Source organism: Salmonella sp. FC25216 (genome assembly GCF_057751355.1).
Genome location: NZ_JBDGON010000008.1, coordinates 170,906 through 227,101, shown reverse-complemented (window position 1 = coordinate 227,101; position 56,196 = coordinate 170,906). Strand labels below are relative to the sequence as shown.

The window sequence follows — 56,196 nt, the reverse complement described above, 5'->3', positions numbered from 1 at the left end:
ACTGTAGTCCGTGGTCTCTTCAACCTGTACGGGGGCTCTGACGACCAGACTTGGCAGCGCCAGTTCGATGTCATTCTCAATTAATTTTTCAATAATACGGATATTTATCTCTTGCTGAATATCCATGTATTTATTGTAATCCGCGGTATTGACGATATGCACCACCTCATAGGTCAGCCGATCCTGATCAAAGGCCAACAAATGGGCGCGGTCGAATTGTGTTTCGCCAACATCGGTAATAATCTTTTTCACCATATCACCGATGAGGCGTAACTTTTCCGGCGGTGTCGCAGTGGCGACGCCAAAAGTAAATACGATACGACGCGTTTGCATCCGTTTATAGTTGTGTATGGTTTGCTGCAACAACTGCGCGTTCGCACAAACGATCTGTTCGCCGCTGAGGCTACGGATGCGAGTGGTTTTCAGACCGATATGTTCAATCGTACCGGCTACATCATTAAAGACGACGAAATCGCCGATTTCGAAGGGTTTGTCGAAACCAATCGACAGCGAAGCGAAGACATCGCTCAGAACCGTCTGCACCGCCAGGGCAATAGCAATACCGCCAACGCCAAGGCTTGCGACCAGCGCGGTAATATCCACGCCGACGTTCGCCAGGATGGAGAGCAGCATCATAGACCAGACGAGCACGCGCAAAATCATACCAAGAATGACCAGCGTCACCGGGTTTTTATTGGAGCCTGGGGCATACAGTAGATGACGCATCCATGACTGTACGCCCTGATCAAGCCAAATCGCCATTTGAATCGCAACCACTAAAAACCAGGCGTGTGAAAGGGTAGAGAATAACCGGTCGGGCAGGGCGACAAAACGCAGGCTAAAGAGAAATGCGGCAAAAAAGATCAGCATTTTACTGGTCTTTTTCAACATCTCGAAAATAATGGAGCGCAGCCGCCCATGAGCATCATCCTTTTTATCCGGGCGTTGTAGCGTTTTATAGACCACATTGAGTAGCCAGTTAATAAGCCAGTATGTGATGAGGGTGACGAAAAAAACGACCGCCAGGTTGATCCAGAATGTCGTCGACATCAGCATCGTAACGATATTTAGTCGTGCCAGATACTCCATTTTACCTCCGATGAAAAGCAGATGAACATTACAGTATAGACGTCACATCACGGAGGCCGATTTCCAGCTTTATTATTGCTGTTTTATTCAGCGATTTTGTTCAAAAAGTATGAAAAAGAGGGTTAGCCGTTTGGCTATCCCTGCGTTTCTGTGCAGACTTATCTACTCCTCTTAATAAAATAAGGAGTGACTTATGCAACAAGAGCATCGTGGGTGTATTGAACAGTGTTATGAATGCGCCGCAGCGTGTGATATCTGCGCTTCTTCTTGTCTGCGTGAAGATAACGTCGAAATGATGAAGCATTGCATTCAGTTAGATATGCAATGTGCGGCCATTTGTCGCCTGGCGGCGCAATTTATGGCGCTGGAAAGCGAGTACTCACAAAAATTATGCCGCCTTTGCGCAGATATCTGCAAAGCCTGCGCCGAAGAGTGTGCAAGGCACGACCACGATCATTGCCAGAACTGTGCGCGGGCGTGCAGCCAGTGCGCAGACGCCTGCCTTAAAATGGCCGCGTAATTTTTCTCCCGCCATTAGCTCAACCGGATAGAGCATAGAGCTTCTACCTCTAAGGTTCGGGGTTCAATTCCTCGATGGCGGACCAGTTGACGTCAAAAAGGCCACCTGCGCGGTGGCCGCTTAGTTTGTGTTGAAATAAAGGTAATGTTATAATATAACAAACATCTTTCTAAGAAAGATGAGGGTAACGTTTTGGTGATTCATTTAAAAAAACTGACAATAGTTCTGGGAATGCTGTTTGTGAATAGTCCTGCCTTCGCGCATGGCCATCATGAGCATGGCGCGCCGATGACGGAGGATGAGCAAAAAGCGGCAGCGGGTGTGTTTGATGACGCTAATGTACGCGATCGCGCACTCACAGACTGGGATGGTATGTGGCAATCCGTCTATCCCTATCTGGTCAGCGGCGAACTGGAGCCTGTATTCAGACAAAAGGCGAAGAAAGACCCGGGAAAAACGTTTGAGGATATTAAAGCATATTATCGCAAAGGATACGCGACGAATGTTGAAACTATCGGCATTGAAAATGGCGTTATAGAATTTCATCGCGACAATAACGTTGCGTCCTGTAAATATGATTATGCTGGCTATAAAATTCTGACTTACGTCTCGGGTAAAAAAGGTGTGCGCTATCTGTTCGAATGTAAAGATGCGAACAGCAAAGCGCCTAAATATGTTCAGTTTAGCGATCATATTATTGCGCCGCGCAAATCTGGTCACTTCCATATCTTTATGGGAAATACTTCACAGCAGGCATTGTTGCAAGAAATGGAAAACTGGCCTACCTATTATCCTTATCAGTTAAAGGCGAATGAGGTCGTTGACGAAATGCTGCATCATTAAGCCTGATTGCAACGTTAAAAGCTCGCCATGAATAGCGAGCTTTTTTTCTGCCGTTATGCCATATTTCTGGCAACCAAAATAAAAAGATATCTGCAATCCGGAGTAACGATGATCCTGTCCATACCGCCCTCTATTCAATGCCAGACGGATGCGGCGTGTCGCCTGATTACTCGTGTAACAGGCGACACGTTGCGTGCTATTCATTTATATGGTTCCGCTGTCGCGGGCGGTCTGAAGCCAAACAGCGATATTGATCTGCTGGTGACAATATGCCAGCCGCTGACGGAGGTCCAACGCGCAACGCTGATGCGTGAATTGCTGGCGCTTTCATCGCCGTCGGGGCTGTCGGCAGAAAAACGCGCTCTGGAGGTCACTGTCGTGCTCTATTCGCAACTGGTTCCCTGGCGTTTTCCACCGTCCCGGGAAATGCAATTTGGCGAATGGCTAAGAGAGGACATTTGTCAGGGGATTTATGAGCCAGCGCAGCAGGACTGGGATATTGTGCTACTGATAACCCAGATTCTGGAAGCCAGTATACCGCTAAAGGGGGAACACGCAGAACGGCTGTTCACGCCGGCTCCCGCGGCGCAGTTGGTGAAGGCCTTGCGTTATCCCCTCGACCTTTGGCAATCTGCGGCAGATGTGCAGGGAGATGAGTACCATATCGTTTTAACCCTGGCGCGCATCTGGTACACCCTTTCTACCGGGAGATTTACCTCTAAGAATGCTGCTGCCGACTGGCTGTTACCTCAGTTGCCAGAAGATTATGCCGCTACGTTGCGTGCGGCGCAGCGTGAATATTTAGGTCTGGAGAAAAAGGACTGGCGTATTTTGCTGCCTGCGGTCGTACGCTTTGTGGATTTTGCGAAAGCGCACATCCCCACGCAGTTCACATAAGATGCCCCAGGACGTCTGCCGGGTTGCGCAAACGGCGTTCCTCAACTACTACTTAATAAGTTATCATCGCTGAATAAAGCAGATGATCTTATGTGAGCCATGGAATGGACATTCCCACATGGCTCTCGTTTTGTTGAGGTGGTTATGACTGGTTCCGCATCATCTGTTTTAAAGACAGATACAAGACTATTGAGCGAAAACCTGTTTCTTAATTATGGTCTGGAATCCATATTTAAGGACGCCGCAATAATAGTTGGCAACGTAAATTATATTATCTTTGATATCGACGATTACTACACCGTACAGCAATATATTACAAGCGCATTTAAAACAGTGCTCATCGGGATTGTTACCCATAATGAATATAACTTTATTGATGAACACCATACTATTTATCGAATAAAAATAGATGCATCAATTTCCGAGTGGCGCGAATTACTGATTCAGGCAAGTTCTGGTCAATTTTTTCCCAGACCAGAGAAAGTCCGATTAACGGCGAATGAAAAAAATGTTCTGGCGATGTTAGTCAAAGGAATGGATATCCGACAAATAAGCCGTGAGCTAAATGTGCATTTAAAAACTATTTACTCAGTACGCTACCATGTTTTAGCTAAATTAGGTTGTAGAACGGTCCTGGACTATCAAATACTATCGGTATCTAAAGCCTTTACGCACTGGATTACAATAAGTAATGTCAGTAATCTAATTTCTCATGTAAATAGTAAGGCTATTGCTTAATAATGATTTGCTTCTGATGACGTTTAGGTTCACTATGCTTTCTTACATCATCATGAGGCCAGACAGACATGGCTACTTTTAGTATTAGCGCAATGGCTGCGCAGTGTGGCGTCACAACAGCGAATATCAGATCCTGGGAACGCTATGGTCTGCTTGAGCCCGTCAAGGATGAAGCTGGCAATCGTTTTTATTGCATAGAAGATGTTATCAGAATACAGCATATTATCGACGCATTAAGCAAAGGTTTCTCATTAAAAGAGATCAAGCCCGCCCTCTATGGTGAAGAGACGCATTGCCGCTCTGGATGGTTATTCTACCAGGAGGAGATTTTAGCGCAGTGTAGAAAATTCGAACCTGCCAAACTGCGAAAATTACTCTGGCGTTATGGTCGGGAAATCCCGCCGGTCATCGTGATTGAGTCAATACTGCGTCCTTTACGGCTGTGGCTGTCAGTTGGCGATGATGATGCGCGTCGATTTGAAAAGGCATTACTGGATACAGCGATTATTGAATACGCCACCTTCCAGCTAAGTAGCGTACGGAAGGCGCCGGCGGGCACAATGCTGATTGCCGCGTTTTCGCTAAACGATCCTATTGAGCTATGGCTGGAAACGATTAAATATTGTAGTGAAGGTATGCGGGTTGAAGTCATCCCCTGGCAGGCGCCGATGCCCGATCTTTTATCAACCGCTTTCGAGCATATTGTTCTGTGGCATGATGAGACATTAACACCCGCTCAGGAAAACCTTATTCAGTCTTTAAAAGAATCGGGTAAATTTAGTCTTCAGATAAAAAACGGCCCGGGCTTAACATTATTGTCAGCCGTATACCAGCAGCACGACATGCCAGATAAAATGCAGCATGTCGCGCCACAAAATTATTCAAACGGTTACGTAAAATCAGGCGCAGCACGTTGAAGCATCCATATTATTAACGAACAAGGGAGGAGTAAACTCTCCCTTGTTTATATTAGATGTCGTCAGGTGTCTGAAACAAAACGGCTTCTAAGGCGTTACGGTAAATATCAAGCTGGACTACGTCTTTTTCTGTTTCCAGTTTTTCAATAAGTTTTGCGATAATATCCTTATTTGAGACATGCTGCTGTGATTGCAATAGTTCGTAAGTAATTTCCTGAATAGCTCGCTGTTCACATAACATATGTGCAGAAAAAGGGTTGCCAGTACTATTTTGTTCATTGACTAGTGTAATGGTAGTCATATTTCACCATATTCGATGTAAATTGAAGCCGATCTCCCTGAGCGGGGGAGAGAAATTAGTGACCTATTAAAGTTAGACCTATATCATAAAACTGTAATAAAAAATCATAAAAATGTGACTTGCATCACATATATGTGGTTTGTTGTATATTTTATGCACGTTAAATGCAGGTAAAGATTTAGCAGAATCAACGGCCTGTTCTTTTTGTAACCCAAATTTAAACGAACAATCATTAATACCTATATGTAATAATTACTTAATGTTATCTTAATATAGGTAAATTACTGTCAGGTCTCTGTAAAAGGAGATTGATTAATGATTCGCTATATCGCCATTTTTCTTTGTTCTTTATTGATGTGTAGTTCCACTTTTGCTGATGCGGTAACGTCGGTATCGCTCGGCGCGCTCTCTACGGCGCTCAATGAACGCATGTTATTAATGAAAGAAGTGGCTGCTTATAAAATGAAACACCATCTACCGATAGAGGATTTCGCGCGTGAACAAAATGTTTTTGCCGAGGCTGAAGAAGAAGCGAAAAATAACGGGCTGGACCCGCATTCGATAGCCCCTTTTATTCGTTCGCTAATGGATGCCAGTAAAGCGATACAGTACCGCTATTTAGCGCAGTGGCAAAGCGGGTCGGAACCCTCCTTTCCGATACAAACATTGTCGACCTCCCGGCAACGAATTCGACAAATTGATAATCAACTGTTGATCATTATCAGCCAGCGCTTGATGGTCGGCGCTTTCAGCCACGAGGATATGGTGTGGCTGAGAGCGCAGTTTAATGCGCCGAATCTGAATGAGAGCGATATCAGTGATATGTTGGCAGCATTGTCTCTGGTGCGACGCGCGCGTTAATCCCACATAACGAGAAGTGGTAATGCCCCGAAAAGCGAGTGTACTGATCATGTCAGGCTTATTCATGCTGGCAACCGCAGGACACGCGGAACCAAAACTTCTGCGTGTTGGGGTGGATTTAACCAATCCTCCGCTCCAGGTCAGAGATCAACATGGCAATCCGACGGGATTTGTGATTGATATAACAAACGCGCTGTGTCAGGCCATAAATGCAAAATGTCATTATGTCGTGAACAGCTTTGATGCGCAGATCCCGGAACTGCTGGCGCGAAAAGTCGATTTCATCATGCCGCTTGGCGTTACGCCAAAAAGAAGGGCGTCAATTGCTTTTAGCCGCTATGTATACCATGACCCCACGGTACTGGTTGCCAGAAAAGCGGTGAATTTACTGCCGCAGGTTACGCGGTTACAGGGCAAAAATATCGCGGTGGAGCAAGGAAGTATTCAGGAAACGTGGGCCAATACCTGGTGGCTGCCTGCCGGGGTAGTGATAAAAAGTTATCCTGATATGGCGTCGATTTATCTGGACTTAGTGGCCGGACGCCTGGATGGCGCGCTGTGTCCGGCCATTGCGCTGAAATTTGGGTTTTTACACACTGTGCAAGGCGAGGCGTTTGAAGTAAAAGGTTCAGCAGTGACGAATACGCATTTATTCAGCATTGGTTCGGCTTACGGTATCCGTAAAGAGGATGAGGCGACACAACGATTAATCAATCAGGGACTGGAGCAAATTAAGCGTAACGGCGTCTGGTTAGCGATAAAAGAACGTTATTTTGGTGATTTGGATATAAGCGTGGCGGAATAGCGGCCTGGAGAGGCGTGGTTTCGCTTCCCATCTTCCGGTGCATTCGTTAGCATATTGTTTCGCAGTTAAGCGTAAATCTTTTCAGGAAGAGGTTAATGTGTTCGCGGAGTATGGAGTTCTGAATTATTGGACGTACCTGGTCGGGGCGATTTTTATCGTTCTGGTACCCGGGCCGAATACGCTTTTTGTGCTTAAAAATAGCGTGGGACGCGGGGTTAAAGGAGGATATCTTGCCGCATGCGGCGTATTTATCGGCGATGCGGTATTAATGTTTCTGGCGTATGCGGGCGTGGCGACGCTGATCAAAACAACGCCGGTTCTGTTTAACATTGTTCGTTATCTCGGCGCGTTTTATCTGCTTTACCTTGGCGCAAAAATTCTTTACGCCACTCTGACCTCGAAAGGGCGTGCGGCAGCGGAAACGGTGGTTCCTTTTGGCGCTATTTTTAAACGTGCGTTAATTCTTAGCCTGACTAATCCTAAAGCCATACTTTTTTATGTCTCCTTTTTTGTGCAATTTATTGATGTCAATGCGCCGCATACCGGGGCGTCATTTTTTATTTTGGCGATCACCCTTGAAATCGTCAGTTTCTGCTATCTGAGTTTTTTAATTCTTTCTGGCGCTTTTGTAACCCACTATATTGGTACCAAAAAGAAACTGGCAAAAGTGGGCAATTCCTTGATTGGTCTTCTTTTTGTCGGGTTCGCCGCCCGGCTGGCAACGCTTCAGTCTTAACCCCATCGACCCGCTGACAACGGCGGGTCATTGCTCTCCTTTCCGTTTTATCGCGTGGAAAACAGCAAAAGAGTAACCAATAAATGGTATTTAAGATGCTGTTTTTTGGGCGTAACCTTCTTACGACAGCGATGAGACTATCGTTGAGTGACCTGCGGGAAGAGGGAAGAAAATGCTGCAAATTCCACAAAACCATATCCATACCCGTTCCACGCCATTCTGGAACAAAGAGACGGCGCCTGCCGGAATTTTCGAACGCCACCTTGATAAGGGAACGCGACCCGGCGTTTATCCTCGCCTCTCGGTGATGCAGGGGGCGGTCAAATATCTCGGATACGCTGATGAATACTGCTCTGAGCCGGAAGAAATCATGGTAATCAATGCCGGCGAGTTTGGCGTTTTTCCTCCGGAAAAGTGGCACAATATTGAGGTCATGACAGACGACACCTATTTTAACATCGACTTTTTTGTCGCGCCGGAAGTGCTGATGGAAGGGGCAAACTCACGAAAAGTCGTTCATACCGGGAGAGAATAATGATGGGAAAAGCCACTTATACCGTCACGGTCACGAATAATAGCAACGGCGTCTCCGTGGACTATGAAACGGAAGCGCCAATGACATTGCTGGTGCCTGAAGTTGCTGCAGACATTGTAAAGAATTTGGTCAATACCGTGCGCTCTTACGATACCGAAAACGAACACGACGTTTGCGGTTGGTAAGAATAGCGAAATATATCATTGACATAAATTGATTTTTTAAAACAAAAACCGCATCGCACGTGGCCAGTGTGATGCGGTTTTTGCTTATCGGGAAGCGCTGTTTATTTACACCAGACATCGGTTGAAAAGAAACATTAAGAAAACATTAAGAATATCGCATTGTTTGCTAATGAGAGCGTATTCATAAAATTTATGATTGGGTATTAAAAACCAGAAGAGTCTTATGATCATGAAACTCGATACCCGATTAACTTCGTCAGCACTTATTCTTGCGCTTGCCGCTGTGGTTATTCCGTTTACGGCGGACTGGCAATTGCCTTTGCTTAATGGCGTGGTGGTCAGATGGATTGAAAACGGACAAGCGTTATGGTTGCTGTTTGGGGCACTCTTTACCGCCTGGTATATACGACCATTTTCCCGTCCCGAAGGGGCAAAGCAGTTTTGGCTATGGGCTGTTGTCTGGTGGGTGGTACTGCTGGGTAGAAGCACCAGTTGGGGGCGTGACTATTTCCCTGACGAGCCGCGTATACTGTTCAGAACGATTTCAGTGCTATTAATTGCTGCGTTGGTATTGCCAGTCCTGTTTTCTGCCGGGTTACGTAAAGAGATTGTTCGTCGGTTGCGGGACGTTCCTCTGCCGTTGTGGCTGTTTGCCGTGACGGCGTGTTCATACCTGATTTCCGGCACTGTTGAGCATCATCGATTGTTGTCGCCAGTATTCCTACATAACGCCCATTACACCGATTTAATTGAAGAATTGTACGAAGTGCCATTTATGATCGGTTTGTTTATGGTGACCGTTGGGTTTATGCAGCAGGACAAGCAGGATGAATATACTGCGCTGGAGATGGCCTCGTACCACGCAAAATAGATCGGTTGACAAAGACCACGGATTCAACATGGGATACATAGCGGTTAGCAAAAAAAAAGCCCGCGCTCGGCGAGGCGGGCAAACAATACTGGAAGCAATGTGAGCAATGTCGTACCGAACAGGTGGGTTATAAACTCAACCACTCGGTATTGATAAAGATAATCGTTATCATTAAAGGATGCAACCCTGATGTTTATGTGTCTTTATTTACGACGCTAAAAGGTGATGGTCATCACAAACTTCATTTTCCTGACGATGTGCTATTCTTTTTAACGGCAAATAAACCGCTAACGTTAAGACATAAGTGAGGAAAAAATGGGCATTCTTTCATGGATTATTTTTGGACTTATTGCGGGTATTTTGGCTAAGTGGATCATGCCAGGTAAAGATGGCGGCGGATTCTTTATGACGATCATTCTGGGGATCGTTGGTGCGGTAGTCGGAGGGTGGATCAGTACGCTCTTTGGCTTCGGCAAAGTGGATGGTTTCAACTTCGGCAGCTTTGCAGTCGCGGTGATCGGCGCGATTGTCGTGCTGTTAATCTACAGAAAAATCAAAAGTTAAACGCAAAACCTCCAGAGATAATAAAGGCTACGACAGGTAGCCTTTATTATTTAAAATGGATTTACCACCAGCCCAGTTCTGTACCCAGCACCGCAATTAGCGCGATGCCCATCAACACCATCGTTGTTTTCCTCATTGTTATGCACCCGGCGCGGCGTAACCGCCAATAAAAAACCATGCCAAAAATAGTATTGCCGTAATGAAAATGACGACAGGGAAGAGGATACCCACTCTCATGCTATTACCTTCACTGTTCAGGGGGGGCCAGAATAGCAGGGTTCCCTCAGCGACAAAAGGTCGGTTGCTTTGTGACAGGAGGGGGCTGTGACTTACTTAACCTGGGATAAATACCCGCTAAAGCGCAGACAGAAAGTATGGAAATAGCGTACCCGTCAGGTTATCCTGGACAAAATATCTCTTTAAGGAGCCGTTATGAAATTTACGTGGCTTGCGTTGCCAGGCGTATTGCTGCTGAGCGCTTGTTCATCGTCGCAACCCGATGTCTCAAGGCCGCCGCGTATCGGAATGCCTAATCCGGCAGCCGTCTACTGCGAGCAACAAGGCGGTACGCTGATGCCGGTGCAGACCCCGCAAGGCGTGCGTTCCGATTGCAAATTGCCCAATGGCGAGATCATTGATGAGTGGACGTTGTGGCGCAGAGATCACCCTGATACGAAAAAGTGACAACCTGTGGTCCGACGCGATATGATTAAGAATAATCTGATAATGAGTTTCATGCGGCGCAAGAAAATATGTTTCAGTTAAAGCCGGGCGCTCTGGCAATAGTTATTGGCGCTAAAACGCCCGCCGGACGGCGGAATATTGGTAAGTCGGTTGAGCTATTTTGCCTGTGTCAACCCGGCGATGAATTCATTAATCCGCTAAATGGGCACGTCACCATACTGCCGAAAGAAGCGCCTCGGGCGCTGTGGCTAGTGACGGGCGACGTAGCCTCCGCCGATGGTCAGCACGGCCTGGCTTGGGTACGCGCAGAACATTTGATGCCGTTGTCCCCGGACAGACAACCAGGCCTGGCGGCGGTCCGACAATCACAGTTCTCGTAGCCACTCCGCCAGCACAATGGCATGGTTCTGGCGAGTATCTTTGGCGGCGTATAGCAACGTCAGCGGTTGGTGTCGGGCAATATCCGCCAGCCGTTTGCCTTCTTGTCGTTGTTGCGCGAGTTCTGCCCGGTATTGCTGCGCGAAGTGGTTAAAATCAATCACTTCGCTATGAAAGGCTTTGCGCAATTCAGTGGAAGGCGTAATGGCCTTATTCCATTCATCATAGACCAGCGCCGCTTTTTTAATGCCTCGCGGCCATAGTCTGTCAACCAACACCCGATAACCATCGTCTTTTTCCGCCGGGAAATAGACGCGCTTACACTGGATTAGCATTTTTCCCTCCTGTGATAGTGCCGCTTACGGTACTTTTGCCGCTAAATATATACCACGCTGACCGGCGTTTAAGGGACGCATTTTGCCGGATAGCGGTAATAATTTTAATGGGTCAGGCCTGACCATCAGGCATCCAGGGGTTGGTATCAGGTTTATTTATGACGCTATCTCCCGATCGCGCCCGGCGTAGAGGCCGAAAATCGCCATGACGATAGCCAGAACCGTCACGCCTGATAGTGGCAGATACCAGCTACCGCTGGCATCATGAAGTTTTCCCATGACTGGTGGCCCACATGCCGCCAGTAAATACCCGACCGACTGCGCCATGCCGGAAAGCGCCGCCGCCTGATGCGCCGAACTGGCGCGCAGACCGATAAACGTCAGGCCGAGGATCATCGTCGCGCCTGAACCGAAGCCGAACAGTAGCGTCCAGATGACCGCCTGGCCCGGCACAAACCAAAGTCCCGCCGCGCCAGCCGCGCACAATAGTGAGACCAGCGCGGCAATCCAGCGTTGATCGTTAAAGCGATGCAAAATAAGCGGAATGGCTAACCCAGGCGCGGCGGTCGCCAGTTGCAGCAGGCCATGTAGCGATCCTGCCTGCGCTTCGCTATAACCGTGGCTGATAAGTATTGTCGGTAACCAGCCGATAATCACATAATAGATCAGTGAGTTAAGTCCCAGAAACAGCGTAACTTGCCAGGCTAAAGGTGAACGCCAGATACCGCGTTCATGTAATGCCCGGGAACTACTCAGGTTAGCTGAGCGGGTAGTGCGCCACTGCGGCAACCAGATAAGAAACGCCAATAGCGGAAACAGCATCAGCATTAACAGTGCGCCGCGCCAGCCAAAACCGTGTAATGCCAGCGGAACCACCAGCGCGGACCCCAACGCGGCGGCAGCGCCCATCGTTAATGAATACGCGCCCGTCAGTCTGGCGACATGTTGTGAAAAATCGCGCTTAATCAAGCCTGGTAGCAGCACATTACCCAGCGCGATCCCGCAACCAATAATCGCGGTTCCGGCAAACAACAGCGCGGCGGAGGGGAGGGAGCGGAGGGCAATACCCGCGCAAATTAGCAGCATTGCAGCGAACAGACTGCGTTCCATCCCAAGCCGACGGGCAATACCGGCCGCCAGCGGCGAAACCAGCGCAAACGCCAGGAGCGGCAAGGTTGTTAGCAGGCCTGTCTGGGCGGTGGAAAGACCATAGTCCGCACGGATTGTCTCCAGCAACGGCGCAGCGCCGGTAAATGTAACGCGCAGCGTAGTGGCTATCATCAAAATACCGGCAATCAGGAAAGCGCCCTGTTTGCCGCGTGGTGAAAGAGCAGTCGTCATCATTTTCTCATTTCGTCAGGCGAGACGATACCTTACAGTTTTTACTGTTGTGATGAATCAAGCTAAAATGACAATTTATCGCTAAAATCGGACAATATAATGATTGGCCTGAGACTGGACGGTTACGATCCCGACCTTCACCACGACGCCGCAGTGGCCTTTTGTATTCGCGCCAGGGACGATGAACTGTTTAGTCCTCGCCATCAACATCGGAAGGGACAGTTGATCCTCGCTCTGCACGGCGCGATTACCTGCGAGGTGGAAAATGCAATGTGGATGGTTCCCCCACAGTATGCTGTCTGGCTCCCCGGCTCGCTGCCGCACAGTAATCATGTGACCGCAGGAGCGGAGCTGTGCTTTTTATTTATTGAACCTGCGGCGGTCGTCATGCCGGAGCGTTGCTGTACGTTAAAAATTTCGCCTTTATGCCGGGAGTTGATTTTGTCGCTGGCGCGTAGAACCGATCTCGAAAGAACGCAAATGCCAACGCAGCGCCTTATTCGGGTGTTGTTTGATGAACTGCCGCAGCAGCCGCAGGAACAATTGCAATTACCGGTATCGGCGCATCCGAAAATTCGCCAAATGGTGGAGACAATGGCGCAGGAGCCTGCGCGATGGAATACGTTAGGGCAGTGGGCCAGCGTATTCGCGATGAGCGAGCGTAATCTTGCCCGGCTGGTCGTCAAAGAGACGGGGCTAAGCTTTCGTCGCTGGCGTCATCAGTTGCAATTAATTCTGGCGCTACAAGCGCTGATAGCGGGATGTAATGTACAGCAGACCGCGCACATGCTGGGTTATGATTCCACCACGGCATTCATTACGATGTTTAAAAAAGGCCTGGGACAAACTCCAGGCCAGTATCTGACGGGCGAGTTACTGTTTTCCCACAATTAAAGAGACCAGCCCCGCCGCAATCAGTGGGCCGACCGGCACGCCGCGAAACAGCGCAACGCCAAGAACCGTACCGACCAGCAGCCCGGCGACGAGCTGCGGTTGGTTTCCCATCAGCGTAACGCCGCGACCGCCCAGCCAGGAGACGAAAACGCCGACGGCAATCGCGACCAGCGATTTCCAGTTTACAAAAGAGTGGATCAATGTGGAGGGCGGCAGGGTTCCGCTGGCGATGGGGGCCATCACACCGATGGTTAGAATGATAATCCCGACGGTGAGTCCCTGTTTTTCAATCCAGGGAAAAAAGGTATTCAACGGGGTTACGCGGACAATAATCAGCACCAGAATTGAGACGGCGACAGTAGTGTTGTGGCTGATAAATCCCAGAGCTGCCAGTCCGAGCAGGATCAGCAGAGTGACATCAAACATTATGGTTTCCTTGCCAAAAAGTAAGCCCGACGACTTTACGCCCAAACGGGAAAGCGCACAGGCGTTTTTAACGATTGATACGGTTTTCAGGCAACTGCCTGAAAGATAATCTCTATGCGAAAAACGGCGTTTGTCATTAAATTGCCATCAACGCAGCGTACTGATAACAGGTGAACCGTCATTGTTGTCTTCCGGAGGATACAATTATGTACGATCCACCGTTTCTTGAAGCGTTGATGATTACGGCGTCGTTTTTCGCCATTTTTATCATTATCGTTGTGTCTGTCTTGCTCCTTGAACGGGGAGGGGGCTAAGCCGTTGGCGATGACTGCGAGCGGCGGAAGATTGCCAGTTCCGGTCGGGCGATGCGCAGATAGTCCTGTGTATTCATAATGACTGATTTTTCCAGCAGACCGGCATTAAAGGCAATTTCATCGAAACGCTCAAACAGGAGCGGATCGGCGACCAGTTTCAGGTTTGGGTGAAAACTGAAAGGCGGGATTGCGCCAAAAACGCAGCCGGTCAGCGTATCGACTTCCGCCGGGCTGGCAAGGGAGGCGCGTAAGCCGCCCAGATGCGAAGCAAGCTGAGAGAGGTCTGCTTGCTGATCGGCCGCTAAAATAGCAAGAACATGCTGGTTGACGCCGTTGCCTTTGACTTTACAGACCAGCGCTTTTGCGCCCTGGCCCAGCGCGGTACCACGTATTTCAGAAACTGCCTCGCATTTTCCTACCGCATCATGGCTAACCACGCGATAGCGCGCGTTCTCCTGCGTTAATAAGGCCACTAAACGCTGGTGCGTAGCGACGCCCTTCGCGACTTCAGTCATTTCGGTCATTTCTCACTCCTGGTGCAATATGAAAATTTACTGCGAAACACTATTATGAACGATGCTGTTTTTGTTGTTTGTTCAGATAGAGCTGCGCATCGGAAGCCTGGTAGGCATCATTAATCGTGTCATTGGGCTGCATATTATAAATCCCGGCGGAAAAATGGACTGTCTTATCCGGTGCGATAATTTGCAGGTTACGAATAATACGCTCTGGCAGATGGATAGCCAAATCCGCCGCGTAATCGACAAGAATAATACAGAACTCATCGCCGCCGAGGCGAATAGCGTAATCGCTTTTACGAATCGATGTTTTAATCGCTTTTGCCAATAGGGTAATGATCCGGTCGCCTTCCTGGTGTCCCTGGGTATCGTTGATCAGTTTTAACTTATCGCAATCAATGGCGACAAATGTCACTGGCGTACCGGCATTGACCAGTCGTTGTAGTCGCTGTTCCAGTACCGGTGTTAATATTTTACGGTTGTAAAGCCCGGTCATAGCATCGCTAATATTTTCGCGCGTGACGTTGCGATAAAGCCGAAAGTGCATCCGTACCATATTAAGCAGGAGTGCCGTTGCCAGTAAGTAAAAGGCCAGCGCTTTCCAGGACGAGACAAGGAAATAGGTTAAATCAAGGGACAAAGAAACGCGCAGTCCGCCAGGGATATCATGGTTATAATTCACATATTGAAACAGATTATTTTTGCTTTGGTTAATAATGATCTCTTTTCCGGAGTCCAGATCTTTTAAGGTAACGTTAAGATAACGCCAAACCAGCGGACGGTCCTGGGTATAAAAAATATTTTTTAAATTATCCTGGTTAACGTCCACCATCACGATACCTTTTAATGTCCCCGCCAGATAGACAGGCGTTAAAAAGCTCATGACGTTTTCCTGGGTAATATCATCCATGTAAATACTTGAAATAACCGTGCGGCCTGTAAAAAGTTTATCTATATCTTTTCTGTTAATACCCATTGTACCTTTTTGTAAAAAAGTCCAACGATGCATGGCGAAGCGCCGCGAGTTGATTAAATCATAGAAATAGACATAATGTTTATTTAAATCAACATAATAGCGGAATTTAAGCTCCAGTGTGCCCAATCCGTGACTGTGGTCGTCCTGCGCACGGTTGATGCTTACCGCCTGATCAAACGCAGGCAGCAAAAAGACGTCATCAAGATTATCGGTACACCGTGTGGCGGCGGTTTGCAGAGTGCCATGCAGCGCTGGATAATTATGCCGAGTCAGGTTGACGCCGTGCGTACCGTTAATGGTTTCAAAGGCGGCGCAGAACGCGTGGCGTTTTTCTGCGGTGACAGGCTCTCCCGGCGCTTCAAAGGTTCGCATCAAATGTGCGGCGATACTTTGATTCTGGTACTTATCGTACAGAAACGACGAATCGGCTCTCTCCATGATATAACGCATATAGGCATTCATTGCCCTGTCGCTGGCAATAAGTTCGTAAATCAGGAAGGACGATGTCAAAACGATGACGCTTGCCGAGATAAAGTGCCTGAGCGCTTTATGATGCAAATTCATGATGAACTACAGCCCTGAAAGTCGGATGCGTTAGTTTACCATAGTGATGAGAATTCCTCTAATAGACTGTTTAAAAATAAAACGTGTTGATGTTCTGGAATAAAAATCATTCTCGATTTAATAAATCCAATAATACGCGGCGTTGATGTTTTCAGTCGTGACTATTGTCGCAAAAAGTAAGTTGTTAATTAACGGCATCGCTTTAACACTAACGAAAATAAAATAGCCACTATTATTACGGTGAAAAGGAATGTGACGTGGTAAGGATAATAATGTACTTCCGCAGGAGGCACGATGAAACGGCTCAAGCAAATGTTTTTTATCTGTTTTTTATATTAATAGCGGCAGGTTTTTCAGTATCGGTAATGACAGATGCGCAACCTCCTGAACACATGCCCGCTGCTCATATTCAGAAGGGGTACTATACTTGGTCAGGGTGAAGAGGAGCCTGAGCTACCTTTTGGCTGGGAATGGCCTTGGTGTTAGTGATATTAGCGTGATAGCATTGCGTTAAGGGATTAATTTCCCCAATATGGCAGAGCATCTTCATCCAGGCTATTTACGGAAAATTATTTCAGCCGAATAATGTGAACGTTGAGTTTGTAATAAATCAGCCCGTGACGCATTACGGGCTGATTTATGGTTATGCACTTTGATTGGCGCTCTGTTTCTGAAACAATTCGCGGAATACCGGATAAATATCTTCCTGATCGCGAATATGCTGCATGGCGAAGTTATCGAACGTCGCCTGCAGATGTTCATACTCTCGCCATAAGGTCTGGTGGGCGCGGCGGGTAATCTCGATATAGCTGTAATAGCGCACTACCGGCAGCAGTTTTTTCGCCAGAATCTCATGGCACAGCGGTGAGTCGTCGGCCCAGTTATCACCGTCTGACGCTTGCGCCGCATAGATATTCCACTGTCCGGGGTCGTAGCGCTCTTTAACCACTTCATCCATGAGTTTAAGCGCGCTGGAGACAATCGTCCCCCCGGTCTCTTGCGAATAAAAGAACTCATGTTCGTCCACTTCCTTCGCCTGGGTATGGTGGCGGATATAAACCACTTCTACGTTCTTATACGTTCGGCTTAAAAACAGATAGAGCAGAATGTAAAAACGCTTGGCCATATCTTTGGTTGCCTGATCCATCGAACCTGAGACGTCCATCAGACAGAACATTACCGCCTGGCTGGAGGGCTCAGGCCGTTTTTCATAATTTTTATAGCGTAAATCAAAGGTGTCGATAAACGGTACTCGCTCGATTTTAGCCCGCAGTTCGGCAATCTCCCGGCGTAATCGTTCCTCTTCAAGCAGTTGCGCTGGTTCGCTGTTGCTGATGGTCTCCAGTTCCGCTTCCAGTGCGTGCAGTTCGCGGCGTTTTCCGGCCGTCATCGCGGTGCGGCGCGCCAAAGAGTTTTGTAGCGAACGAACTACGCTGATATTGGCCGGCACGCCGTTTGAGGTGAAACCAGCGCGGTGAGTTTTATACTCGTTAAGCTGTCGATGCTGGTTTTTTTTCAGATTAGGCAGCGCTAAATCTTCAAAGAGCAGATCCAGATACTCATCTTTTGAAATCTGAAAAACAAACTCATCCTGGCCTTCGCCGTCCTGGCTGGCCTGACCCTGACCACTCCCGGAACCGCCGCCGCCACCGCTTTGCGGACGCTCAATGCGATCATTCTGGATAAAGTGATCGTTACCCGGATGAACGCGATGGCGCAGACCGCCGCGCCCCTGATGAAACATCGGTTCGCTAATATCATCGGTTGGAATAGAGACGGATTCTCCGCTGTCGACATCGGTCACTGAGCGTTTGTTAATCGCTTCGGAGATCGACTGCTTAATTTGTGCTTTATAACGGCGCAAAAAGCGCTGGCGATTCACCGTGCTTTTATTTTTGCCGTTAAGACGTCGGTCTATGAACCAGGTCATATGCCCCCCGTACTGCCAACTATGCGCCTATTCTGTCAGTGCCGGATAGCGCTAACGCTTAGCCAGTCTACAGAACATTACTTTGTAGGCCCGGTAAGCGAAAGCGCCACCGGGCATTAACATCATGACGATTTACGCACGCGCAGGTACCACTCGCACAGCAAACGAACCTGCTTACGGGTATACCCTTTCTCCATCATCCTATCGACAAAGTCGTCGTGCTTTTTCTGCTCGTCAGTTGATGTTTTGGCGTTAAAGGAAATGACTGGCAACAACTCTTCGGTATTAGAGAACATTTTTTTCTCAATCACCGTGCGCAGCTTCTCGTAACTGGTCCAGTTTGGATTACGGCCGCTATTGTTGGCTCTGGCGCGCAGAACAAAGTTTACTATCTCATTACGGAAATCTTTCGGGTTACTGATACCCGCTGGTTTTTCAATTTTTTCCAGCTCGGCGTTTAGCGACTCGCGATCGAACAGTTGACCGGTATCCGGGTCGCGATACTCCTGATCCTGAATCCAGAAATCCGCATAAGTCACGTAACGATCAAAAATGTTCTGTCCGTACTCAGAGTAAGATTCGAGATAGGCCGTCTGGATCTCCTTGCCGATAAATTCGGCGTATTTCGGGATCAGGTAGCCTTTCAGGAACTCCAGGTAACGCTCAGCTTGCTCCTGCGGGAACTGCTCACGCTCAATTTGTTGCTCCAGAACGTAGAACAGATGTACCGGGTTGGCCGCCACTTCCGCATGGTCAAAGTTGAACACGCGGGAGAGGATCTTAAACGCGAATCGGGTGGAGAGACCGTTCATCCCTTCGTCCACGCCCGCGTAGTCGCGATACTCCTGGTACGATTTGGCTTTTGGGTCGGTATCTTTCAGGCTTTCACCGTCATAAACGCGCATTTTCGAGTAGATGCTGGAATTTTCCGGCTCTTTCAGGCGAGAAAGAATCGAGAAACGCGAAAGTGTTTCCAACGTGCCCGGCGCGCAGGGCGCATGAGTCAGCTCGCTATGATTAAGTAATTTCTCGTAGATTTTGATCTCTTCGGAGATTCGCAGGCAATAAGGCACCTTCACGATATAGACACGGTCGAGGAAGGCTTCATTATTTTTATTGTTACGGAAAGTCACCCATTCAGATTCGTTTGAGTGGGCAAGTATGATGCCATTAAAGGGCAGGGCGGAAATACCTTCCGTGCCGTTGTAGTTACCTTCCTGGGTTGCGGTCAGCAATGGGTGCAGCACCTTGATAGGCGCTTTAAACATCTCGACGAACTCCATGATCCCTTGGTTAGCGCGGCACAGCGCGCCGGAGTAACCATACGCATCCGGATCGTTCTGGGCGTGGTGTTCGAGTTTACGAATATCCACCTTGCCGACCAGCGCCGAAATATCCTGATTGTTTTCATCGCCGGGTTCCGTTTTGGCGATGGCAATCTGTTCCAGAATAGAGGGCCAGACTTTCACCACGCGGAATTTAGTAATATCGCCGCCAAACTCATGCAGCCGTTTGGCCGCCCACGGGGACATAATCGTACCGAGATAGCGGCGCGGAATACCGTACTCTTTTTCCAGAATCTGCGCGTCTTCCTGTGGATTAAACAGGCATAACGGATGATCGTTGACCGGACTACGTTCGCCGTTGGCGCTTAAAACATAAATTGGGACGCGCTGCATTAGCGATTTCAGCCGTTCAGCGAGCGATGATTTGCCACCCCCCACAGGCCCCAGCAAATAGAGAATTTGCTTCTTCTCTTCCAGCCCTTGCGCCGCATGTTTCAGATAAGAGACAATCTGTTCAATCGCGTCTTCCATGCCGTAAAACTCTTCAAACGCAGGATAGCGAGCAATCACCCGGTTGGAGAAGAGTCGAGAAAGTCGGGGTTCCTGGGCAGTGTCGACCATATTAGGCTCGCCAATAGCCATTAATAGCCGCTCTGCCGCGTTGGCATAAGCACTGCGATCTTGCCGGCAAATGGTAAGAAAATCCTGCAGTGTGAACTCTTCGTCCTTGGCAGCTTCGTAGCGCTGGCGATAGTGATCGAATATATTCATGATATGCCATCCTTTCGTTTTTTCGCACATGTTAAGAGCCGTTCATATGAATAGTAGAGGCTCCCGGAAGAGGTAGACTGAACGCCGTCTCTGCTAAGGAAAAGCAACTCTCATGCCATTTTATTGGTCAGGAGATCAACGTGCCCGGTGATACACCTTCTTAACATTAAGCGTAGATGGCATTTGCAAAACTTGCCTGTACGCGCCAGTAGATTTCGATGACATATCAATAACTCATCGGGTGGAAAAGCCTGGTTAATGTCAGAAAAAGCGTTTCCGGTCACATAACGATCATCAGCCGATCATCTGAAAATAATCTGTGATGGTGATATTAAACGGTTACATTGTGTAAAATAGTTGGGCTTATAAGTATTGGCGGTTACACTTTTGCCGCAGAACATTTGAATAAGGAATTATGGATTGTGACCAAACTTAAACTTCTGGCTCTTGGCATGCTTATCGCAACGTCCGCCAGCGTCGCGCACGCTGAAAGCAACCTGACGCTGGGCGCAGGCGTTGGTGTGGTTGAACACCCTTATAAAGATTACGATAGTGATGTTTACCCGATACCGGTCATCGCTTATGAAAGCGAAAATTTCTGGTTCCGCGGTCTGGGCGGCGGTTATTACCTGTGGAATGACAATACCGATAAGTTGTCAATCATGGCGTACTGGTCCCCGATGTACTTCAAGCCGGGCGACAGCGACGACCATCAGTTGCGTCGTCTGGACAGGCGTAAAAGTACTATGATGGCGGGCGTCTCTTACGCGCATCACACCCAATATGGTTTCCTGCGTACCTCTCTGGCAGGGGATACGTTGGATAACAGTAACGGTATCGTCTGGGATCTGGCCTGGCTGTATCGGTATACCAATGGCGGGCTGACCTTAACGCCAGGTATCGGGGTAGAATGGAATAGCGAGAACCAGAACGACTATTATTACGGCGTATCACGTAAAGAGTCTTCGCGTAGCGGCCTGCGCGGCTATAACCCAAATGATAGCTGGAACCCGTATCTTGAGCTTAGCGCTAACTATAATTTCGCGGGTAACTGGAGCGTATACGGTACTGCGCGCTACACCCGTCTGTCGGATGAAATTACCGATAGCCCGATGGTGGATAAATCCTGGACCGGTATCCTTTCTACTGGCGTAACCTATAGATTCTGATTGATTGAATTTGTCGGAAAACCGCTACAAAGCCTGCGTTATGCAGGCTTTGTGCTGACTGATACGCGAATATTGTGGCGTATATCAATGCGCTGTTAACCGGGTATGGTACAGGCTTACGTGGTTCACGCTTTGTTACATCCGTTTAAAAAACGAGTCGTTTATATGAAAAATCCAGGTGATTACAATTGCGCTAACAATTAGTGTAGTAATTGTTGCAATGCTGGTGACTATCTCCCTATAACGTCCCGTTTATGCTATACCCATTCTTCACCGCGAGTAAGACGAATGAGCATAGTATTCAACACAGTAGCCAAGCCTGGCGGCAGTCTGTGTAACTTATCCTGCAAATATTGTTTCTATCTTGATAAACCCCGGGGGCAGCGCGTCATGTCTGATGATGTGCTGGAGACGTATATCCGCCGGGTAATTGATGATACGCCATCCTCAGAAGTCTCGTTTTGCTGGCAGGGGGGAGAGCCGACGCTATGCGGCCTCTCTTTTTACCAAAAAGTGGTGCGCTTGCAGCAACGCTATGCCAACGGCAAAACTATCTACAACAGTCTGCAAACCAATGGCGTATTAATCAATGAAGAGTGGGCTGCTTTCTTTGCGCAGCACCAGTTCCTGATCGGTATATCGATTGATGGGCCGCAAGTCGTTCATGATCATTACCGGAAAACGCCGTCAGGGCGGGCGTCTTTTTCCCGAGTCGTTAATGCTATCCGCCTTCTGCAGGCAAATGATGCCGAGTTCAACACACTCACTGTCGTGAATGATGCGTCATGCCGTCATGGCAACGCTATTTATCATTTTTTGACGCAGGAACTGGAAAGTAAGCACCTGCAATTTATTCCCATTGTTGAGCCGCTCGCGCAAAAAGCGCAGCGTTCTTTGACGTTATCTGGCAATGATGATTCGCCTTCGCTGATGCCCTTTTCCGTCACGCCTGAAGGGTGGGGCGCATTTATGTGCGATGTTTTTGATCAATGGATACGTCACGATGTCGGACGCATATTTGTACAGCTTTTTGACAACTTACTTGGCGTCTGGATGGGGGAGCCCGCCACGCTTTGTACGATGCAGCCGACCTGCGGACAAAGTTTGCTGGTGGAGCAGAATGGCGACGTGTTTAGCTGCGACCATTTTGTTTTTCCCGCCTATAAACTGGGCAGTCTACGGCAACACTCTTTAGAAGAAATGGCGGCCTCTCCTTTTCAGCAGCAGTTTGGCGCGGCTAAAGCAAACCTTTCCTCACGCTGCCAGAACTGTACATGGCGCTTTGCCTGTTACGGCGGCTGTCCGAAACACCGAATTTGTATGGACGGCGGCGAACGACAAAATTATCTCTGTAAAGGATATCTGGAGTTCTTTCAACATGTGACGCCCTATATGAATGTGATGCGTCAATTATTATTGAATCATCGACCCGCCGCGCATATTACCCGCATCGTCGACATGATTGCGGATGACATTCGTCAGTGACAAGAAAATCGCCCCCTACGCGGTATGATGCCGAACATTACCTGGGGTATAAGCGTCCTGTATTGTTTTACCGTCGAGTGACATTGAAAAGGAAATGAAGACAGTGAAAAACGTAACGTTTTGCGGGCAGGAGACGCTTCCTGCTATAGGACAGGGAACATGGTATATGGGCGAGCGCGCAGATCATCGTCAGCGCGAGGTTTCGGCGCTGCGCGCGGGGCTGGATTTGGGGTTACGCCTTATTGATACGGCTGAAATGTATGCCGACGGCGGGGCAGAAAAGGTCGTGGGCGAGGCGCTGGTGGGGCGACGTGATGAGGCATTTCTGGTGTCAAAAGTGTACCCGTGGAACGCTGGTGGCCAGAAGATAGTTGCCGCCTGTGAGGGAAGCCTGCGTCGTCTGAAAACAGATTATCTCGATCTCTATCTGTTGCACTGGACCGGAAGCTTTTCATTCGAAGAGATCGTTGAGGGTATGGAGCGGCTAATAGCGCAGGGGAAAATTCGCCGTTGGGGGGTCTCTAATCTTGATTATGACGAAATGCAGGCGCTGTGGCGCATCCCGGGGGGACAGCAATGTGCGACAAATCAGGTACTCTATCATCTGGCGTCACGCGGTATTGAGTATGATTTATTGCCGTGGTGTCAACAACAGCGGATGCCAGTAATGGCCTATAGTCCGCTTGCGCAGGCCGGCCGATTACGTAGCGGTTTACTGAATCATCCGGTGGTGAATGAAATTGCGTGCGCGCATAACGCTACGGCGGCGCAAATCTTACTGGCGTGGGTGATTGCGAATCCGGGCGTGGTGGCGATCCCGAAAGCCGGCAGTACAGAACACGTGAAGCAAAATGCGGCGGCGCTCGAGATCGCCTTGTCAGCAAACGAACTTGCCTTACTGGACAACGCCTGGCCTGCGCCAAAAGGGAAAACCGCGTTGGATATGGTGTGACGCCGAATAAAATGCGTAAGCACCGCCATTCGGCAAGTAATGCCTGATGGCGGCTGGCACCTTCCAGGGCCTACAGAAACGCTGGTATCAATTCACTTTTAGCGTTTAGCGACGCAGATAGTCTGCGCCAGACGAGATGGCTTTTCTTCTGTGGCTTGTTGCGGCGCAGTAGCGTAAGCCGTTTCAACGCACACAAATGTTTTATAGCCGTCATCCGGCATGTCGCCCATGCTGACGGACAACGCCGGGCCAGGGTTCCAGCCTACGACGTTAAGATGATGATGGTGAACCACATCAATCGTGCGGTTTAATGTCGCATCGTGGATCACGCTACATGCTTCAGGATTGAGGTAAACGCGATCGGTACGGTCCGGAAAGGTTTGCACGCCGTCGGTCAGGACTCCTTCTTTGGCGTCGTTAACTTTATCAATAAACCGGTCGCCGAGTCCGCTGACCTGAACGTTGGCGATGTCGCCAACGTTAAAATAGCTGTGGAGAGCGGATGTGGTTGCAAACTCGCCATGCGCTTCCAGTTCAATTTCACAGGTTTTGCCTACTTTAAAACGTGCCAGCAGCGTGAAATCGTGCGGCCAGTATTTTCGGGTGGCCTCACTGCTTTGCAGCTCAAATGTCAACATTACGCCGTTATCATCTTCATTATGCGCTTTTAGCGCCCACGGCAGATTACGCGCAAAGCCGTGTGACGGCAGACCTTGTTGAGCCGCAGGTCCAAACCAGGGCCAGCAGATCGGTACGCCGCCGCGTAGCGCCACGCCGGTTTTGAAAGGCGTATTATTACTGAGCCACAATACCTCTTCCTCACCGACGGGTTTCCAGGAGAGAAGGTGCGCGCCCTGTAATGCAAAAGAGGCTTTAACCTGCGGGTGGTCAACGACGATCAGATCAAGGTCATCAAGCTGGCGGCGGGAAAGGACAGGGGTAAACTGTTCGATAGCCGGAAGAGCAAAAATTTTATTAATCATTACGCAATCCTCTTTACCCTAAATAATTCGAGTTGCAGGACAAGGCGCTTGTGCCTTGACCAGTGCTTGCGCTGGCCCCGAAGGGGCGAGGTCGCAGACCGGGTAACGCGGCAAGTGAACGACAAATTCGTCAGGAACGAATTTGAGCAACCGGAGGTTACCTTCGGCCAGGGACATGGATATCCCTGATTCATCCCGATGAGCTTGACTTCCGTCAGTGATTCGGGTGAAAGAGCGTAGCCAACACACCTGTAACTTGAAGTATGACGGGTATATTTTCAGGAAAAAAAAAGAGCGACCTGAGTCGCTCTTACCAATGACTGTTTCATCTCAACTTATTTGGAGATGTGAGCAATCAGGTCCAGTACTTTGTTGGAGTAACCGGTTTCGTTATCGTACCAGGAGACCAGTTTCACGAAGTTGTCGTTCAGCGCGATGCCTGCTTTAGCATCGAACACGGAAGTGCATACTTCGCCGTTGAAATCGGTAGATACAACGTCGTCTTCGGTGTAACCCAGAACGCCTTTCATTTCGCCTTCGGCAGCAGCTTTAACAGCAGCTTTGATCTGCTCGTAGGTAGCAGCTTTTTCCAGACGAACGGTCAGGTCAACAACGGATACGTTCGGAGTCGGAACGCGGAACGCCATACCAGTCAGTTTGCCATTCAGTTCCGGCAGTACTTTACCTACCGCTTTAGCAGCGCCGGTAGAGGACGGGATGATGTTCTGAGATGCGCCACGGCCACCGCGCCAGTCTTTGTGAGACGGGCCGTCAACGGTTTTCTGGGTTGCGGTAGTCGCGTGAACAGTGGTCATCAGACCTTCGATGATGCCGAAGTTGTCGTTGATAACTTTAGCCAGCGGCGCCAGGCAGTTGGTGGTGCAGGAAGCGTTGGAAACGATGTCCTGGCCTTCGTATTTGTCAAAGTTAGCGCCTTTAACAAACATTGGGGTGTTGTCTTTAGACGGACCAGTCAGAACCACTTTTTTCGCGCCAGCGGTGATGTGTTTACGCGCGGTTTCGTCAGTCAGGAAGATACCGGTAGCTTCAGCCACTACGTCAACACCAACTTCGTCCCATTTCAGGTTAGCCGGATCGCGTTCAGCGGTAACACGGATTTTTTTACCGTTAACGATCAGATGACCGTCTTTCACTTCAACAGTACCGTCGAAACGGCCGTGAGTGGAGTCATATTTCAGCATGTATGCCATGTACTCTGCGTCTAACAGGTCGTTGATTGCAACGATCTCGATGTCAGAACGTTTCTGAGCAGCACGGAAAACAATGCGACCGATACGGCCAAAACCGTTGATACCTACTTTGATAGTCATATATTCCACCAGCTATTTGTTAGTGAATAAAAGGTTGCCTGTAAAATTACAAAAACCTTACGCAGCGTCAAGCGGAATCGTGTCAATCATTGCGACAAATCAATCCTCTGCACAACCTTTGCGCGGCTGATTCGCCTCACTCTTCCTTTCGGCTGGAAACCACATGGGGGCGCCGCCCCGAATTTTAAAGGGCAACCGAGATAATAATGTGACATCAGTCACGATTCGTAAGCCGCCATTTCGCAATGATCAAGTTTAGAACAAAAGTTGGTACTGAGGTGTTAATGTTTTGTTAGAATCGGTCAGGCAATGTGAGCACGTTTAAAGTGAGATGTGAGCAAATGGCTAACCAATCTTCAGCAGAAGAACTCAAGAAAAAATTGTCCGAAATGCAATTCTATGTGACGCAGGATCGTGGCACAGAACCGCCATTTACTGGACGCCTACTGCATAATAAACGCGATGGGGTTTATCACTGCCTGGTCTGTGATACGCCGCTTTTTCACTCCCACACCAAATACGATTCAGGCTGCGGCTGGCCCAGCTTTTACGAGCCTGTCAGCGAAGAGGCGATTCGTTACATAGACGATTTTTCTCATGGAATGCAGCGTGTCGAAATTCGTTGCGGAAACTGCGATGCGCATCTCGGACACGTTTTCCCGGATGGTCCGCAGCCGACCGGTGAACGCTATTGCGTTAACTCGGCCTCGCTCGCCTTTTCTGACGAAAAAAACGGCGATCAGTTGAAAGGCTGAAAAAACGATTCAGCAAATTATTCCACAGGAGCGGATACATCATGAATCTTGATGAGATCATTAACAGCATGACGCCGGAAGTGTATCAACGTTTATCCACCGCTGTTGAGTTGGGTAAATGGCCGGACGGTGTGGCGTTAACGCCGGAACAGAAAGAAAACAGCCTGCAATTGGTGATGCTATGGCAGGCGCGGCACAATACCGAAGCGCAACATATGACGATCGATACTCATGGTCAGATGGTGATGAAAAGTAAGCAGCAGCTCAAAGCGGATTTCGGTATTACGTCAAAGCCGATTACGACATTGAAAATGCAGTAATTGGTAGGCCGGAGAGGGCGTAGCCGCCATCCGGCTCTTTCATTGCCGATGAGTTGTGCTGTATATGATGTTGCGTTTTGTTTTGGCATTGAAACGAGAAGAGTTTCGTTAGAAACGCTCTCCTGCCTGCGTTGAGCTTTGTCTGGCAGCGATGCTAACGCGACGTATCCGGTCCCTGCGTCTCTTTCCAGTCTGCCAGCGTATACAGCGTCGCGCCTGCCGCTGCCATCTCCATAAACGCGTGCGCGCTATCCTGCGGGTGAATATTCACGCCGCGACAGCCATCGGTGATCACGTTAACGGCATAGCCCAACTGTAATGCATCCAGCACCGTAAATTTTACGCAGTAATCGGTCGCCAGCCCCATCACGATAAGCTCGGTAACGTCACGCTCATGAAGCCAGGTATCAAGGGTAGTTTTCTGCCGATGTTCGTTGTCAAAAAACGCGCTGTAGCTGTCAATCAGCGGGTTTTCACCCTTATAAATGGTGGCGTCGAGCGCATGTTGGTTAAGCAGGGGATGTAACGCCGCGCCGTCGGTATGTTGAACGCAGTGATCCGGCCAGAGCGTTTGCGGCAGACCGTCCAGCTCTCCCTGACTATAGGGTTCCGCCTGATGCTGGCTGGCGAAGCTGCCATGCTTCGCGGGATGCCAGTCCTGGCTGGCGAGCACCGGAACCTGGCGGGGCTGGCACCAGTCAATAAGAGAGTTGGCGATATCGATAGTGCTGTCGCCTTCCGGCACAGCCAGCGCGCCGCCGGCGCAAAAGTCATTTTGCAAGTCGACCAGTAATAAGGCCCGCTTTGTCATTATATCCTCCTTGTCGTCGGGATTTTTAATCATCCGACGTCAATTCACCACGCAAGTTTTGCGCCATCGCGCTACGAATCGCCTGAGTGTCCAGACCCTGGCTTAACAAATAATGCAGTTTGGTTAAGGTGGCTTCGACGGTCATATCGGCACCACCAATCACGCCAGCGTGCGCCAGCGCATTACCGGTAGCGTACCCGCCCATATTGACTCGCCCTGACATGCATTGCGTCAGGTTAACGACCACGATGCCGCGTGAACTGGCCTCTTTCAGCTCCTGTAAAAACGCTTTATTTTGTGGCGCGTTGCCTACGCCATAAGAGCGCAGAATCAGCGCTTTTACCGGCTGACGCAGAAAGTTACGTACTACCTCGGCGGAAATCCCCGGATAAATAGTCACTACGCCTATCGGCTGCGGCGTAATAGGATGAACGATTAATTCACCAGAGCCGTGGGGCGCGGGAGGCGTATTTAAACGGCGAATGTGAATTCCCGCTTCCAGCAAGGGCGGCAGATTAGGAGAGGCAAAAGCGTCGAAACCATCCGCATGTGCTTTGGTCGTGCGATTGCCGCGGAACAGACGATTATTAAAAAACAGCGTTACTTCATTAATAGGGTAGTTGGCGGCGACATAAAGCGCATTCAGCAAATTAATTTGCCCGTCGGAGCGCAGCTCAGCCAGCGGAATTTGTGACCCTGTCACAATAACCGGTTTGCCCAGATTTTCCAGCATGAAAGAGAGCGCCGATGCGGTAAACGCCATCGTGTCGGTGCCGTGCAGAATAACAAAACCGTCATACTCATCGTAGTGCGCTTTGATATCTTCAGCGATATGCTGCCAGTCTTCCGGCGTCATATCTGATGAATCCATCAGCGGGGCATATTCATGGATGGTAAAATCCGGCATCTCCGGGCGGTGGAATTCCGGCATCAGCGCCAACTGACGTTGAAGGTGCCCGGACACCGGGATATACCCCTGATCTGAGCGCTGCATACCGATAGTACCGCCGGTATAGGCAACGTAAATTGATTTCTTTTGCATGATAATGTTTAGTCGTGTCGCAAAGGACGTATTAATGATTATCGGATGGCAGCTATAAGTAACCGCCATCCGGCATGGCTATTGATGAAGCATTAGCGAACGTTCGCGCAAGTCAAACAGAACGCATAACGGTTTTGCGGATCGTTAAATGCCGCCAGTTTATCCCCCTCGGCCTTCACCGTGTTGGCGGCGGAAACGAGCGGCGCCGGGAGTATCGCCTGAATAGCCTCCGGCAGCATGGCGCGTACAGATCCGGTCATACTGTCCATTACCATATCAAGGACTGTTGGTTCGTCCTGATAGTAATCAAGATGCCACTGTTTCAGTTTCGCCAGCTCTGCCGCTTTGGCGACGGCATCGTCAAAGTCGCCGAGACTGTCCACCAGACCATTGGCTTTCGCGTCCTCTCCTGTCCAGACATGGCCCTGAGCGATTTGATTAATCTGTTCCGTCGTACGCTTACGCGCTTCTGCCACCAGCGTGATAAAGTGTTTGTAGCCGTACTCAATACTGAGTTGCATCATCTGCTGCACTTCCGGCGACAGCGCTTTGGTCATCGAAATCTCCGCCAGCGGCGAGGTGGAGACGCCGTCGCTGTGTACGCCAATCGACGACAGGCTGTTTTCTACCGTATTGATGATGCCGAAGATGCCAATTGAACCCGTCAGCGTGCTGGGGCTGGCCACGATATAGTTTGCCGGCGTAGAGATCCAGTAACCGCCGGAGGCCGCCATGCCGCCCATTGAGACCACCACCGGTTTGCCAGCCGCTTTTGCCGCCGCCAGTTCGGCGCGGATAACTTCGGAGGCGTTGACGCTACCGCCTGGGCTATTGACGCGCAGCACAATTGCTTTCACTTTAGGATCAAGGCGTGCGTCGCGGATCTGCGATGCTGTAGTGTCGCCGCCGACATTCCCTGGCGTTTCTTCGCCATCCATAATCGCGCCATTGGCGAAAATAACCGCAATAGTACCGCCGTTATCCGCGGGCTTTTTCAGCGAATAATCGTAATAGCTGATCGCGCGATAGTTATTTTCGGTTTTGCTCCAGCCAAACTGCTTCGTCAGCGCTTTTTCAACATCTGCGCTGGAGGCGAGGGCGTCCACCAGTTTATGGTCGAGTGCATATTTGGCGGTGTCGCCGCCTACGCTGGTTAACCCGTCGATAATAGCCTGCGCGCCAGGGAAGAGCTGTTGTGGCGAAATCTGGCGATTGGCGGAAACGGTATGCAGGTAGTTCTGCCACAGTTCGCCTATCCAGCGGCTGTCGGCCTCGCGGGCGGCGGGCGACATATCGTCGCGGATAAACGGCTCGACGGCGGATTTATAGGTGCCGACCCGGAAAACGTGGGTAGAAACTTTCAGTTTATCCAACAGCGTTTTGTAGTACAGGCCATTCGTAGCGAAGCCGTGAAGATCTACCTGACCCTGTGGGGAAAGCCAAATTTTATTGGCGAAACTGGCGAGGTAATACTGACCCTGGCTGTAGTTTTCACCCACGGCAAAAACCGGTTTGCCGCTGTCGCGGAATTCGCGCAGCGCTTTACCGATATAGCGCATTGACGGCTGATCGGCGCCGGTGAAGTTTTTCAGATCCAGAACGATACCGGTGATGTTACGGTCATCTTTCGCCTGACGAATAGCGTTGACGATGTCAAACAGGGAGTTTTCCTGCAGACGGTCGGAGCTGGCGCCAAACAACTGGCGACCCAGCGCGCCCAGACGATGATTGGTGGACGGTTTATCCACAATGACGCCGGAAATATCCAGCAGCAGAGCGCCGTGCGCCGTTTGTTCACTGTTGCTGCCGTTACCGATCTGCATCCAGATCCCAACGCCCACCAGGACCAGAAAAATAAAGAACAGGTTGAGTACCATTTCACGGACGAAATTCAACAATCGCCACGTCCATTTAAAAAATCCGGCAATAAATCGCCACAGGGTTCGCATGTATTCTCCCTATCTGAGTAACAACGCTTATACCTCGATGAGGATAAAGCATTAAGATGTGGCTATCGTAATGACCCATCAGGCAGTTGTCAGCAGGAATCACTGCCTGTGCTGTAACAAAATCCGCTCCCGTGTTAATTTTGTGAATAAATATCATTGCTGGAGTTAATCAAATGGATGCACTAGAACTGCTGATCAACCGTCGTAGCGCCTCTCGTCTCGCAGAACCGGCGCCTGTCGGAGAGCAATTACAGAACATTCTGCGGGCAGGAATGCGTGTTCCCGATCATAAGTCTCTACAGCCGTGGCGTTTTTTTGTGATTGAAGGAGAGGGGCGCGACCGTTTCAGCGCCGTGCTTGAACAAGGCGCTGCCGCTGCCGGGGAGGATGAGAAAGCGATCGAAAAAGCGCGTAATGCGCCGTTTCGCGCGCCGCTGATCATTACCGTGGTGGCGAGATGCGAAGAAAACCATAAGGTTCCCGTGTGGGAACAGGAGATGTCCGCCGGATGCGCGGTGATGGCAATGCAAATGGCGGCGATTGCGCAAGGGTTTAATGGTATCTGGCGTAGCGGCGCGTTAACTGAGAGCGCTATCGTGCGGGAAGCCTTTGAGTGCCGCCCTCAGGATAAAATTGTTGGTTTTCTCTATCTCGGCACGCCGCAGCTCAAAGCGTCAACGACGATCAGTACCCCCGACCCCACGCCGTTTGTGCGTTATTTCTGACGCTGAGGGATAAAACTGTCTGGATTCTGAGCAAAGGCGCGGTAATTCAGACAGTGATACTTACCACATCAGGGAATGAGCGCTACCATAGCGCGAATGCAATGACAGGAGATGTCCATGAGCGAGCAAGCCATTCGTTTAACGCAATACAGCCACGGCGCTGGTTGCGGTTGTAAAATTTCCCCTAAAGTGCTGGAGACTATCCTGCATAGCGAGCAGGCGAAGTTCGTCGACCCGAATCTGCTGGTGGGTAATGAAACCCGCGATGATGCGGCGGTTTACGATCTGGGTAATGGCACCAGTATTATCAGCACCACCGACTTCTTTATGCCGATAGTTGATAATCCGTTTGATTTTGGCCGCATTGCGGCAACAAATGCCATCAGCGATATTTTTGCGATGGGCGGTAAACCGATTATGGCGATCGCGATCCTTGGCTGGCCGATTAATACCCTGTCGCCCGATATTGCGCGTGAAGTGACCGAGGGGGGGCGTTTTGCCTGCCGTCAGGCCGGTATTGCGCTGGCGGGTGGGCACTCTATTGATGCCCCGGAGCCGATCTTTGGTCTCGCGGTCACTGGCGTGGTGCCGACCGAACGGGTGAAGAAAAACAGTACCGCGCAGGCTGGATGCAAACTCTTTCTGACCAAACCGTTGGGGATTGGCGTGTTGACCACCGCCGAGAAAAAATCGCTGCTTAAACCTGAACATCAGGGGCTGGCGACGGAAGTCATGTGTCGGATGAACGTTGCTGGCGCGGCGTTTGCCAATATCGACGGCGTAAAAGCCATGACTGACGTTACCGGTTTTGGTCTGCTGGGGCACCTGAGCGAGATGTGCCAGGGCGCAGGCGTGCAGGCGCTGCTTTGCTATCAGGACATCCCTAAACTGCCGGGCGTGGAAGAGTATATTGCTCTGGGTGCCGTACCAGGCGGCACAGAGCGCAACTTCGCCAGCTACGGTCATCTGATGGGCGACATGCCGCGTGAAGTTCGTAGCCTGCTGTGCGATCCGCAAACGTCAGGCGGTTTGCTGCTGGCGGTAACGCCGGACGCCGAAGACGACGTTAAAGCCACCGCGGCGGAATTTGGTATCGATCTGACCGCGATTGGCGAGCTGGTCGACGCCCGCGGCGGTCGTGCTATGGTTGAGATTCGTTAACCTGATGCGGTTGTTTATTGCCGAAAAACCGAGTCTGGGGCGCGCCATTGCGGATGTGCTGCCAAAGCCGCACCGTAAAGGCGATGGTTTTATTGAATGCGGAAACGGGCAGGTCGTCACCTGGTGTATTGGTCATTTGCTGGAACAGGCGCAGCCCGATGCGTATGACAGCCGTTATGCGCGCTGGAATCTGGCTGACCTGCCTATCGTGCCGGAAAAATGGCAGCTTCAGCCTCGACCTTCCGTCACCAAACAACTCAACGTGATTAAGCGCTTTTTGCATCAAGCCGGTGAAATTATTCACGCCGGCGACCCGGATCGTGAAGGGCAGCTTCTGGTTGATGAAGTGCTGGATTATCTCCAGCTTTCTGCCGAAAAGCGCCAGCGGGTGCAGCGTTGTCTGATAAACGACCTTAACCCGCAGGCGGTCGAGCGTGCTATCGACAGGCTACGGGCGAACAGCGACTTCGTGCCGCTGTGCGTCTCCGCGCTGGCGCGAGCGCGAGCGGACTGGCTGTATGGCATTAATATGACCCGCGCTTACACGATCCTGGGCCGTAATGCGGGCTATCAGGGCGTGTTATCCGTGGGACGCGTGCAGACGCCGGTACTGGGGCTGGTGGTGCGGCGAGATGAAGAGATTGAGAACTTCGTCGCCAAAGACTTCTTTGAAGTGAAGGCGCACATCGTTACGCCTGCCGACGAGCGTTTTACCGCTATCTGGCAGCCGAGCGAGGCGTGCGAACCTTATCAGGATGAAGAGGGGCGTTTGCTTCATCGTCCGCTGGCGGAGCATGTGGTGAACCGGATCAACGGTCAGCCCGCTCTGGTAACCAGTTATAATGATAAACGGGAATCAGAATCCGCGCCGCTGCCGTTTTCGCTCTCGACGCTGCAGATTGAAGCCGCCAAACGCTTTGGCCTGAGCGCGCAAAACGTGCTTGATATTTGTCAGAAGCTATATGAAACCCACAAGCTGATTACCTATCCGCGTTCCGACTGCCGTTATCTGCCGGAAGAACACTTTGCCGGACGGCACGCGGTAATGAACGCGATTAGCGTCCACGCCCCGGATTTACTGCCGCAGCCTGTGGTTAATCCTGATACGCGCAATCGCTGCTGGGATGACAAAAAAGTGGATGCGCACCACGCGATTATTCCGACGGCGCGCAGTTCTTCTGTCCATCTGACGGAAAATGAAGCGAAAGTTTATACCCTGATTGCGCGTCAGTACCTGATGCAGTTCTGCCCGGACGCGGTGTTTCGTAAATGCGTTATTGAACTGGAAATCGCCAAAGGGAAATTTGTCGCCAAAGCGCGTTTTCTGGCGGAGGCCGGTTGGCGGACGTTACTGGGCAGTAAAGAGCGCGACGAGGAGAACGACGGTACGCCGCTGCCGGTTGTCGCGAAAGGTGATGAGTTGCTGTGTGAAAAGGGGGAAGTGGTCGAACGCCAAACCCAGCCCCCGCGTCATTTCACTGATGCGACATTGCTTTCCGCGATGACCGGAATTGCCCGCTTCGTGCAGGATAAAGATCTGAAAAAGATCCTGCGTGCGACCGATGGGCTGGGGACGGAAGCCACGCGCGCCGGGATTATCGAGCTGCTGTTCAAGCGTAGCTTTCTGACTAAAAAAGGGCGCTACATTCATTCTACCGATGCTGGAAAAGCGTTAATACATTCGCTGCCGGAAATGGCGGCCCGTCCGGATATGACCGCGCACTGGGAATCTGTTCTGACGCAAATCAGCGAAAAGCAGTGCCGTTACCAGGATTTTATGCAACCGTTGGTCGGCACGTTGTATCAGCTGATCGATCAGGCTAAGCGCACGCCGGTGAAGCGCTTCAGAGGGATTGTAGCGCCAGGCGGCGGAGAAAAGAAAAAGAGCGCGCCGCGCAAGCGAGCGGGCAAAAAAAGCCCGCCTGCTGAGGAGACAGGTCGTCAGGCCGAATAAGCGCAAAGCCATCTGGCCTGACGACGGGATTAAATGACGCCCTGCGCCAGCATGGCGTCGGCGACTTTCACGAAACCGGCGATGTTGGCGCCCTGAACGTAGTTGGTATGCTTATTGTCGCCGCCGTACTCCACACAGGCGTGGTGGATATCCAGCATAATGTGATGCAGACGGGCGTCCACTTTCTCGGCTTTCCAGCTCAACCGCGCGGCGTTTTGCGCCATTTCCAGCCCCGATGTCGCCACGCCGCCCGCGTTGGCGGCTTTACCCGGCGCAAACAGTACGCCCGCCTCAAGGAACAGATCGGTCGCTTCAATCGTGGTCGGCATATTTGCCCCTTCCGCCACGGCTTTTACGCCATTGGCAATCAGTACGCGCGCGGCGTCAACGTCCAGTTCATTCTGCGTCGCGCATGGCAGGGCGATATCCACCGGTACGTTCCAGGGCTGCTGGCCTTCCAGATAGGTTAAACCAAACTCACGGGCGTAGTCAGCGACGCGACCATCACGGCTGGCTTTAATTTCACACAGACGCGCCAGCTTCTCTTGCGTGAAGCCACTTTCATCGACCACCGTCCCGCTCGAATCCGACGCGGTAACCACGCGCGCGCCAAAGGCCATCGCTTTCTCAATGGCATATTGCGCTACGTTGCCGGAGCCGGACACGGCGACGCGCATCCCTTCAAAACCGAGACCATGACGTTTAAGCATCGCTTCGGTGAAGTAGACCAGTCCATAGCCCGTCGCCTCCGGACGAATCAGGCTACCGCCGAAGGAAAGCCCTTTGCCAGTGAAGACGCAGGCGCTGTTATTGGAAAGCTTGCGCATCATTCCCGCCATAAAGCCCACTTCGCGCCCGCCCACGCCGATATCACCGGCAGGCACGTCGGTATCCGGCCCTAAATGGCGATACAGTTCAGTCATCAGCGCCTGGCAGAAACGCATCACTTCGCCTTCGCTTTTCCCTTTCGGATCGAAATCGCTGCCGCCCTTACCGCCGCCCATCGGCAACGTGGTGAGGGCATTTTTAAAGGTTTGTTCAAAGCCGAGGAACTTAAGGATGGAAAGATTTACCGAAGGATGGAAGCGCATACCGCCTTTATAGGGGCCGATAGCAGAGTTGAACTGCACGCGCCAGGCGCGATTCACCTGCACCTGGTTTTTGTCGTCCAGCCACACCACGCGAAACTGGATCACGCGCTCTGGTTCAACCAAACGTTCCAGTAAAGACATGTGGCGGTAACGGGGGTTTTGTTCAAGAAACGGCCACAGGGTGGTCATGACTTCACGGACGGCTTGCGCGAACTCGGTTTGATGCGGGTCGCGCTTTTGTACATGGTTGAGGAACGATTCCAGAGAACATGTCTGATCCATAGATATAAAAACCTCTTATATATTAATGTGGTTGTATTTGCGTGTTATCAGAATAAGCGTTTGCAGTTTTCGACTATACCATCAGCAATGTGACGGTAAGCAAGAAAAAAATAACGCCGCTAAGTAAATTCATAACGGGGCGAGGGTCATAACTAAAAGCGATGACGAAAGAGGATTAAAGTTTTCGCGGCGGCTTACCGTTATACTGAGAATATGCCCAGAAAAATAAGGAAATCCTATGCGCCGAAGCCTTGTGATCGCCGTGATGTCGGTAATGCCAATGGTCGCGCTGGCAAACCAGAACAGTCGTCCTGATATCCAGGTGAATGTCCCGCCGGAAGTTTTCAGCACGCACGGTCAGTCGTCCCAGCCCTGCATTCAGTGCTGCGTTTACCAGGATCAGAATTACTCCGAAGGCGCGGTAATAAAAGTGGAAGGGGTAGTGCTCCAGTGCCAGCGAGACGAAAAAACCATCAGCACGAATCCGTTAGTCTGGCGTCGCGTAAAGCTATAAACGCCTGCAGTAGCGGAATATCCGCCGGGGCGAGGGGGTACTCCAGCGCCTCTTCCGGCGTACACCAGACTAATGCCTGATGTTCCAGCGCACGTATCAGACCGTTAAACGCAGGCACATGCCAGGCGTGCAAATGAATCCGTCGGCCAGACACGTCGCGTTGATGGCTGGCGATATAGACGCCGGGCGTGGCGTCAATTCCTAACTCTTCGCGTAGCTCGCGGATAAGCGCCTGCGGCTGGGTTTCCCCGGGTTCGACTTTACCCCCGGCAAACTCCCATAAGCCGGCTTGATCCGCATGACTTGGGCGCTGGGCCAGCAGAATTTTGCCGTCGCGTTCAATGATGGCGGCAACAACATCGAGTTTTTTTATCATTGTCGTTAAGGTCGTTATTCCTGCCGGGAAGCGTTGCGCTATCCCGGCCTTACGGTTAATCAGATAGCGGAATCAAACACGAAACGTCGCCCAGACCGGCGCATGGTCGGAGGGTTTTTCCATACTGCGAATGTCATAGTCAATACCGGTTTCTGCGCAACGTTCCGCCAGCGGAGCGCTTGCCAGCAAGAGATCGATGCGCAGTCCGCGATTATCCACGAAACCTTTTGAGCGGTAATCAAACCACGAAAATTTATCCGTCGTTTCTGGATTCGCCAGACGGAACGTGTCCACTAATCCCCACTTCAGTAACCGCGACATCCATTCACGCTCCTCCGGCAGGAAGGAGCATTTACCGGTACGCAGCCAGCGTTTGCGGTTCTCTTCGCCGATGCCAATATCCAGATCGGTCGGGCTGATATTCATGTCGCCCATAATTAATACCGGATTATCGCATTTGAGTTCCGTTTCAAGATAGTTTTGCAAGTTCTGGTAAAACTGCGCTTTCGCGGGGAACTTCAGCGGATGATCCCGGCTTTCCCCCTGCGGGAAATAGCCGTTAATGACGGTGATATTACCCAGCGGCGAGGGGATTTCCGCCATGATAATGCGGCGTTGCGCCTCTTCGCCATCATCCGGGAAACCGCGTCTGACGGAAATTGGCGTGGCTTTTGTTAGCAGCGCGACGCCGTAATGGCCCTTTTGTCCATGATAGAAAACGTTATAGCCCAGCTTCGCAACCTCTTCGAGCGGGAACATTTCGTCGTGGACTTTTGTCTCCTGTAGACCGATCACATCGGGCTGGTGTTTTTCGACAATCGCTTCAAGCTGATGGGGACGGGCGCGCAGGCCGTTGATATTAAAAGAGACAAATTTCATAGTCACTGCCACTTTGCAAGGTGAATCGTGTTGGGATGGTAGCAGAAATTTTGCCGGGTGACTGCCACTCATCGTCAGATTCGGCCAATGGAAGCGTATGGTGTTTTCTATAGAGCAAAAATGGCGCTGTTTGAGTGCAGATGCGCCAGAACGGGGCGGTAATTTCCAGTAAATTTCGTATAAGATCACAATTCCAGAATTATATTTGGCAACTGAATAATATTTCGCTTTTTCCTCTTTTTAGTCAGCGACTATGCGGAAATATTCACTTTTCATGCAGTAAAAGTGAATATCGTTACGCTGTAAGCTATTGATTTACCGTCCATCACTTCCGTTTATGCAATTTTAACGCTGGCTGGCACGAACGCTGCAATCTACATTTACAGCGCAAACACTCATATTATTTAACATATAAATAACTTTATTTTTACCGAAAGGGGTCGCTATGTCTCTGTCAGTTACGCGTGAAAACTTTGAGGAATGGATGGTGCCGGTGTATGTTCCTGCGCCTTTTATTCCCGTACGCGGAGAAGGCTCACGTCTGTGGGATCAGCAGGGGAAAGAGTATATTGATTTTGCTGGCGGAATCGCGGTCAACGCATTGGGACATGCGCATCCGGCGCTGCGCGAGGCGTTAAATGAACAGGCGAATCGCTTCTGGCATACCGGAAACGGTTACACCAATGAACCGGCGCTGCGACTGGCGAAAAAACTGATCGACGCTACCTTCGCCGAACGCGTTTTCTTTTGTAATTCAGGCGCTGAAGCAAATGAAGCAGCATTAAAACTGGCGCGCAAATATGCCCACGATCGTGTCGGCAATCATAAAAGCGGCATTGTGGCCTTTAAAAACGCGTTCCATGGTCGCACGCTCTTTACCGTCAGCGCTGGCGGTCAACCCACCTATTCACAGGACTTTGCGCCGCTGCCGCCGGATATTCGTCATGCAGCCTATAACGATCTGAACTCCGCCAGCGCGCTCATTGATGACAATACCTGCGCCGTGATCGTAGAGCCTGTGCAGGGCGAGGGCGGCGTGATCCCCGCCACGAAAGCTTTTTTGCAGGGGCTGCGTGAATTGTGCGACCGGCATCAGGCGTTACTGATTTTTGATGAGGTGCAGACGGGCGTCGGACGTACCGGCGAACTGTATGCATATATGCATTATGGCGTTACGCCCGATATCCTGACGACCGCTAAAGCGTTGGGCGGCGGCTTCCCGATCGGCGCGATGCTGACCACGCAAGACTATGCCAGCGTCATGACGCCAGGTACGCATGGCACCACCTATGGCGGTAATCCGCTGGCGACGGCAGTCGCCGGAAAAGTGCTGGATATCATCAATACGCCGGAGATGCAAAACGGCGTCAGGCATCGCCACGATGTGTTTATTGAACGGTTAAATACCATTAATGAACGTTTTGGCATGTTCAGTGAAATTCGCGGGCTGGGACTACTGCTTGGCTGTGCATTACAGGCGGAGTTTGCCGGAAAAGCCAAACTCATCGCCCAGGAAGCGGCAAAAGCAGGCGTCATGGTGCTTATCGCCGGCGGCGACGTGGTGCGTTTTGCGCCAGCGTTAAATGTGAGCGACGAAGAGATAGCCACCGGGCTTGATCGTTTTGCCCTGGCGTGCGAACGCCTTCAGACGGGAGGCGCATCATGCGGGTGATTCGTCCTGTCGAACATGCGGATATCGCCGCGCTGATGCAGCTTGCAGGCAAAACGGGCGGCGGCTTAACCTCGCTACCGGCAAATGAAGCGACGCTGGCGGCCCGCATTGAACGCGCGCTAAAAACCTGGTCCGGCGAGCAGCCAAAAAGCGAGCAAGGGTATGTATTCGTTCTCGAGGACAGTGAAACGGGAGAGGTTGGCGGGATCTGCGCCATTGAGGTCGCGGTCGGCCTTAACGACCCCTGGTATAACTATCGTGTCGGTACGTTGGTTCATGCCTCCAAAGAGCTGAATGTATATAACGCGTTGCCAACATTATTCCTGAGTAATGATCACACCGGCAGCAGTGAACTTTGCACGCTGTTTCTCGATCCCGAATGGCGTAAAGAGGGTAACGGCTACTTGTTGTCAAAATCGCGCTTTATGTTTATGGCCGCGTTTCGCGATAAATTCAATGAGAAAGTCGTGGCGGAAATGCGCGGCGTCATTGACGAGCACGGTTATTCTCCCTTCTGGCAAAGTCTCGGCAAACGTTTTTTTTCTATGGATTTCAGCCGGGCGGACTTTTTATGCGGTACCGGGCAAAAAGCGTTTATCGCCGAGCTGATGCCCAAACATCCTATTTATACCCATTTCTTATCTGAAGAGGCTCAGGCCGTGATTGGCGAAGTCCACCCGCAAACAGCACCAGCCCGCGCGGTGCTGGAAAAGGAAGGCTTTCGCTATCGCCACTATATCGACATCTTCGACGGCGGGCCGACGCTGGAGTGTGATATTGACCGCGTACGGGCCATTCGTAAAAGCCGACTGGTGGAAGTCGTGGAAGGGCAACCCGCGCCTGGCGACTATCCGGCATGTCTGGTTGCCAATGAAAACTATCACCACTTTCGGGCCGCACTGGTGCGCGCCGATCCGCAGACTTCACGACTTGTATTTACCGCCGCGCAGTTGGATGCGCTGAAATGTCGCGCGGGCGACCACGTTCGGCTGGTACGTCTTTGCGCAGAGGAGAAAACCGTATGACGCTATGGATAAACGGCGACTGGATAACCGGTCAGGGCGAACGCCGCCGCAAAACGAACCCGGTGAGCGCGGAGATACTTTGGCAGGGGAATGACGCGGCTGCGGCGCAGGTCGCCGAGGCCTGCCAGGCAGCGCGCGCGGCGTTTCCTCGCTGGGCCAGACAGCCTTTTGCGGCGCGACAGGCTATCGTAGAGAAATTTGCCGTCCTGCTGGAGGCGCATAAAACCGCTCTCACGGCAGTCATCGCCCGTGAAACCGGTAAACCGCGCTGGGAGGCGGCGACGGAAGTTACGGCGATGATCAATAAGATTGCCATCTCGATTAAGGCTTACCATGCCAGAACAGGCGAACAAAAAAACGAACTTGCCGATGGCGCCGCGACGTTGCGCCATCGTCCTCACGGTGTGCTGGCGGTATTCGGCCCTTATAACTTTCCCGGCCATTTACCGAATGGTCATATTGTGCCCGCGTTGCTGGCAGGCAATACGCTGATCTTCAAGCCTAGCGAGTTAACGCCATGGACCGGGGAAACGGTAATAAAACTCTGGGAACGGGCGGGGCTACCGACAGGGGTTCTTAATCTGGTGCAGGGCGGCCGGGAGACCGGACAAGCGCTAAGTTCGCTCGACGATCTCGACGGACTGCTGTTTACCGGCAGCGCCAGTACCGGATATCAGCTTCATCGCCAGCTATCCGGCCAGCCGGAAAAAATCCTGGCCCTTGAAATGGGCGGAAACAACCCGCTCATTATTGAGGATGCGGCAAATATGGATGCGGCGGTACATCTGACGCTGCAATCGGCGTTTATTACCGCCGGACAGCGCTGTACCTGTGCGCGACGCCTTCTGGTAAAACAGGGTGCGCAGGGAGATGCATTTCTGGCGCGTCTGGTTGACGTCGCCGGACGTCTGCAGCCCGGCAGATGGGACGACGATCCGCAGCCGTTTATCGGCGGACTGATTTCAGCGCAGGCGGCGCAACAGGTCATTGAAGCCTGGCGTCAACGAGAGGCATTAGGCGGACGCACGCTACTGGCGCCGCGGAAGGTCAAAGAGGGAACCTCCCTGCTGACGCCTGGTATCATTGAACTGACGGGCGTCGTGGATGTGCCGGATGAAGAGGTGTTTGGTCCGCTGCTGAGCGTCTGGCGTTATGATCATTTCGATGAGGCGATTCGTCTGGCGAATAATACCCGTTTTGGTCTGTCGTGTGGGCTGGTGTCGACGGATCGCGCGCAGTTCGAACAGCTCTTGCTGGAGGCGCGGGCAGGGATCGTTAACTGGAATAAACCGCTCACCGGGGCGGCGAGTACTGCGCCGTTTGGCGGTGTCGGCGCGTCTGGCAACCATCGGCCCAGCGCCTGGTATGCCGCCGATTATTGCGCCTGGCCGATGGCCAGTCTGGAATCTCCCGAACTGACGTTGCCTGCGACATTAAGCCCCGGCCTCGACTTTTCTCGCAGGGAGGCGGTATGACGGCGTATGAGGTTAATTTTGACGGACTGGTGGGGCTTACGCACCATTATGCTGGGCTATCCTTCGGCAATGAGGCATCGACCCGCCACCGTTTTCAGGTGTCGAACCCGCGTCTGGCGGTAAAGCAGGGGCTGCTAAAGATGAAAGCCCTGGCGGATGCCGGTTTTCCCCAGGCCGTGATCCCGCCGCATGAGCGGCCTTTTATTCCGGCGTTGCGTCAGCTCGGCTTCACGGGTAGCGATGAGCAGATTCTGGATAAGGTTGCGCGTCAGGCACCACGCTGGCTTTCCAGCGTGAGTTCAGCGTCGTCAATGTGGGTTGCGAATGCGGCGACGGTTTGCCCATCGGCAGACGCGCTGGACGGGAAAGTTCACCTGACGGTGGCGAATTTAAACAATAAATTTCATCGCTCTATTGAGGCACCAGTTACCGAAGCACTGCTACGCGCCATATTTCGCGATGAAAGCCAGTTTTCAGTGCATAGCGCGTTACCGCAGGTCGCATTATTGGGAGATGAAGGCGCGGCGAATCATAACCGTCTTGGCGGCGAATATGGTTCGGCAGGCGTGCAGCTTTTTGTCTATGGGCGCGAAGAAGAGAATGAAATGCGACCCGCTCGTTACCCGGCACGCCAGACCCGCGAAGCCAGCGAGGCCGTGGCGCGTCTTAATCAGGTGAATCCGCAACAGGTTATCTTCGCTCAGCAAAACCCGGAGGTCATCGATCGAGGCGTATTCCATAATGATGTCATCGCCGTCTCGAATCGACAGGTATTGTTTTGCCACGAAACGGCGTTTGCCCGGCAGGAAATGCTCATTAATCAGTTGTGTACGCGCGTTGACGGTTTTATGGCGATAGAGGTACCCGCCGGCGAGGTTTCTGTATCAGATGCTGTGGCGACCTACCTGTTTAATAGTCAGTTGCTAAGTCGTGACGACGGCTCAATGCTGCTGGTGTTGCCGCAGGAATGTCAGGACCATGTCGGCGTCTGGCGCTATCTGAATAAGCTGGTGGCGGAGGATAACCCCATCAGCGCGATGCAGGTATTTGATTTACGAGAAAGTATGGCCAACGGCGGTGGTCCGGCCTGTCTGCGATTACGCGTGGTGTTAACAGAAGAAGAACGACGGGCGGTGAATCCAGCGGTAATGATGAATGACGCCCTGTTTACGGCCCTCAACGCGTGGGCGGATCGTTATTATCGCGATCGCCTGACCGGCGCCGATCTTGCCGATCCGTTATTACTGCGAGAAGGCCGGGAGGCGCTGGATGTGTTAACGCGACTGCTGGATTTGGGGTCGGTTTATCCTTTCCAGCAAACGGGGGCGGCTGATGGATAACTTTCTGGCGTTGACGCTAAGCGGAACGACGCCACGGGTGACGCAGGGGCAGGGCGCGGGTTTTCGCTGGCGCTGGTTAGGCCATGGTCTGCTTGAACTCACGCCCGATGCGCCGGTCGACCGCGCGTTAATTCTTTCTGCGGGTATACACGGCAATGAAACCGCGCCGGTAGAGATGCTGGATAAGCTGCTGTCGGCACTGTATGCCGGCAGCTTGACTTTAACGTGGCGAGTGCTGGTGGTACTCGGCAATCCGCAGGCGCTGGCCGCGGGAACACGCTATTGCCACAGTGATATGAACCGTATGTTCGGCGGGCGCTGGCAGTCCTTTGCCGAAAGCGATGAAACGCGGCGAGCGCGTGAGCTGGAGCTAAGTCTGGAGACCTTCTTTTCATATGGCCAGGCGCGGGTACGCTGGCATCTGGATCTGCATACCGCCATTCGTGGCTCGCATCATTTGCGTTTTGGTGTACTGCCGCAGCGCGACCGCCCGTGGGAGGCGGATTTTCTGGCGTGGCTGGGCGCGGCAGGGCTGGAGGCGTTGGTATTTCATCAGACGCCCGGTGGTACATTTACGCACTTTAGCTCTGAACATTTCGGCGCGCTTTCCTGTACGCTGGAGTTGGGGAAGGCGCTGCCGTTTGGGCAAAACGATCTGACGCAGTTCAGCGTAACCTCGCAGGCGTTGTCGGCGCTGCTGAGCGGTCTCGAAACGTCAACCTCGTCTTCGCCGCCGCTACGCTATCGGGTGGTGTCGCAAATCACGCGTCACAGCGACAATTTCGCGCTTTATATGGATGCGCAAACGCTGAATTTTACTGCCTTTACAAAGGGAACGTTGCTGGCCGAGGAGGGGGATAAGCGCGTGACGGTGACGCATGACGTTGAATATGTTCTCTTTCCTAACCCCTCCGTCGCCTGCGGATTGCGGGCCGGATTAATGCTGGAAAGGCTTCCCTGATAAATGTCCCTGTAAGCTCACGTTAGGGTTACAGGGATGATTTGGGACACAGTTTCATGCTATTACGGATTATTCCTGGAGAATTGCTTTATTAATAAGCGTTGCTGCGTTATAGTTCTGCATAATTTCTGCTATATCATGCTGTTGTATATTTCTCTTTCAACTCTGCGCAATTTATTCTTTTTTTCTTCACAATTGGCGAAAAGGTGTTTTTTATACTTTCATTGTTTTACCGTTGTTATGACTAATTGACGCTAAGACGGTTAAAGTTAATCACGACAACACGGCGCTGTTTTAAATATGCCGTAAAAATAACTGAAAGGAAGGATGGAAATATGCGTAAACTGACTGCTCTGTTTGTTGCCTCTACCCTGGCGATGGGTGCTGCGAATCTGGCTCATGCCGCTGAGACTACCACCGCCGCGCCAGCGGATGCGAAGCCAATGATGCAGCATAAAGGTAAGTTTGGCCCACATCACGATATGATGTTTAAAAACCTGAACCTGACGGACGCGCAGAAGCAACAAATTCGCGACATTATGAAAGCGCAGCGCGAGCAAATGAAACGTCCACCGCTGGAAGAGCGTCGCGCCATGCATGATATTATTGCCAGCGATACCTTCGATAAAGCCAAAGCCGAAGCGCAAATTACGAAAATGGAAGCGCAGCGCAAGGCTAATATGCTGGCGCATATGGAAACCCAGAATAAAATTTATAACGTTCTGACGCCGGAGCAGAAAAAGCAATATAACGCTAATTTTGAGAAGCGTCTGACAGAACGCCCGGCGCAAGAAGGTAAAATGCCTGCTGCGGCAGAATAACTTTCCGCATAATTTAAGACCGCCGGTCTTGTCGACAACACAGTCGTTGAGGTGGACAGGATCGGCGGTTTTCTTTATGACAGGCGATAGCCGGTGTTCAGTTCAATGATCTCATATTGACCTGACATTAATGGCTTACAGAGAATTTTATAGCCGTCCTGATCAAAGCCCGCAGGTGCGCGCACTAGTGTGGCGGCCTCATCCAGCGAGGGTACCGCCCCCAGCCATAACCAGTTGTTGATAATGTGGAACTGGGTCATTTGTGGGCGACTCTCTTTTAACGCGATAGCGCCTTTCCAGGGCCAGCAAACCACACGTAACCGTTCCAGTGATGCCTGCAGACGAAGAAAATGCGTCTGCGGGCTTTCTTGTCCGCAACACGCGCCAGCGCAGCGCTTCAGAGCGAAACGAAAACAGGCGCGCCCACGGCTTACCGGTTCAAGCCCCAGCAGGCCGTAACACAATTTTTGTTCATCGGCGAGGTTCTGTAATCTTTGCAGCGCCGCCCGACGGTTGGCGAAGAGGCCAAACAGGTTTGGCTCATGGGAAAAATCGACGCTGCGGGCGGAAACGACCTCAATCTTTTGTTCGCTCAACTGTAGAGAGCAAAGCTGGCGATTACGACGTAACCGCTTGTTAAACAGCGGCTGTTGCTCTTTGATCAGCCGTGCCTCCAGCAGCAAAGCGCCCATTTCCCCAGCGGTGCAGATCCAACTTATCCGCCGCGACTGTCGCAGCATAGCGGCCTCGTCAGGCGTTCGCAGATGTGAAAGTACCCGGCTGCGAATATTCACGCTTTTACCGATATAAAGTGGTAGCGTATCGCTTTCGCTATGAAATACATAGACGCCTGGTAAGGCTGGCAACTCGCTGAGGAAAGGACGTAAATGTTCTGGATATTCGTAAATGGCCGCCGCTTCAAACTCAAGACGGGGGGCTGATTGACGCCGTACCACAGTGCTCTCCGTTAACTGGTTATTCATCCAGTATAACAGCGGATGTGTGATTAAAAAAGAGGCTGGGAAGAGAGGAGGCCGGATAGACGAGCGATATCCGGCACAACAGTAGAAGTACGCTTACTTTTTCCAGAAGTCGTCGAATACCGTAATCGGTAAACGGCGCTTATGTTCAGTTTTTACATACCAGCCTTCGATAATTTTAGCGATGGCGGAGTCCAGCGTTTTACCTTCCAGATAATCGTCAATATTGTCATACGTTACGCCCAGCGCGGCTTCATCAGGCAGTGAGGGGCGGTCATCTTCCAAATCGGCGGTGGGGACTTTTTTATACAGATGCTCAGGACAGCCCAGCGCTGCGAGAAGCTGTTTGCCCTGGCGTTTGTTAAGGCGATGAAGTGGGTTAATATCGGTACCGCCATCGCCATATTTGGTGAAGAACCCGGTTACCGCTTCCGCCGCATGGTCGGTGCCCACCACGACGCCGTGAGTCATACCGGCGATGCTATATTGCGCTTTCATTCGCTCACGGGCTTTTTCATTGCCGCGAACAAAATCGCTCAGCTCAATTCCCGCTTCGCGCAGCGCCTGCTCGCTGGCGAGGACGGCGCCTTTAATATTGACGGTGAGTACTCTGTCCGGCTGAATAAAAGCAATGGCGTCCTGGCAATCCTGCTCATCGGCCTGTACGCCATAAGGCAGACGAACGGCGATAAACTGCAGCGCGTTATCGCCGGTCTCTTCCCGCAATTCGGCGATAGCCATCTGGCTGAGTTTACCGGCCAGCGTCGAATCCTGCCCGCCGCTGATGCCTAACACCAGCGATTTCAAAAAGGGATAGGTTTTCAGGTACGCTTTAAGAAAATCCACGCTGCGGCGAATTTCTTCTTCAGGGTTGATATGCGGTTTCGCGCCAAGCGCCTGGATTATCTCTTGCTGCAGAGTCATTTAACCCCCTTCGACATTAAAAAATGAATCATTACTCTGTTAAAGCTAACCCTTTGCCGCTGAAACGACAAGGTTTGACGGGCTAAGCGGTGTTTAAACCAACATGTATCTGCGTAGAGAATTTTCCGAAAGACTTTTTGTGGCGAGCCGCGGCTTGAAAAATGTTCTGATGTATTCCAGGCTTACATAACACGCTGATAAACAAGAGGACGGAAAATGAACAAGAACGTAGCAGGAATTTTAAGCGCAGCGGCGGTAATGACTATGCTGGCAGGCTGTACGGCGTATGATCGTACAAAAGACCAATTTGTTGAGCCTGTCGTTAAAGACGTTAAAAAAGGCATGAGCAGGGCGCAGGTTGCGCAGATTGCGGGCAAACCGTCATCTGAAGTGAGCATGATTCATGCGCGCGGTACCTGTCAGACCTACATCCTGGGTCAACGTGATGGTAAAGCGGAAACCTACTTTGTTGCGCTGGATGATACTGGGCACGTGATTAACTCCGGCTATCAGACCTGTGCGGAGTACGATACTGACCCACAGGCGCCGAAGCAGTAACAACTGTACATTGCCTGAACATTCAAGGAAACCGGCCAACGAGCCGGTTTTTTTGTGTCGGCAATAACCTTATTTATTATCGCGAATTATTTGCCCGAAATGTGAGGGGGGTCATAACGCCAGGTCAATGAGAGACAATTTAGTGGGTTAAGGAAATACCATCCGGCGGTCCGATCCCGTATACTCATTTCAGCCACCTAAAAAAGTAAATCCGGTTACGCAAGTCGCCCAGAGTATGGATGCAGGTTGAGGCTTGCGGAGTATCTGGTTGACAGATAATCGCACATGAGGAAGGTTTTTATGGAAAAGAAACACATTTATCTGTTTTGTTCTGCGGGCATGTCAACGTCATTACTGGTATCGAAAATGCGCGCCCAGGCTGAAAAATATGAAGTGCCGGTTATTATTGAAGCATTCCCTGAAACCCTGGCCGGTGAAAAAGGCCCGGCAGCGGATGTTGTGTTATTAGGCCCGCAAATTGCTTATATGCTCCCCGAAATTCAGCGTTTATTACCCGGTAAACCGGTAGAAGTCATTGATTCAATGTTGTACGGCAAGGTAGATGGTTTAGGCGTGCTTAAAGCTGCGGTAGCGGCAATTAAAAAAGCCGCCGCGAATTAATTATTTTTTAATTTTTCCCGTCAAAGAGTTATTTCATACACTAACCGCAATATTTTATTGCGGTATTTAAGGGTATTTTTCTATGAGTAACGTCATTGCTTCACTTGAAAAGGTACTCCTTCCTTTTGCTGTAAAAATAGGAAAGCAGCCACACGTTAATGCAATCAAGAACGGCTTTATTCGTTTAATGCCATTAACCCTTGCGGGGGCGATGTTTGTATTAATTAATAACGTTTTCCTGAGCTTTGGGGAGGGGTCGTTTTTTTATTCCATGGGCATTCGGCTTGATGCCTCAACCATTGAAACGCTGAATGGGTTGAAAGGCATCGGCGGGAACGTCTATAACGGCACATTGGGCATTATGTCGCTCATGGCGCCATTTTTTATCGGCATGGCGCTGGCGGAAGAGCGTAAGGTTGACGCACTGGCCGCCGGGTTGCTCTCCGTGGCGGCATTTATGACCGTAACGCCGTATAGCGTAGGCGAGGCCTATGCCGTAGGCGCTAACTGGCTGGGCGGCGCGAATATTATCTCCGGTATTATTATTGGTCTGGTGGTCGCGGAGATGTTTACGTTTGTTGTCCGGCGCAACTGGGTGATTAAACTACCGGACAGCGTACCGGCTTCGGTGTCTCGTTCATTCTCAGCATTAATTCCCGGCTTTATTATTCTCTCTATTATGGGGATTATTTCCTGGGCGCTGGCTAATTACGGTTCTAACTTCCATCAGATTATTATGGACACTATCTCTACGCCGCTGGCATCGCTGGGTAGCGTGGTAGGGTGGGCATATGTCATTTTTGTACCGCTGCTGTGGTTCTTTGGTATTCATGGTTCGCTGGCGCTGACCGCGCTGGACAGCGGCATCATGACACCCTGGGCGCTGGAAAACATCTCTATTTACCAGCAGTTTGGCTCCGTCGATGCGGCGTTGGAAGCGGGTAAAACGTTCCATGTGTGGGCGAAGCCGATGCTGGATTCTTATATCTTCCTCGGTGGTAGCGGCGCAACGCTGGGTCTGATCATCGCTATCTTCCTCGCATCTCGTCGCGCGGACTATCGCCAGGTGGCAAAACTGGCGCTGCCGTCGGGTATCTTCCAGATTAACGAACCCATCCTGTTTGGCCTGCCGATTATTATGAACCCGGTGATGTTTATCCCCTTTATTCTGGTACAGCCGATTCTGGCGGCGATTACGCTGATGGCTTACTATTTGGGTATTATTCCGCCGATTACCAATATTGCGCCGTGGACCATGCCAACCGGGCTGGGGGCGTTCTTTAACACCAACGGCAGCGTCGCCGCATTACTGGTCGCGCTATTTAACCTGGCGATCGCAACCCTGATTTATCTCCCCTTCGTGGTGGTTGCCAACAAAGCGCAGAACGCCATCGAGCAGGAAGAAAGCGAAGAAGATATCGCTAACGCACTGAAATTCTAAACTCCGCGCCGGCATGGGATGCCATGCCGGGCTAAATCAGAGGAAAGACTATGTTTGATCTTGAAAATGTTGTAGATAGCCAGACAGCGGCTGAGGAACTCGAAGAAGTCGTTATGGGGCTTATCATCAATTCTGGCCAGGCGCGCAGCCTCGCATATGGCGCGCTCAGAAAAGCGAAAGAAGGCGATTTTGAGGCGGCGAAAGCGATGATGGACCAGTCGCGTATGGCGCTCAATGAAGCGCATCTTGTGCAGACAAAACTCATTGAAGGCGATCAGGGCGAAGGTAAAATGAAAGTCAGTCTGGTCCTGGTTCACGCTCAGGATCATTTGATGACATCAATGCTGGCTCGTGAACTGATTGCCGAGTTGATTGAGCTCCATGAGAAACTGAAATAACAGGGGGCGGATGATGCAGTTACAGGTTAACGCGACGGAAATCAAAACGGTTTATGAGCAGCAGCTCTTCAATGGCAAAAATTTCCATGTGTTTATCTATAACAAGACGGAAAGCGTCACCGGGCTGCATCAGCACGACTACTATGAATTTACCCTGGTATTAACCGGACGCTATTACCAGGAAATCAACGGAAAGCGTGTGCTGCTGGAACGTGGAGATTTTGTTTTTATCCCGGTGGGATCGAATCACCAAAGTTTCTATGAGTTTGGCGCAACGCGTATCCTGAACGTAGGAATTAGTAAACGTTTTTTTGAACAGCATTATCTTCCGTTACTGCCGTTTTGTTTTGTGGCATCGCAGGTATATAGGGTGAATAGTACCTTCCTAACCTATATTGAAACGGTGATTGCATCGCTGAATTTTCGCGGCAATGGGCTCGACGAATTTATCGAAGTGGTGACATTTTATATTATAAACCGCTTACGCCATTACCGCGAAGAGCAGGTTTATGATGATATTCCACAATGGCTGAAAGCAACCGTTGAGATAATGCATGATAAAACGCAGTTTGGCGAAAATGCGCTGGAAAATATGGTACGCCTGTCGGCAAAATCCCAGGAGTATCTGACGCGCGCCACCCGACGTTATTACAGCAAAACGCCGATGCAAATCATTAATGAGATTCGCATTAATTTTGCCAAGAAACAGTTGGAAATGACCAACTATTCGGTTACGGATATTGCTTATGAGGCTGGGTATAGTAGTCCAAGCCTGTTTATTAAAACGTTTAAGAAAATGACCTCATTCACGCCGAATAGTTATCGGAAACGATTGACGGAAATTAATGAATAACGGTTTGCATTGCTCGATTAACCACATTTCACGCTTGCCCCAATAGCGCGAGGAACGTCACGCTATTTCTTATGAGCGGGCATAGCGTAATACATATCAGTGCCATGCACTGAAGGGAGATATTATGAGCCAGAAATTAAAAGTCGTCACTATTGGTGGCGGGAGCAGCTACACCCCTGAATTACTTGAAGGCTTTATTAAACGCTACCATGAATTACCTGTCACTGAATTATGGCTGGTTGACGTTGAAGATGGGAAAGAGAAGCTGGACATTATTTATGACCTCTGCCAGCGAATGATTGATAAAGCAGGCGTTCCGCTAAAACTGTATAAAACGCTGGATCGCCGGGAAGCGCTGAAAGACGCTAATTTTGTCACTACCCAGCTACGCGTTGGTCAACTTAAAGCCCGTGAGCTGGACGAGCGTATCCCGCTTAGCCACGGCTATCTGGGGCAGGAAACCAACGGCGCTGGTGGTTTATTTAAAGGGCTGCGTACCATTCCGGTTATTTTTGGCATCATTAAAGATGTTGAAGAGTTATGTCCGAATGCGTGGGTCATTAACTTTACTAATCCGGCGGGGATGGTGACGGAAGCGGTTTATCGCCATACCAACTTTAAAAAATTCATCGGCGTATGTAATATTCCTGTCGGCATGAAAATGTTTATTCATGACGTGCTGGCGCTGAATGAGAATGACGATCTTTCCATTGACCTGTTTGGTTTAAACCATATGGTCTTTATTAAAGATGTGCTGGTAAATGGCACCTCACGGTTCGCAGAATTACTGGATGGCGTGGCGTCCGGTCAGTTGAAAGCGTCAACCGTAAAAAATATCTTTGATCTGCCGTTTAGTGAAGGATTGATTCGCTCGCTGAACATGCTGCCGTGCTCTTATTTGCTGTATTACTTCAAGCAAAAAGAGATGTTGGCTATTGAAATGGGCGAATACTACAAAGGTGGTGCGCGCGCTCAGGTAGTGCAAAAAGTGGAGAAACAACTCTTCGATTTGTACAAAAATCCTGAGCTAAACGTGAAACCGAAAGAGCTTGAGCAGCGCGGCGGCGCTTATTATTCCGATGCTGCTTGTGAAGTCATTAACGCTATTTATAATGACAAGCAGACGGAGCATTACGTTAATATTCCACATCATGGGCATGTAGAGAATATCCCGGCGGACTGGGCGGTGGAAATGACCTGCATTCTGGGACGCAATGGCGCGGCGCCGCACCCGCGTATCACCCGTTTTGACGAAAAAGTGCTGGGGCTTATCCATACCATTAAAGGGTTTGAGATCGCAGCCAGTAATGCGGCGCTGAGCGGAAACTTCAATGATGTGCTGCTGGCGCTTAACCTGAGTCCGCTGGTGCATTCCGACCGCGACGCAGAAGTCCTGGCGCGTGAGCTCATTCTGGCGCATGAAAAATGGTTGCCTAATTTTGCTGCTTGCATCGAAGCGCTTAAAGATAAGCAACTCTGACAGAGGTAGGCTATGGAACGCGTGTTGATTGTGAATGCAGATGATTTTGGCCTGAGTAAAGGGCAAAATTACGGCATTGTTGAAGCATATCGCAACGGCGTTGTGACCTCCACGACTGCGCTGGTCAATGGCGAGGCTATTGACCATGCGGCGCAGCTTAGCCGCGAGCTGCCCGCGCTGGGGGTGGGAATGCATTTTGTTTTGACGTTAGGCAAACCGGTTTCAGAGATGCCGGGCCTGACGCGAGATGGCCTGTTGGGGAAATGGATCTGGCAAATGGCGGAGGAGGATACGCTTCCGCTGGATGAAATTGCGCATGAACTGGCGTGTCAGTATCAGCGTTTCATCGAAGTATTTGGCCGCGAGCCAACGCATCTCGACAGCCACCATCATGTGCATATGTTCCCGCAAATTTTCCCCATCGTCGCCCGCTTTGCGGCGCAGCGCGGGATTGCGTTGCGTATCGACCGCCAGACGGTGTTGAACGCAGACGATCTGCCGTCGGATTTGCGCAGTACTCAAGGATTTAGTAGTGAGTTTTACGGCGAGGAGATCGCCGAAGCGTGCTTTTTACGCATTCTGGATGCTTCGGCGCACCGAGGAGAAACCTCTCTGGAGGTGATGTGTCATCCGGCGTTTGTTGACAACATTATTCGCCAGAGTGCCTATTGTTACCCCCGCTTAACTGAACTGGATGTATTGACGTCTGCGTCACTCAAGGCAGCGATTGCGGAACGTGGATATCGTCCTGGCAGTTTTCTTGATATTTAGCTCCTGAGTTTGCGGCGCAAGAATGCGCCGCATTTTTTGCCGTTTATGCAGGAATCGCGTTAATTTTCCCGGCACGCGACCAGACTCGGTGTGCCGCCATCAGCGTTAGCAGGGTGTCCATAAAGTGGTGGTCAACGTTATCTGCCTCAATAAGTCCTTCTTCTCCCTGATTATCAATGTCTAATAGCGCCTTAAACCGTCGGGCATCGCCTGCCAGTGCGATGGGCTTCAGATGTTTGTAGGCTTCCAGAAGGTAGTATCGGGCATCGCCGCAACTCTCGATATCGGCAATATTGCCGCACGGTACTATTACCGCATCGACCGTTAGCGACGGCGCGCCGGCAAAGGTTGCTGCAATGGTTAAGGTTGAACCGTCATCAGCCGTTACTTCACCCATCCGTGAATAGAGCAGTTTTGCGTGGACGCCTTTGGCTTTTAAGGCCTGCAAAATGGTAAGCAGATCGGCGGCGTTAACCTTGTCGTTCAGCAGAATAGCGACCACGCGGCCTTTAACATCGCCGTCTGGCACCGCATACAGGCTGAGCGCCGGATCTTTTTTCAGACCGTTGACATCAGGAGGCGGGGCAATTTGCGTTTGCTCATGGGTGAGCTCAAAACCGAGATTATGCGCGACGCCCTGAGCCAGCGTGACATCAATATGCGCTAACTGATCGACCACCCGCTCCCGAATATACGCGCGGGCGACTTTACCCAGTTCAAAGCTGAACGCGTCAATAATATGCTGCTGCTCTATCGGCGTCTGACTGAGCCAGAACAGGCGTGGGTGCGCGTAATATTCACCGAAAGAGGGGCTGCGCTCGCGGATTTTATTGCCATCCACGCGTTCCTGGTATGATTCGAAGCCGCCGCGTTTTGGCGCCGGTGGCGTTTCGCGCGGCCAGTTGTCATTAATGGAGTTCGGTTCATAGTTCGCCGGATTGGTGTCGATATCCATCCGGTGCATACCGTCACGCTGGAAGTTATGGTAGGGGCAGGTGGGGCGGTTAATCGGAATTTCGTGGAAGTTTGGCCCGCCCAGGCGGCTGATTTGCGTGTCGGTATAAGAGAACAGACGCCCCTGTAACAGCGGGTCGTTGGTAAAATCAATGCCGGGAACGATATGTCCCGGATGAAATGCCGCCTGTTCGTTTTCAGCGAAAAAGTTATCCGGATTACGGTTTAACACCATTTTGCCGACGCGTTGTACTGGCACCAACTCTTCCGGGATCAGTTTGGTCGGATCGAGCAGATCAAAATCGAATTTAAATTCATCCTCTTCTGCAATAAGTTGTAGGCCCAGCTCGTATTCCGGGAAATCGCCCGCTTCGATGGCCTCCCACAGATCCCGGCGGTGAAAATCCGGATCTCGACCGGTCAGTTTTTGTGACTCATCCCACACCAGCGAGGCTTTACCTGCCAACGGTTTCCAGTGGAAACGGACAAAGGTCGCTTTCCCTTGCGCATTGATCAGGCGGAAGGTGTGAATGCCGAACCCTTCCATCGTTCGATAACTGCGTGGAATGCCGCGATCCGACATTGCCCACATGACGTTGTGCAGCGTCTCAGGCTGTAAGGAAACATAGTCCCAGAAGGTGTCATGCGCGCTCTGCCCTTGCGGAATAGCCCAATGTGGTTCGGGCTTAACGGCGTGCACAAAATCCGGAAACTTATGCGCATCCTGGATAAAAAAGATCGGAGTGTTATTGCCGACGAGATCGAAAATTCCCTCTTCGGTATAAAATTTGGTCGCAAAACCGCGGATATCACGTACGGTATCAGCAGACCCTGCACCGCCCTGTACTGTCGAAAAGCGAACAAAGACCGGGGTAATTTTCTGTGGATCGCACAGAAACGCGGCTTTCGTGATGTCGCTCAGGTCTTTATATGGCTGAAAATAGCCGTGTGCTGCAGAGCCGCGGGCGTGAACGATCCTCTCCGGGATACGCTCATGGTCAAAATGGGTAATTTTCTCGCGCAGGATAAAATCTTCCAGCAGCGTAGGGCCACGGCTGCCGGCGCGAAGAGAATTTTGATCGTCGGCGATGCGCACGCCCTGATTGGTGGTTAGCGCATAATTTTCGCTGCCTTTACGAAAGGTGTCGAGGGCGGTGAGCTTATCATTCGCGGTCTCGGGCGCTTTTAAGCTGCCGGGGGCCGTTGGTTGTGCGCCCGGCGGCGTCGGTTCTGGCGTGGGGCGATGTGAACCGTCTGATGGCGCCAGGGAATCCAGACCAGGCTGTGATTCACGGGTATCATGCACGGGGGACTGATGGGAGGATTTCTCATTATGCGACATTGAACTCGTCTCCTGCTTTCATCACTGAAATGGGCGTGGTAGTAGTCAAAATCACTCTAACTATAGAACATTTCAGCAATTATGCCGGGGGAGAGCGGAACGGCAGAAAAAGGCGCAACGGGGAAATCGCACGCGTGGGACAGGACGTCGGGGGCGAAGATCGGCTAAAATAGTGTTTTTCTGATTTTTAGCCTTAGCCTCTTTTAGTGAAGCATTAATGATGAAACCTCTTCGCCAGCAAAATCGCCAGATTATTAGCTATATTCCGCGTGTTGAACCCGCGCCGCCGGAACATGCGATAAAAATGGATACGTTTCGCGACGTCTGGATACTGCGCGGTAAGTATGTTGCCTTTGTTCTGATGGGGGAGTCATTTCAACGGTCGCCCGCCTTTAGTGTGCCAGAATCGGCGCAGCGTTGGGCGAATCAGGTTCGCCAGGAAAACGAAATCGCTGACTAAGAAAAAACAAAAACGCCGGTACTGGAGACCGGCGTTTTTAGTGACAGACATTTTGAGTTGTT

60 protein-coding genes and 1 tRNA gene (1 of these 61 running past the window's edge) are annotated in these 56,196 nt (G+C 51.0%); 40 read left to right on the top strand and 21 right to left on the bottom strand.

Annotated features, from left to right (window positions below):
- Positions 1-1,089, bottom strand: the 5' portion of a protein-coding gene (locus AC3G3F_RS17695; protein ID WP_053529819.1) for a mechanosensitive ion channel family protein. Its footprint begins 45 nt before the window's first position; only the first 1,089 of its 1,134 coding nucleotides appear in the window; it begins with the start codon at positions 1,087-1,089; the stop codon falls past the left edge of the window.
- Positions 1,090-1,282: 193 nt separating this feature from the next.
- Between AC3G3F_RS17695 and AC3G3F_RS17690 the strand changes: the two genes are divergently transcribed.
- The 6 genes from AC3G3F_RS17690 (at position 1,283) to AC3G3F_RS17665 (ending at position 5,004) form a co-directional block, all read left to right on the top strand.
- Positions 1,283-1,609, top strand: coding sequence for a four-helix bundle copper-binding protein (locus AC3G3F_RS17690; protein WP_079796301.1), 327 nt, complete (start codon positions 1,283-1,285; stop codon positions 1,607-1,609).
- Between the two features lie 8 nt (positions 1,610-1,617).
- Positions 1,618-1,694, top strand: a tRNA-Arg gene (locus tag AC3G3F_RS17685).
- 110 nt (positions 1,695-1,804) lie between these two features.
- Positions 1,805-2,452 carry a metal-binding protein ZinT gene (gene zinT, locus AC3G3F_RS17680; RefSeq protein ID WP_488395456.1) on the top strand — a complete coding sequence of 216 codons (648 nt, stop codon included), beginning with the start codon at positions 1,805-1,807 and terminating at the stop codon, positions 2,450-2,452.
- A 108-nt stretch (positions 2,453-2,560) separates the two neighbouring features.
- Positions 2,561-3,349: a cryptic aminoglycoside nucleotidyltransferase ANT(3'')/ANT(9) gene (gene aadA, locus AC3G3F_RS17675; protein ID WP_023247969.1), complete on the top strand. Its 789-nt coding sequence runs from the start codon at positions 2,561-2,563 to the stop codon at positions 3,347-3,349.
- Positions 3,350-3,493: 144 nt separating this feature from the next.
- A complete protein-coding gene (locus tag AC3G3F_RS17670) occupies positions 3,494-4,087 on the top strand; it encodes a helix-turn-helix domain-containing protein (protein ID WP_053509456.1) in 594 nt (197 codons plus the stop codon).
- 68 nt (positions 4,088-4,155) lie between these two features.
- A complete protein-coding gene (locus AC3G3F_RS17665) occupies positions 4,156-5,004 on the top strand; it encodes a MerR family transcriptional regulator (protein ID WP_023247971.1) in 849 nt (282 codons plus the stop codon).
- Positions 5,005-5,056: 52 nt separating this feature from the next.
- Here the strand turns inward: AC3G3F_RS17665 and AC3G3F_RS17660 are convergent, their stop codons facing one another.
- Positions 5,057-5,305 carry a biofilm/acid-resistance regulator YmgB/AriR gene (locus tag AC3G3F_RS17660; RefSeq protein ID WP_000208086.1) on the bottom strand — a complete coding sequence of 83 codons (249 nt, stop codon included), beginning with the start codon at positions 5,303-5,305 and terminating at the stop codon, positions 5,057-5,059.
- A gap of 315 nt (positions 5,306-5,620) precedes the next feature.
- Between AC3G3F_RS17660 and AC3G3F_RS17655 the strand changes: the two genes are divergently transcribed.
- From AC3G3F_RS17655 to AC3G3F_RS17625, 7 genes are all read left to right on the top strand, one after another.
- Entirely contained in the window at positions 5,621-6,166 is a 546-nt protein-coding gene (locus tag AC3G3F_RS17655) for a chorismate mutase (RefSeq protein ID WP_023247972.1), read from the top strand.
- A gap of 22 nt (positions 6,167-6,188) precedes the next feature.
- Positions 6,189-6,971 (top strand): transporter substrate-binding domain-containing protein, encoded by a 783-nt coding sequence (locus AC3G3F_RS17650; RefSeq protein ID WP_488395436.1) that lies wholly within the window; start codon positions 6,189-6,191, stop codon positions 6,969-6,971.
- A gap of 97 nt (positions 6,972-7,068) precedes the next feature.
- A complete protein-coding gene (gene leuE, locus AC3G3F_RS17645) occupies positions 7,069-7,707 on the top strand; it encodes a leucine efflux protein LeuE (RefSeq protein ID WP_023247974.1) in 639 nt (212 codons plus the stop codon).
- A gap of 172 nt (positions 7,708-7,879) precedes the next feature.
- Positions 7,880-8,242 (top strand): DUF1971 domain-containing protein YeaR, encoded by a 363-nt coding sequence (gene yeaR, locus AC3G3F_RS17640; protein ID WP_023247975.1) that lies wholly within the window; start codon positions 7,880-7,882, stop codon positions 8,240-8,242.
- A 2-nt stretch (positions 8,243-8,244) separates the two neighbouring features.
- Positions 8,245-8,427 carry a DUF1869 domain-containing protein gene (locus AC3G3F_RS17635; protein WP_023247976.1) on the top strand — a complete coding sequence of 61 codons (183 nt, stop codon included), beginning with the start codon at positions 8,245-8,247 and terminating at the stop codon, positions 8,425-8,427.
- A 229-nt stretch (positions 8,428-8,656) separates the two neighbouring features.
- Positions 8,657-9,298, top strand: a complete 642-nt coding sequence (locus AC3G3F_RS17630; RefSeq protein WP_488395454.1) for a hypothetical protein — start codon at positions 8,657-8,659, stop codon at positions 9,296-9,298.
- Between the two features lie 315 nt (positions 9,299-9,613).
- Complete coding sequence (locus AC3G3F_RS17625; RefSeq protein ID WP_000512151.1) at positions 9,614-9,862, top strand: GlsB/YeaQ/YmgE family stress response membrane protein; 249 nt, start codon at positions 9,614-9,616, stop codon at positions 9,860-9,862.
- A 138-nt stretch (positions 9,863-10,000) separates the two neighbouring features.
- Here AC3G3F_RS17625 and AC3G3F_RS17620 read toward each other — a convergent pair whose 3' ends face one another.
- Positions 10,001-10,099 carry a YoaK family small membrane protein gene (locus AC3G3F_RS17620; RefSeq protein WP_001589065.1) on the bottom strand — a complete coding sequence of 33 codons (99 nt, stop codon included), beginning with the start codon at positions 10,097-10,099 and terminating at the stop codon, positions 10,001-10,003.
- A gap of 195 nt (positions 10,100-10,294) precedes the next feature.
- Between AC3G3F_RS17620 and AC3G3F_RS17615 the strand changes: the two genes are divergently transcribed.
- Positions 10,295-10,546: a putative hemolysin gene (locus AC3G3F_RS17615; protein ID WP_023247978.1), complete on the top strand. Its 252-nt coding sequence runs from the start codon at positions 10,295-10,297 to the stop codon at positions 10,544-10,546.
- 68 nt (positions 10,547-10,614) lie between these two features.
- On the top strand, positions 10,615-10,926 hold the full coding sequence (locus tag AC3G3F_RS17610) for a hypothetical protein (protein WP_053529816.1): 312 nt from the start codon (positions 10,615-10,617) through the stop codon (positions 10,924-10,926).
- Here AC3G3F_RS17610 and AC3G3F_RS17605 read toward each other — a convergent pair.
- A complete protein-coding gene (locus AC3G3F_RS17605) occupies positions 10,912-11,259 on the bottom strand; it encodes a DUF488 domain-containing protein (RefSeq protein WP_023247980.1) in 348 nt (115 codons plus the stop codon). The two genes, AC3G3F_RS17610 and AC3G3F_RS17605, sit on opposite strands and share 15 nt — an antisense overlap.
- Before the next feature lie 156 nt (positions 11,260-11,415).
- The gene (locus AC3G3F_RS17600; protein ID WP_023247981.1) at positions 11,416-12,600 is read right to left on the bottom strand and encodes a CynX/NimT family MFS transporter; all 1,185 of its coding nucleotides are present in this window, start codon (positions 12,598-12,600) and stop codon (positions 11,416-11,418) included.
- 99 nt (positions 12,601-12,699) lie between these two features.
- Here AC3G3F_RS17600 and AC3G3F_RS17595 point away from each other — a divergent pair, with 99 nt between their 5' ends.
- Entirely contained in the window at positions 12,700-13,494 is a 795-nt protein-coding gene (locus AC3G3F_RS17595) for an AraC family transcriptional regulator (RefSeq protein WP_053529815.1), read from the top strand.
- On the opposite strand, the gene AC3G3F_RS17590 is transcribed toward AC3G3F_RS17595, so the two are convergent.
- Entirely contained in the window at positions 13,474-13,920 is a 447-nt protein-coding gene (locus tag AC3G3F_RS17590; protein ID WP_023247983.1) for a DUF441 domain-containing protein, read from the bottom strand. The two genes, AC3G3F_RS17595 and AC3G3F_RS17590, sit on opposite strands and share 21 nt — an antisense overlap.
- A gap of 206 nt (positions 13,921-14,126) precedes the next feature.
- Between AC3G3F_RS17590 and yoaI the strand changes: the two genes are divergently transcribed.
- On the top strand, positions 14,127-14,234 hold the full coding sequence (gene yoaI, locus AC3G3F_RS17585) for a small membrane protein YoaI (RefSeq protein WP_023247984.1): 108 nt from the start codon (positions 14,127-14,129) through the stop codon (positions 14,232-14,234).
- Here the strand turns inward: yoaI and AC3G3F_RS17580 are convergent.
- The 4 genes from AC3G3F_RS17580 to yeaG form a co-directional block, all read right to left on the bottom strand.
- Positions 14,231-14,749, bottom strand: coding sequence for a YbaK/prolyl-tRNA synthetase associated domain-containing protein (locus AC3G3F_RS17580; RefSeq protein ID WP_162786051.1), 519 nt, complete (start codon positions 14,747-14,749; stop codon positions 14,231-14,233). The genes yoaI and AC3G3F_RS17580 overlap by 4 nt on opposite strands.
- A gap of 52 nt (positions 14,750-14,801) precedes the next feature.
- Positions 14,802-16,292 carry a diguanylate cyclase DgcJ gene (gene dgcJ, locus AC3G3F_RS17575; RefSeq protein WP_070802411.1) on the bottom strand — a complete coding sequence of 497 codons (1,491 nt, stop codon included), beginning with the start codon at positions 16,290-16,292 and terminating at the stop codon, positions 14,802-14,804.
- Positions 16,293-16,935: 643 nt separating this feature from the next.
- Positions 16,936-18,222, bottom strand: coding sequence for a YeaH/YhbH family protein (locus AC3G3F_RS17570; RefSeq protein ID WP_023247987.1), 1,287 nt, complete (start codon positions 18,220-18,222; stop codon positions 16,936-16,938).
- A 122-nt stretch (positions 18,223-18,344) separates the two neighbouring features.
- The gene (gene yeaG, locus AC3G3F_RS17565) at positions 18,345-20,279 is read right to left on the bottom strand and encodes a protein kinase YeaG (protein WP_023179719.1); all 1,935 of its coding nucleotides are present in this window, start codon (positions 20,277-20,279) and stop codon (positions 18,345-18,347) included.
- Positions 20,280-20,701: 422 nt separating this feature from the next.
- On the opposite strand from yeaG, the gene AC3G3F_RS17560 reads away from it, so the two are divergent.
- The 3 genes from AC3G3F_RS17560 (at position 20,702) to AC3G3F_RS17550 (ending at position 23,885) form a co-directional block, all read left to right on the top strand.
- Positions 20,702-21,448 (top strand): MipA/OmpV family protein, encoded by a 747-nt coding sequence (locus AC3G3F_RS17560; RefSeq protein WP_053509447.1) that lies wholly within the window; start codon positions 20,702-20,704, stop codon positions 21,446-21,448.
- A gap of 288 nt (positions 21,449-21,736) precedes the next feature.
- Entirely contained in the window at positions 21,737-22,933 is a 1,197-nt protein-coding gene (locus tag AC3G3F_RS17555; RefSeq protein WP_488395431.1) for an anaerobic sulfatase maturase, read from the top strand.
- A 94-nt stretch (positions 22,934-23,027) separates the two neighbouring features.
- A complete protein-coding gene (locus AC3G3F_RS17550; protein WP_488395429.1) occupies positions 23,028-23,885 on the top strand; it encodes an aldo/keto reductase in 858 nt (285 codons plus the stop codon).
- A 98-nt stretch (positions 23,886-23,983) separates the two neighbouring features.
- On the opposite strand, the gene AC3G3F_RS17545 is transcribed toward AC3G3F_RS17550, so the two are convergent.
- Both AC3G3F_RS17545 and gapA read right to left on the bottom strand, forming a co-directional pair.
- Positions 23,984-24,868, bottom strand: coding sequence for a D-hexose-6-phosphate mutarotase (locus AC3G3F_RS17545; protein ID WP_474750511.1), 885 nt, complete (start codon positions 24,866-24,868; stop codon positions 23,984-23,986).
- Between the two features lie 335 nt (positions 24,869-25,203).
- Positions 25,204-26,199: a glyceraldehyde-3-phosphate dehydrogenase gene (gapA, locus tag AC3G3F_RS17540; protein ID WP_000153505.1), complete on the bottom strand. Its 996-nt coding sequence runs from the start codon at positions 26,197-26,199 to the stop codon at positions 25,204-25,206.
- 341 nt (positions 26,200-26,540) lie between these two features.
- On the opposite strand from gapA, the gene msrB reads away from it, so the two are divergent.
- Entirely contained in the window at positions 26,541-26,954 is a 414-nt protein-coding gene (gene msrB / locus AC3G3F_RS17535) for a peptide-methionine (R)-S-oxide reductase MsrB (RefSeq protein ID WP_023247992.1), read from the top strand.
- Between the two features lie 41 nt (positions 26,955-26,995).
- Complete coding sequence (locus AC3G3F_RS17530; RefSeq protein ID WP_053509439.1) at positions 26,996-27,274, top strand: YeaC family protein; 279 nt, start codon at positions 26,996-26,998, stop codon at positions 27,272-27,274.
- Between the two features lie 154 nt (positions 27,275-27,428).
- On the opposite strand, the gene pncA is transcribed toward AC3G3F_RS17530, so the two are convergent.
- The 3 genes from pncA to sppA form a co-directional block, all read right to left on the bottom strand.
- The gene (gene pncA / locus AC3G3F_RS17525) at positions 27,429-28,085 is read right to left on the bottom strand and encodes a bifunctional nicotinamidase/pyrazinamidase (RefSeq protein ID WP_079796298.1); all 657 of its coding nucleotides are present in this window, start codon (positions 28,083-28,085) and stop codon (positions 27,429-27,431) included.
- 25 nt (positions 28,086-28,110) lie between these two features.
- Positions 28,111-29,127 carry an asparaginase gene (ansA, locus tag AC3G3F_RS17520; protein WP_053529810.1) on the bottom strand — a complete coding sequence of 339 codons (1,017 nt, stop codon included), beginning with the start codon at positions 29,125-29,127 and terminating at the stop codon, positions 28,111-28,113.
- 92 nt (positions 29,128-29,219) lie between these two features.
- A complete protein-coding gene (gene sppA / locus AC3G3F_RS17515; RefSeq protein ID WP_488395425.1) occupies positions 29,220-31,076 on the bottom strand; it encodes a signal peptide peptidase SppA in 1,857 nt (618 codons plus the stop codon).
- Between the two features lie 173 nt (positions 31,077-31,249).
- Between sppA and AC3G3F_RS17510 the strand changes: the two genes are divergently transcribed.
- From AC3G3F_RS17510 to topB, 3 genes are all read left to right on the top strand, one after another.
- Entirely contained in the window at positions 31,250-31,801 is a 552-nt protein-coding gene (locus tag AC3G3F_RS17510) for an NAD(P)H nitroreductase (RefSeq protein WP_023247997.1), read from the top strand.
- A 117-nt stretch (positions 31,802-31,918) separates the two neighbouring features.
- Complete coding sequence (gene selD / locus AC3G3F_RS17505) at positions 31,919-32,962, top strand: selenide, water dikinase SelD (RefSeq protein WP_053509430.1); 1,044 nt, start codon at positions 31,919-31,921, stop codon at positions 32,960-32,962.
- A 4-nt stretch (positions 32,963-32,966) separates the two neighbouring features.
- Positions 32,967-34,916, top strand: a complete 1,950-nt coding sequence (gene topB / locus AC3G3F_RS17500; protein WP_023247999.1) for a DNA topoisomerase III — start codon at positions 32,967-32,969, stop codon at positions 34,914-34,916.
- Between the two features lie 29 nt (positions 34,917-34,945).
- Here the strand turns inward: topB and gdhA are convergent, their stop codons facing one another.
- Entirely contained in the window at positions 34,946-36,289 is a 1,344-nt protein-coding gene (gene gdhA / locus AC3G3F_RS17495; protein WP_053509427.1) for an NADP-specific glutamate dehydrogenase, read from the bottom strand.
- Between the two features lie 238 nt (positions 36,290-36,527).
- Between gdhA and AC3G3F_RS17490 the strand changes: the two genes are divergently transcribed.
- Positions 36,528-36,803: a YnjH family protein gene (locus tag AC3G3F_RS17490; protein WP_023248001.1), complete on the top strand. Its 276-nt coding sequence runs from the start codon at positions 36,528-36,530 to the stop codon at positions 36,801-36,803.
- Here AC3G3F_RS17490 and AC3G3F_RS17485 read toward each other — a convergent pair.
- Positions 36,763-37,179: a pyrimidine (deoxy)nucleoside triphosphate diphosphatase gene (locus AC3G3F_RS17485; RefSeq protein WP_023248002.1), complete on the bottom strand. Its 417-nt coding sequence runs from the start codon at positions 37,177-37,179 to the stop codon at positions 36,763-36,765. The two genes, AC3G3F_RS17490 and AC3G3F_RS17485, sit on opposite strands and share 41 nt — an antisense overlap.
- Before the next feature lie 72 nt (positions 37,180-37,251).
- The gene (xthA, locus tag AC3G3F_RS17480) at positions 37,252-38,058 is read right to left on the bottom strand and encodes an exodeoxyribonuclease III (protein ID WP_053529807.1); all 807 of its coding nucleotides are present in this window, start codon (positions 38,056-38,058) and stop codon (positions 37,252-37,254) included.
- A gap of 445 nt (positions 38,059-38,503) precedes the next feature.
- Between xthA and astC the strand changes: the two genes are divergently transcribed.
- From astC to spy, 6 genes are all read left to right on the top strand, one after another.
- Entirely contained in the window at positions 38,504-39,730 is a 1,227-nt protein-coding gene (astC, locus tag AC3G3F_RS17475) for a succinylornithine/acetylornithine transaminase (protein WP_488395422.1), read from the top strand.
- Entirely contained in the window at positions 39,721-40,755 is a 1,035-nt protein-coding gene (gene astA, locus AC3G3F_RS17470) for an arginine N-succinyltransferase (protein WP_023248005.1), read from the top strand. The genes astC and astA overlap by 10 nt, the downstream gene beginning before the upstream one ends.
- Positions 40,752-42,230 (top strand): succinylglutamate-semialdehyde dehydrogenase, encoded by a 1,479-nt coding sequence (gene astD, locus AC3G3F_RS17465; RefSeq protein ID WP_488395420.1) that lies wholly within the window; start codon positions 40,752-40,754, stop codon positions 42,228-42,230. Before astA ends, astD begins: the two co-directional genes overlap by 4 nt.
- Positions 42,227-43,570, top strand: a complete 1,344-nt coding sequence (astB, locus tag AC3G3F_RS17460) for an N-succinylarginine dihydrolase (RefSeq protein WP_488395418.1) — start codon at positions 42,227-42,229, stop codon at positions 43,568-43,570. The genes astD and astB overlap by 4 nt, the downstream gene beginning before the upstream one ends.
- Entirely contained in the window at positions 43,563-44,531 is a 969-nt protein-coding gene (gene astE, locus AC3G3F_RS17455) for a succinylglutamate desuccinylase (RefSeq protein WP_488395416.1), read from the top strand. The genes astB and astE overlap by 8 nt, the downstream gene beginning before the upstream one ends.
- A gap of 335 nt (positions 44,532-44,866) precedes the next feature.
- The gene (spy, locus tag AC3G3F_RS17450) at positions 44,867-45,352 is read left to right on the top strand and encodes an ATP-independent periplasmic protein-refolding chaperone Spy (protein ID WP_001229001.1); all 486 of its coding nucleotides are present in this window, start codon (positions 44,867-44,869) and stop codon (positions 45,350-45,352) included.
- Between the two features lie 74 nt (positions 45,353-45,426).
- Here spy and cho read toward each other — a convergent pair whose 3' ends face one another.
- Positions 45,427-46,308, bottom strand: a complete 882-nt coding sequence (gene cho / locus AC3G3F_RS17445) for an excinuclease Cho (RefSeq protein WP_053529805.1) — start codon at positions 46,306-46,308, stop codon at positions 45,427-45,429.
- A gap of 120 nt (positions 46,309-46,428) precedes the next feature.
- Positions 46,429-47,256 (bottom strand): NAD(+) synthase, encoded by an 828-nt coding sequence (nadE, locus tag AC3G3F_RS17440; RefSeq protein ID WP_053529804.1) that lies wholly within the window; start codon positions 47,254-47,256, stop codon positions 46,429-46,431.
- Positions 47,257-47,472: 216 nt separating this feature from the next.
- Between nadE and osmE the strand changes: the two genes are divergently transcribed.
- The 7 genes from osmE to chbG all read left to right on the top strand — a co-directional run bounded on the left by osmE (position 47,473) and on the right by chbG (position 53,378).
- Positions 47,473-47,814, top strand: a complete 342-nt coding sequence (osmE, locus tag AC3G3F_RS17435; RefSeq protein WP_001039301.1) for an osmotically-inducible lipoprotein OsmE — start codon at positions 47,473-47,475, stop codon at positions 47,812-47,814.
- 300 nt (positions 47,815-48,114) lie between these two features.
- Positions 48,115-48,435 (top strand): PTS N,N'-diacetylchitobiose transporter subunit IIB, encoded by a 321-nt coding sequence (gene chbB / locus AC3G3F_RS17430; RefSeq protein ID WP_000412161.1) that lies wholly within the window; start codon positions 48,115-48,117, stop codon positions 48,433-48,435.
- A gap of 82 nt (positions 48,436-48,517) precedes the next feature.
- Positions 48,518-49,876, top strand: coding sequence for a PTS N,N'-diacetylchitobiose transporter subunit IIC (chbC, locus tag AC3G3F_RS17425; protein ID WP_053529803.1), 1,359 nt, complete (start codon positions 48,518-48,520; stop codon positions 49,874-49,876).
- 50 nt (positions 49,877-49,926) lie between these two features.
- On the top strand, positions 49,927-50,274 hold the full coding sequence (gene chbA, locus AC3G3F_RS17420) for a PTS N,N'-diacetylchitobiose transporter subunit IIA (protein WP_000459884.1): 348 nt from the start codon (positions 49,927-49,929) through the stop codon (positions 50,272-50,274).
- Positions 50,275-50,284: 10 nt separating this feature from the next.
- Positions 50,285-51,127 carry a transcriptional regulator ChbR gene (chbR, locus tag AC3G3F_RS17415; RefSeq protein ID WP_077957959.1) on the top strand — a complete coding sequence of 281 codons (843 nt, stop codon included), beginning with the start codon at positions 50,285-50,287 and terminating at the stop codon, positions 51,125-51,127.
- A gap of 124 nt (positions 51,128-51,251) precedes the next feature.
- Complete coding sequence (locus AC3G3F_RS17410; protein ID WP_053509405.1) at positions 51,252-52,607, top strand: 6-phospho-beta-glucosidase; 1,356 nt, start codon at positions 51,252-51,254, stop codon at positions 52,605-52,607.
- Between the two features lie 12 nt (positions 52,608-52,619).
- On the top strand, positions 52,620-53,378 hold the full coding sequence (gene chbG / locus AC3G3F_RS17405) for a chitin disaccharide deacetylase (protein ID WP_023248014.1): 759 nt from the start codon (positions 52,620-52,622) through the stop codon (positions 53,376-53,378).
- Between the two features lie 43 nt (positions 53,379-53,421).
- Here chbG and katE read toward each other — a convergent pair whose 3' ends face one another.
- Positions 53,422-55,674, bottom strand: a complete 2,253-nt coding sequence (gene katE, locus AC3G3F_RS17400; RefSeq protein ID WP_488395412.1) for a catalase HPII — start codon at positions 55,672-55,674, stop codon at positions 53,422-53,424.
- 217 nt (positions 55,675-55,891) lie between these two features.
- Between katE and cedA the strand changes: the two genes are divergently transcribed.
- Complete coding sequence (cedA, locus tag AC3G3F_RS17395) at positions 55,892-56,134, top strand: cell division activator CedA (protein ID WP_000977509.1); 243 nt, start codon at positions 55,892-55,894, stop codon at positions 56,132-56,134.
- Positions 56,135-56,196: the final 62 nt, after the last annotated feature.

Bases quoted from the DNA above. Each gene is read 5' to 3' on its own strand.
- AC3G3F_RS17690 (WP_079796301.1), top strand. From the start codon at position 1,283: ATGCAACAAGAGCATCGTGGGTGTATTGAACAGTGTTATGAATGCGCC.
- aadA (WP_023247969.1), top strand. From the start codon at position 2,561: ATGATCCTGTCCATACCGCCCTCTATTCAATGCCAGACGGATGCGGCG.
- AC3G3F_RS17670 (WP_053509456.1), top strand. From the start codon at position 3,494: ATGACTGGTTCCGCATCATCTGTTTTAAAGACAGATACAAGACTATTG.
- AC3G3F_RS17665 (WP_023247971.1), top strand. From the start codon at position 4,156: ATGGCTACTTTTAGTATTAGCGCAATGGCTGCGCAGTGTGGCGTCACA.
- AC3G3F_RS17660 (WP_000208086.1), bottom strand. From the start codon at position 5,305: ATGACTACCATTACACTAGTCAATGAACAAAATAGTACTGGCAACCCT.
- AC3G3F_RS17655 (WP_023247972.1), top strand. From the start codon at position 5,621: ATGATTCGCTATATCGCCATTTTTCTTTGTTCTTTATTGATGTGTAGT.
- AC3G3F_RS17650 (WP_488395436.1), top strand. From the start codon at position 6,189: ATGCCCCGAAAAGCGAGTGTACTGATCATGTCAGGCTTATTCATGCTG.
- yeaR (WP_023247975.1), top strand. From the start codon at position 7,880: ATGCTGCAAATTCCACAAAACCATATCCATACCCGTTCCACGCCATTC.
- AC3G3F_RS17635 (WP_023247976.1), top strand. From the start codon at position 8,245: ATGGGAAAAGCCACTTATACCGTCACGGTCACGAATAATAGCAACGGC.
- AC3G3F_RS17630 (WP_488395454.1), top strand. From the start codon at position 8,657: ATGAAACTCGATACCCGATTAACTTCGTCAGCACTTATTCTTGCGCTT.
- AC3G3F_RS17625 (WP_000512151.1), top strand. From the start codon at position 9,614: ATGGGCATTCTTTCATGGATTATTTTTGGACTTATTGCGGGTATTTTG.
- AC3G3F_RS17620 (WP_001589065.1), bottom strand. From the start codon at position 10,099: ATGAGAGTGGGTATCCTCTTCCCTGTCGTCATTTTCATTACGGCAATA.
- AC3G3F_RS17615 (WP_023247978.1), top strand. From the start codon at position 10,295: ATGAAATTTACGTGGCTTGCGTTGCCAGGCGTATTGCTGCTGAGCGCT.
- AC3G3F_RS17610 (WP_053529816.1), top strand. From the start codon at position 10,615: ATGTTTCAGTTAAAGCCGGGCGCTCTGGCAATAGTTATTGGCGCTAAA.
- AC3G3F_RS17605 (WP_023247980.1), bottom strand. From the start codon at position 11,259: ATGCTAATCCAGTGTAAGCGCGTCTATTTCCCGGCGGAAAAAGACGAT.
- AC3G3F_RS17600 (WP_023247981.1), bottom strand. From the start codon at position 12,600: ATGACGACTGCTCTTTCACCACGCGGCAAACAGGGCGCTTTCCTGATT.
- AC3G3F_RS17595 (WP_053529815.1), top strand. From the start codon at position 12,700: ATGATTGGCCTGAGACTGGACGGTTACGATCCCGACCTTCACCACGAC.
- AC3G3F_RS17590 (WP_023247983.1), bottom strand. From the start codon at position 13,920: ATGTTTGATGTCACTCTGCTGATCCTGCTCGGACTGGCAGCTCTGGGA.
- yoaI (WP_023247984.1), top strand. From the start codon at position 14,127: ATGTACGATCCACCGTTTCTTGAAGCGTTGATGATTACGGCGTCGTTT.
- AC3G3F_RS17580 (WP_162786051.1), bottom strand. From the start codon at position 14,749: ATGACTGAAGTCGCGAAGGGCGTCGCTACGCACCAGCGTTTAGTGGCC.
- dgcJ (WP_070802411.1), bottom strand. From the start codon at position 16,292: ATGAATTTGCATCATAAAGCGCTCAGGCACTTTATCTCGGCAAGCGTC.
- AC3G3F_RS17570 (WP_023247987.1), bottom strand. From the start codon at position 18,222: ATGACCTGGTTCATAGACCGACGTCTTAACGGCAAAAATAAAAGCACG.
- yeaG (WP_023179719.1), bottom strand. From the start codon at position 20,279: ATGAATATATTCGATCACTATCGCCAGCGCTACGAAGCTGCCAAGGAC.
- AC3G3F_RS17555 (WP_488395431.1), top strand. From the start codon at position 21,737: ATGAGCATAGTATTCAACACAGTAGCCAAGCCTGGCGGCAGTCTGTGT.
- AC3G3F_RS17550 (WP_488395429.1), top strand. From the start codon at position 23,028: ATGAAGACAGTGAAAAACGTAACGTTTTGCGGGCAGGAGACGCTTCCT.
- AC3G3F_RS17545 (WP_474750511.1), bottom strand. From the start codon at position 24,868: ATGATTAATAAAATTTTTGCTCTTCCGGCTATCGAACAGTTTACCCCT.
- gapA (WP_000153505.1), bottom strand. From the start codon at position 26,199: ATGACTATCAAAGTAGGTATCAACGGTTTTGGCCGTATCGGTCGCATT.
- msrB (WP_023247992.1), top strand. From the start codon at position 26,541: ATGGCTAACCAATCTTCAGCAGAAGAACTCAAGAAAAAATTGTCCGAA.
- AC3G3F_RS17530 (WP_053509439.1), top strand. From the start codon at position 26,996: ATGAATCTTGATGAGATCATTAACAGCATGACGCCGGAAGTGTATCAA.
- pncA (WP_079796298.1), bottom strand. From the start codon at position 28,085: ATGACAAAGCGGGCCTTATTACTGGTCGACTTGCAAAATGACTTTTGC.
- ansA (WP_053529810.1), bottom strand. From the start codon at position 29,127: ATGCAAAAGAAATCAATTTACGTTGCCTATACCGGCGGTACTATCGGT.
- sppA (WP_488395425.1), bottom strand. From the start codon at position 31,076: ATGCGAACCCTGTGGCGATTTATTGCCGGATTTTTTAAATGGACGTGG.
- AC3G3F_RS17510 (WP_023247997.1), top strand. From the start codon at position 31,250: ATGGATGCACTAGAACTGCTGATCAACCGTCGTAGCGCCTCTCGTCTC.
- selD (WP_053509430.1), top strand. From the start codon at position 31,919: ATGAGCGAGCAAGCCATTCGTTTAACGCAATACAGCCACGGCGCTGGT.
- topB (WP_023247999.1), top strand. From the start codon at position 32,967: ATGCGGTTGTTTATTGCCGAAAAACCGAGTCTGGGGCGCGCCATTGCG.
- gdhA (WP_053509427.1), bottom strand. From the start codon at position 36,289: ATGGATCAGACATGTTCTCTGGAATCGTTCCTCAACCATGTACAAAAG.
- AC3G3F_RS17490 (WP_023248001.1), top strand. From the start codon at position 36,528: ATGCGCCGAAGCCTTGTGATCGCCGTGATGTCGGTAATGCCAATGGTC.
- AC3G3F_RS17485 (WP_023248002.1), bottom strand. From the start codon at position 37,179: ATGATAAAAAAACTCGATGTTGTTGCCGCCATCATTGAACGCGACGGC.
- xthA (WP_053529807.1), bottom strand. From the start codon at position 38,058: ATGAAATTTGTCTCTTTTAATATCAACGGCCTGCGCGCCCGTCCCCAT.
- astC (WP_488395422.1), top strand. From the start codon at position 38,504: ATGTCTCTGTCAGTTACGCGTGAAAACTTTGAGGAATGGATGGTGCCG.
- astA (WP_023248005.1), top strand. From the start codon at position 39,721: ATGCGGGTGATTCGTCCTGTCGAACATGCGGATATCGCCGCGCTGATG.
- astD (WP_488395420.1), top strand. From the start codon at position 40,752: ATGACGCTATGGATAAACGGCGACTGGATAACCGGTCAGGGCGAACGC.
- astB (WP_488395418.1), top strand. From the start codon at position 42,227: ATGACGGCGTATGAGGTTAATTTTGACGGACTGGTGGGGCTTACGCAC.
- astE (WP_488395416.1), top strand. From the start codon at position 43,563: ATGGATAACTTTCTGGCGTTGACGCTAAGCGGAACGACGCCACGGGTG.
- spy (WP_001229001.1), top strand. From the start codon at position 44,867: ATGCGTAAACTGACTGCTCTGTTTGTTGCCTCTACCCTGGCGATGGGT.
- nadE (WP_053529804.1), bottom strand. From the start codon at position 47,256: ATGACTCTGCAGCAAGAGATAATCCAGGCGCTTGGCGCGAAACCGCAT.
- osmE (WP_001039301.1), top strand. From the start codon at position 47,473: ATGAACAAGAACGTAGCAGGAATTTTAAGCGCAGCGGCGGTAATGACT.
- chbB (WP_000412161.1), top strand. From the start codon at position 48,115: ATGGAAAAGAAACACATTTATCTGTTTTGTTCTGCGGGCATGTCAACG.
- chbC (WP_053529803.1), top strand. From the start codon at position 48,518: ATGAGTAACGTCATTGCTTCACTTGAAAAGGTACTCCTTCCTTTTGCT.
- chbA (WP_000459884.1), top strand. From the start codon at position 49,927: ATGTTTGATCTTGAAAATGTTGTAGATAGCCAGACAGCGGCTGAGGAA.
- chbR (WP_077957959.1), top strand. From the start codon at position 50,285: ATGATGCAGTTACAGGTTAACGCGACGGAAATCAAAACGGTTTATGAG.
- AC3G3F_RS17410 (WP_053509405.1), top strand. From the start codon at position 51,252: ATGAGCCAGAAATTAAAAGTCGTCACTATTGGTGGCGGGAGCAGCTAC.
- chbG (WP_023248014.1), top strand. From the start codon at position 52,620: ATGGAACGCGTGTTGATTGTGAATGCAGATGATTTTGGCCTGAGTAAA.
- katE (WP_488395412.1), bottom strand. From the start codon at position 55,674: ATGTCGCATAATGAGAAATCCTCCCATCAGTCCCCCGTGCATGATACC.
- cedA (WP_000977509.1), top strand. From the start codon at position 55,892: ATGATGAAACCTCTTCGCCAGCAAAATCGCCAGATTATTAGCTATATT.